Origin of the sequence: Citrobacter sp. wls706, from assembly GCF_005281305.1 — a bacterium.
In the GTDB taxonomy this organism is placed as follows: Bacteria; Pseudomonadota; Gammaproteobacteria; order Enterobacterales; family Enterobacteriaceae; genus Citrobacter; species Citrobacter werkmanii.
Genome location: NZ_SZXG01000029.1, coordinates 206,393 through 264,063, shown reverse-complemented (window position 1 = coordinate 264,063; position 57,671 = coordinate 206,393). Strand labels below are relative to the sequence as shown.

Genomic DNA, 57,671 nt, shown 5'->3' with positions numbered 1-57,671 from the left:
CCAGACGCCGCCCTGGCGCACAAACTGGCGCTGCAATTTGTTGTGCAGACGCATACCCAGTACCGAAGGCGGTAGAGTTGGTAGCAACGTTAACGAGCAGGGAAGGCGCTCGTTAAGCCAGTGCCAGAGGCGCTCATCCACCAGGCCGAAACAGGCTGGCATAATGATCATGTCGCAGGTTTTTGCCTGTGGCAGTAAAGCATCATAGAGCAGCGACCATTTATCTTCGTTGTCCAGCAGGCGCGCAATATTGACGGCGCGAAACTCGGTCGGGTTGTCACGCAGGACATCCAGCTCGGGCAGATCGATTTCGGCTGTCTCGACGCTGAGATTACGCTGGCGCAGTGAGGCCGCGGCGAGATGCGCCTGAAAATCCAGTAAACCGCTGATACCGACAACGCAGATACGCTGTGCGGACAGTGGCCACACCGGAACTTCTGGGGAACTTAACCAGGTTGAGCGCAGAGTTCCCAACGGGGTTACGCGTTGATGTGACTGGCGTACCTTGCCCTGCAAATGCGTTCCGCATTCATCCAGCAGATCCTGCGCCTGCTGGGCCAGCTCCAGGACGTTCTGTGTTCCGATGGTGCTATACGGATGCGTGGGCGCCTGAGTACGCAGCGCATTCAGACCTGCTTCTATCTCTACCACCGGTTGACCATCGGGTAAGTTGCTGAGCAAATCCAGTGAGCCGGAGGAAAAATGCAAGGCGCTTTGGCCGCGCGTGACAATCGTACAGCGCAACCCGCTTTTTTGCAGCTGCAGGCCGCACAGCAGTCCGGCCAGGCCGCCGCCGATAATGACGGTATCAAATTTCATCCTGGTGCTCCTTTTCCAGACCGCACAATCCCTGATAGACCCAGCGCGTGAATTCGCTTTCGCGCAGCGCATCTCCCCAGGCGATAGGCTGCACGCCTTTCCAGCGCTCATTGAGGAAATCGGAAAGCTGGGTGATAGATTGCGCAGCAGTGGTGACATTAAAACGTTGCAGTAAACCTGCGGCGCGGCAGGCGCACAATTCGCCCTGGCAGGTCCCCATACCAACGCGGGTACGGCGACGTAAATCGAGCAGGCTGTTGACGGTTAAATTCTCGACGGCGTATTGCACTTCGCCCGCGGTGACCGCTTCACATTCACAGACCAGGCTACGGTGCTGACGACCTTCGCTAAGCCACGCCGGGGTGCGATCGCCGTGACGGTAGACCGCCGAACCGCGCAACGGCGCAGGCAATGAAATTACGCGTTTCAGCGTGTGCTCGGTGGATTCCTGCGAGCCTGGCAGCGCGGTGTCTGCCGTGGTGCAAGGTTGAGAATTGCCCAGCTTGCGGCAAACGGCATCGGTGGCCCATTCCGCCATCAGACGGTAGGTCATCAGCTTACCGCCGGTAATGGTGATAAACCCATCCAGTCCGTCACGTTCAGCGTGATCGAACAGCACAATACCGCGGCTGACGTTACGACCGCTTGGATCGTCGTCGCTGGCGACCAGCGGTCGCACACCTGAGTAGGCACGTAAAATGCGTGTTTTCGCCATAATCGGCGCCAGTTTCTCGCCTTCGCGCAGCAGAATATCGACCTCTTCTGCGGTGACGCGGTTGCTGTCAATATCGTCGTAATCAATGTGCTGCGAGGTGGTACCAATGAGCGAAATGGTATCACCAGGCACCAGAATATCGGCGTCAGAAGGTTTACGGCAGCGATTAATGACATGCTGGTTTATACGATGATCCATAATCAGCAGCGAACCTTTGGCCGGGAACATCCGGATACTCAGATCGGCATATTCTGCAATGCGCTGGCCCCAGATCCCGGCGGCATTCACCACCACCGGCGCATGCAGGGACTGCATCTCACCCGTCAGATGATTGCGCACGTTAACGCCGCAAACCGTTGCCCCTTCGCGAATCAGCCCCGTCACTTCATGGGCCGTTAAGATAAGCGCGCCATGCTCACGCGCATCCAGCATGTTGGCGGCGGTTAAGCGGAAGGGATCGACCGTACCGTCCGGCACTTTAACTGCGCCAATCAACAGTGGGTTGACGGAGGGTTCGATAATGCGCGCCTGCTTAGGGTCAATCGCTTCTGCGCGAATACCGGCCTCTTCACAGGCGCGAATAAAGGTAGCCTGGAAGGAGAGCTCATCCTCCGGCAGGGTAATAAACAGACCGTCCGTCGGCTCAACGCAATGACGGGCGATACGTTTCAGAATTTGGTTTTCGCTGATGCACTCACGGGCAGATTCAGCGTCGGTGACGGCGTAGCGCGCACCGCTATGCAGCAGGCCGTGGTTACGTCCGGTCGCGCCCGTGGCGATATCGTGGCGTTCCACTAAGATGACGCGCAACCCGCGCAGCGCACAGTCGCGTGCGATCCCTGCACCTGTTGCTCCTCCACCAATGATAATCACGTCACTTGTTTGCGAGTCGCGAGTTTTCATTGTTTTTCCTCACAGTTCGTTTTTTATCATTTAGCCACATAAAAAACATGGATTGTTTGATTTCGCGCATAATCGCTCATTATTCGAAAATGAAACGTGATTCCGTGCGCCTTTATGAACATTTGTCATAAATCTGTAACAATATGTGCTGCGTTTCACATTTTTGTTAGGTATCTTTCCTTAACATCGCGGCCACACTGGAAGCGGTAGGGTAGTAATGACGAACTGCAGTGTTTACTTCGAATGAAAGACGGCCACGGAGGCTACACTATGTTGAGTATTTTTAAACCAGCGCCACATAAGGCGCGTTTGCCTGCTACGGAGATCGATCCGACATATCGTCGATTGCGTTGGCAGATTTTCCTGGGGATTTTCTTTGGTTATGCCGCGTACTATCTGGTACGTAAGAACTTCGCCCTGGCGATGCCATATCTGGTTGAGCAGGGTTTCTCTCGCGGCGATCTGGGTTTTGCCTTATCTGGTATCTCCATCGCTTACGGATTTTCGAAATTCATCATGGGGTCCGTTTCGGATCGCTCGAATCCGCGCGTTTTCCTGCCAGCAGGTTTGATTCTGGCTGCCGCAGTGATGTTGTTTATGGGCTTTGTGCCGTGGGCGACATCGAGCATTGCGATTATGTTTGTGCTGCTGTTCCTTTGCGGATGGTTCCAGGGGATGGGGTGGCCGCCGTGTGGCCGTACCATGGTGCACTGGTGGTCGCAGAAAGAACGTGGCGGTATTGTTTCCGTCTGGAACTGTGCGCACAACGTGGGCGGCGGTCTGCCTCCTCTGCTGTTCCTGCTCGGTATGGCCTGGTTCAATGACTGGAAAGCGGCGCTGTATATGCCTGCTTTCGGTGCGATTGTGGTTGCGCTGTTCGCCTTTGCGATGATGCGTGATACGCCGCAGTCCTGCGGCCTGCCGCCTATCGAAGAGTATAAGAACGACTATCCGGACGATTACAACGAGAAAGCGGAAGAAGAGCTGACTGCGAAGCAGATCTTCATGCAGTATGTACTGCCAAACAAACTGTTGTGGTACATCGCTATCGCTAACGTGTTTGTTTATCTGCTGCGCTACGGCATCCTGGACTGGTCACCGACCTACCTGAAAGAAGTGAAGCATTTCGCACTCGATAAATCATCCTGGGCCTACTTCCTGTATGAATACGCGGGTATTCCGGGCACGCTGCTGTGTGGTTGGATGTCGGATAAAGTCTTCCGCGGCAACCGTGGCGCGACCGGCGTGTTCTTTATGACGCTGGTGACTATCGCGACCATCGTTTACTGGATGAACCCGGCAGGGAACCCGAACGTTGATATGGCTTGTATGATTATCATCGGCTTCCTGATCTACGGCCCGGTCATGTTGATTGGTCTGCACGCGCTGGAACTGGCGCCGAAAAAAGCGGCGGGCACGGCGGCAGGCTTCACCGGACTGTTCGGTTATCTCGGCGGTTCTGTGGCGGCGAGCGCCATTGTCGGCTACACCGTTGACTTCTTCGGCTGGGACGGCGGCTTTATGGTGATGATTGGCGGTAGCGTGCTGGCGGTGATTCTGCTGGTGGTCGTCATGATTGGCGAAAAACGTCATCACGAAGAAATGCTGCAGAAACGTAACGGGGGCTAATTTATGAAAACCACATTGAAAAGTCTCAGCGTGGCGCTGATGCTGGCTGGTATGGTTGTTAGCAGCGCGGCGGTCGCCGCCAATAAAATCGTGATTGCGCACCGTGGGGCAAGCGGTTATTTACCTGAGCATACGCTGCCCGCGAAAGCGATGGCCTATGCTCAGGGCGCGGATTATCTGGAGCAGGATTTGGTGATGACCAAGGATGACCATCTGGTCGTCCTGCATGACCACTATCTGGACCGCGTCACCGATGTCGCTGAGCGTTTTCCGGATCGTGCGCGTAAAGATGGACGTTATTACGCTATCGACTTTACTCTGGATGAGATCAAATCGCTGAAATTTACCGAAGGCTTTGATATCGAAAATGGCAAAAAGGTACAGACCTACCCTGGGCGCTTCCCAATGGGTAAATCTGATTTCCGCGTGCACACCTTCGAAGAAGAGATTGAGTTCGTTCAGGGACTGAATCACTCAACCGGTAAAAACATCGGTATTTATCCGGAAATGAAAGCGCCGTGGTTCCATCACCAGGAAGGGAAGGACATCGCAGCGAAAACGCTGGAAGTGCTGAAAAAGTACGGGTATACCAGCAAAAACGACAAGGTTTATCTGCAGTGTTTTGATGTTGCGGAGTTAAAGCGCATTAAAAATGAACTGGAACCAAAGATGGGGATGGATCTCAATCTGGTGCAGTTAATTGCGTACACTGACTGGAATGAAACCCAGGAGAAAAAGCCGGACGGTAGTTGGGTTAATTACAACTACGATTGGATGTTCAAACCGGGTGCCATGAAACAGGTGGCACAGTATGCGGACGGCATTGGGCCGGACTACCACATGCTGGTTGATGAGAAGTCGAAAAAAGGCAATATCTCGTTAACTGGTATGGTTCAGGACGCGCATCAGAACAAGATGGTGGTGCATCCTTATACGGTTCGTGCCGATCAGCTACCGGATTACACTACTGACGTAAACCAGCTGTATGACATTCTGTATAACAAGGCGGGCGTTGACGGGTTGTTCACCGATTTCCCCGACAAAGCAGTGAAATTCCTGAATAAAGAGTAATGGCACAAGGCCTGTGATGCACCTCCGGTCACAGGCCTTATTGGATAACGTTAGTAACTGTTAGATAAGGCCGTCTGCTGTCAACGTTTCCATACAAGCCTGCAGGAGAAATAAAGGGCTGCCGTCCACCGGCGGCTCTTTTGCCAGTAACGAAATCTGTCGATAGAACGTCGGCTCCAGCGCCACCGAGCGAATCTCCCCGCCAGCGGCTTTCAGCGTCAATTCCGGTAATAATGCAATACCCAGCCCCTGCCGAATAAAGCTCATCGCGGTATCCGGATGGTTAAATTCGTATTTAATAACCGGCTCGATACCTTTCTCTTTAAATAGCGTCATGATGCTTAATTCATAGCGCCCTTTACTGATAATCAGCGGTTCTCCCACCAACTGTTCAACCGTAACCGCGGTATTGGCTGCCAGAGGATGGTTTTCGGGAACCACGACGGTAAATTTGTCGCGATAGATCGGTACGCAGTACATGCCAGTCACCGGAAAATGCACAAATCCAGCATCAATATCCCCGCTGCGCAGGGAATCCACGATCGCCGTGCTGTTCTCTTCGAAGGGAATGATTTTGATGTGCGGATGGTGCTGCTCGAAGTGGTGGATAATGCCCGGTAAAATGCAGGCGCAGGCGCTGGGAAAGCAGCCGATGCGCAGGGTTCGGGCTGGGTTTTTTCGCTCCTGCTCGGCAATCTCTTTCACCGCGTTGGTTTCTGAAACGATCATGCGCAGGTGCGGTACGATCCGTCTTCCAACGGGGGTGAGCTGAATGTCTTTGCGGCGCTCGCGGATAAGACATTCGACTCCCAGCTCTTCTTCAAGCGCCGAAATTGCCTGGCTTACAGCGGATTGGGTCATATACAGCCGCTTACTGGCTTCGGTAAAACCGCCGCATTCAAGCACCGCAAGCAGGGCGTGGATTTGGGTTAATGTCATTAGTTCCCTCTAATTAACAATATTAAAACGATTAATTTCTCTAATATGATGAACCTGTTTACACTTGCGGTCTACCGTATAAATCACATTTTGACGCACCTCTCCGTTGCTCAGTTGAGCTGAGCGTTGCCTGCGTGCGCCGTCTGGACAGGTTGTCGAATATGAAAGAAAAACTGTGGACGAAGGATTTTTGGGCAATCACGATAATTAGCTTCATTATATTCTTTGTGTTTTATGTCCTGCTTACGTTATTACCGATCTATATTTCGGATCGCCTGCACGCCACGCCGGATAAAGCCGGCTTATTGGTCACCTTCTTTTTAGGTGCCGCAATTGTTGTGCGTCCGTTCGCCGGGCAATGGGTGGGAAAATATTCGAATAAAACGATTCTGGTGCTCTCTTCTCTGGCCTTTTTGGTTGTCACTGCGCTGTATCCTGTTTGCCACTCAATTGAATCGCTGCTGTTTATTCGGGTGCTTCATGGGGTGACGTTTGGCGTCATTACCACGGTAAAAGGAACGATTTCCGCGCGGCTGATACCGGCCTCCCGACGTGGGGAGGGCATCAGTTTTTTCTCGTTGGCCATGGGACTGGCAATGGTTGTGGGGCCCTGGGTGGGGCTGAATATGGCACGCTGGGGCGCTTTTACCACCGCTTTCTGGCTGTGTAGCGCGGTTGCCGCGCTGGGTATTATTCTGTCATTGATCGTCGCCGTACCACCGGTCATCCGTCATGCCGACGGCTCAAAACCGAAGCTGGGATTTGCGGCAATGTTTGACCGTGCCGCGCTGCCTTTCGCGATGGTGACGTTTTTCATGACCTTCTCCTATGCGGGCGTTTCTGCTTTTCTCGCGCTGTATGCGCGCGAGTTGGATCTGATGGCCGCCGCCAGTAATTTCCTGTTGTGCTACGCTATTTGCCTGATGATCTGTCGAACCTTTACCGGCAACATTTGTGATAAAAAAGGGCCGAAATACGTGGTATATCCGTGTTTGCTGGCCTTTACAGTGGGACTGGTGGCGCTTGGCTACACCAACGGCAGCATCATGATGATTATTGCCGGGGGATTAATCGGCATTGGTTACGGTTCGGTCACGCCGGTATTCCAGACACAAATTATTAGCTCGGTGGAACCGCATAAAATTGGCATCGCCAATTCGCTATTCTTTAATGCGATGGATGCGGGAATGGCGATTGGCGCGTTCATTATGGGGATGATGGTCGAGGGCGTGGGCTATAGGGCGATTTATCTGGTAGGGGCGCTGCTGGTGGTTTTAGCCGGGGCGCTGTATATCGCGCAGATGAAACGCCGCGGGGCGATGCCGCTGGTTAGCGCACATGAAGTGCACTAACCGTTACAGCTCAAGTTCAATATCGCCTTTTGCCCGGCAACAGCAGGGCAATATTTCTCCCGGCTGAATAAAGGCCAGAGGTTCTGCAATCCAGTCCACCTGTCCCGCTACCAGGCGGGTACGGCAGGAACCGCAGTAACCCTCACGACACTGGTATTCGACTTCAACATTGTGCGATTCGAGTGCGACCAGCAGGGAAGGGTGTTCATCCTGGCACAGCAGCTGTGTGCCAGAGATGCGTAGAGTAACGCGGCTCATCAGAGTTGGAAGTTACTCAGATCGTCGGTATCAACTTCGGAATCGATCTGGCCGACCAGATAGGAGCTGACTTCCACTTCCTGCGGCGCAACCTGTACGTTATCGGACACCAGCCAGGTGTTGATCCACGGGATCGGGTTAGAACGCGTCTGGAACGGCAGATCCAGCCCAACAGCCTGCATACGAATGTTGGTGATGTACTCAACGTACTGGCACAGAATATCTTTGTTCAGGCCGATCATCGAACCGTCACGGAACAGATAGTCCGCCCACTCTTTCTCTTGCAGCGCGGCCTGCACGAACAGGTCGTAGCACTCTTGCTTACACTCTTCTGCGATTTCCGCCATCTCTGGGTCGTCTACACCGCTGCGCAGCAGGTTCAGCATGTGCTGCGTACCGGTCAGGTGCAGGGCTTCATCGCGGGCGATCAGACGAATAATTTTCGCGTTGCCTTCCATCAGTTCACGTTCGGCGAAGGCGAAGGAGCAGGCGAAGCTGACGTAGAAGCGAATGGCTTCCAGCGCGTTCACGCTCATCAGACACAGGTACAGCTTTTTCTTCAGCTCACGCAGGTTCACGACAACCGTTTTGCCATTAACGGTATGGGTGCCTTCCCCTAGCAGATGCCAATAGCTGGTCATCTCGATCAATTCGTCATAGTAGCAGGAAATGCCTTCCGCGCGCTTCTGGATCTGCTCGTTGGTAACGATATCATCAAACACCACCGCCGGATCGTTCACGATGTTACGGATAATATGGGTGTAAGAGCGCGAGTGGATAGTTTCAGAAAACGCCCACGTTTCGACCCAGGTTTCCAGTTCAGGAATCGAGATTAACGGCAGCAGCGCGACGTTCGGGCTACGACCCTGAATGGAGTCCAGTAACGTCTGATACTTCAGGTTGCTGATGAAGATATGCTTTTCATGCTCCGGCAGCGCCTGGAAGTCGATGCGATCGCGGGAAACATCGACCTCTTCCGGACGCCAGAAGAAAGAGAGCTGCTTTTCGATCAGTTTTTCGAAGATGTCATATTTTTGCTGATCGTAGCGGGCGACGTTCACCGGCTGGCCGAAGAACATCGGTTCCAGAAGCTGATCATTTTTCGTCTGTGAAAAAGTGGTGTATGCCATTGATGTGAATCCTTTGTGGGATGAGCGCCGGATGCGGTATAAACACCTTATCCGGCCTACAAACCGTGCAATCGTAGGCCGGGTAAGCGTAGCGCTACCCGGCAACATTCATCAGATCTTACATGCGCCGCTTTCGCAGCCATCGTCCTGAATGGACGGTACCAGATCGTCCTGAGTATCTTCCGCACCATCGCGGGTGTTCTGATAATACAGCGTTTTGACGCCAAATTTGTAGGCGGTGAGCAGGTCTTTCAGCAACTGCTGCATCGGCACTTTTCCTGATGGGAAACGCGTCGGATCATAGTTGGTGTTGGCAGAAATCGACTGATCGATAAACTTCTGCATGATACCTACCAGTTGCAGATAGCCGTCGTTGTTCGGCATTTCCCACAGCAGTTCGTAGGCGTCGTGCAGGTGTTCGTAGTCCGGCACGACCTGACGCAGAATCCCATCTTTAGACGCTTTGATGCTCACGTAGCCGCGCGGTGGTTCAATACCGTTAGTCGCGTTAGAGATCTGCGAAGAGGTTTCCGACGGCATCAGCGCAGACAGCGTGGAGTTACGCAGGCCGTGAATTTTGATGGACTCGCGCAACGCTTCCCAGTCCAGGTGCAGTGGCTCGTCAGAGATAGCATCAAGGTCTTTCTTATAGGTATCGATCGGCAAGATACCCTGGGAGTAAGTTGTTTCGTTAAACCACGGGCACGCGCCTTGCTCTTTTGCCAGCTCGTTAGAAGCTTTCAGCAGGTAATACTGAATGGCTTCGAAGGTTTTGTGGGTCAGGTTATTGGCGCTACCGTCAGAATAACGCTTACCGTTTTTCGCCAGCCAGTAGGCGTAGTTGATGACGCCAATACCCAGCGTACGACGGCCCATCGCGCCGCGTTTGGCGGCCGGGATTGGATAATCCTGATAATCCAGCAACGCATCCAGCGCGCGCACCGCCAGTACGGCCAGTTCTTCCAGCTCGTCCAGGCTCTTAATCGCGCCGAGGTTGAAAGCGGACAGCGTACACAGCGCGATTTCGCCGTTTTCGTCGTTAACGTCGGTCAGCGGTTTGGTCGGCAGGGCGATTTCCAGACACAGGTTGGACTGGCGCACCGGAGCGACTACCGGATCGAACGGGCTGTGGGTGTTGCAGTGGTCCACGTTCTGGATATAGATACGGCCTGTAGAGGCACGTTCCTGCATCATCAGGGAGAACAGTTCGACCGCTTTCACGCGCTGTTTACGGATGCTGTCGTCGTTTTCATATTGGGTGTACAGACGTTCGAACTCGTCCTGATCGGCGAAGAACGCGTCGTACAGCCCCGGCACGTCGGACGGGCTGAACAGGGTAATGTCGCCGCCTTTCAGCAGACGGGTGTACATCAGCTTGTTGATTTGTACGCCGTAGTCCATATGACGCACGCGGTTGCCTTCAACGCCACGGTTGTTTTTCAACACCAGCAGGCTTTCGACTTCCAGATGCCACATTGGGTAGAACAGGGTGGCCGCACCGCCGCGCACGCCGCCTTGCGAGCAGGATTTCACCGCGGTCTGGAAGTGCTTGTAAAACGGAATACATCCAGTGTGGAACGCTTCACCGCCGCGAATCGGGCTGCCCAGCGCACGGATGCGGCCGGCGTTGATACCGATACCGGCGCGCTGAGAAACGTATTTCACGATAGCGCTGGAGGTGGCGTTGATGGAATCCAGGCTGTCGCCGCACTCGATCAGTACGCAGGAGCTGAACTGGCGGGTTGGGGTACGCACGCCGGACATAATTGGCGTCGGCAGAGAAATTTTGAACGTTGAAACGGCATCGTAGAAACGTTTTACATATTGCAGACGCGTTTCACGTGGATAGTTAGAGAACAGGCAGGCCGCTACCAGAATGTAGAGGAACTGCGCGCTTTCATAAATCTCACCGGTGACACGGTTTTGCACCAGATATTTACCTTCTAACTGCTTCACCGCAGCATAGGAGAAGGTCATATCACGGTCGTGTACGATGAACGAGTCCATCTGCTTGAACTCTTCTTCCGTGTAGTCTTCCAGCAGATGATTGTCGTATTTGCCCATTTCAACCATTTTCACGACATGGTCGTAAAGTGCAGGCGGTTCAAACTCGCCGTAGGCTTTTTTACGCAGGTGGAAAATGGCCAGGCGGGCAGCCAGGTACTGATAATCCGGCGCCTCGCGGGAGATCAGGTCGGCGGCTGCTTTGATGATCGTCTCATGGATATCGGACGTTTTGATACCGTCATAAAACTGAATATGAGAGCGCAGCTCGACCTGAGAAATCGATACGTTATTCAGTCCTTCTGCCGCCCAATCCAGAACTCGGTGGATTTTGTCGAGATTGATGCGCTCTGTACTACCATCACGCTTTGTCACCAGCAGACTCTGATTCATGTGGTTTTTTACCTGTCCGTGAAAGAAAAAATATCCCCCATATTATCCACAGAGCCATGTTGTGACTAAGTCTGTGGATAAATACTATATGTAGGGGTTGTTTGATAAAATAGACGCTATATGGTGAGTATTCTAGTAGGGATTCTTTTCAGCACAAGAGTTGATTTTGACGTTAAATTGAGGTTGCAAAAGGGTAAGAATCGCTAAGTGCGCGTCTTATAAGGCCTGGCGGGGATGTCAATAATTGAGAAAAAAAATAGAAAATTTGATCGAGTGCTGATTTCTTCATCTAAGGCGAAGAAAGTTCTTATGATCTGGCACAGGATTTGTAGGCCCGATAAGCGAAGCGCCATCAGGCCCTGTTCCTGTCAGCATGCCGGATGGCGGCGTTGGACGCCTTATCCGGCTTACAGGAAGCGGTTAATCAACACTGGCGGTGGTATGGACCATATAGTTCACATCAACGCCCGGACCGAGTTTAAAGCTGTTGGTGATCGGGTTGTAATGCAAGCCGGTCATATGACGCTCTTTCAGCACGGTCTGATCTACCCACTGTAATAACTCTGCAGGCTTAATAAATTTTTTCACATCATGCGTGCCTTTCGGCACCATGCGCAAAATATATTCCGCTCCGACCACGGCCATCAGCCAGGATTTGCCGTTGCGGTTAAGCGTGGAGAAAAACACTTCGCCGCCCGGTTTAACCAGCCTGGCGCAGGCGCTGACCACCGACTGCGGGTCCGGCACGTGCTCCAGCATTTCCATGCAGGTCACCACGTCATACTGGTGCGCATGTTTTTCCGCGTGCTCTTCGACGGTTTCCTGGACGTACTCGACCTGGATACCGCTCTCCAGCGCATGCAGTTTTGCTACCTGTAACGGTTCAAAGCCCATATCCAGGCCCGTGACGGTTGCGCCTTCGCGCGCCATACTTTCTGCCAGAATGCCGCCGCCGCAGCCTACGTCGAGTACCTTTTTACCAAACAGGCCGCCTGAGCGCTCCGTGATGTAGCCCAGACGCAGCGGGTTAATGCGGTGCAGTGGCTTAAATTCACCCTCAAGGTCCCACCAGCGTGACGCGACTGCTTCAAACTTGGCAATTTCTTCATGGTCAACGTTGTGGCTTACCGGGGGTTTTTCGGCATTCATTGGGGCTTCTACTCCTAAATTTGCGATGCAAATGAGTATATCAGCCTGACGGGATGAATAAAGCCTCTGTCAGGGGGAATCCATTTACCTGAATCTGTGCGAATGTGTTATAATTTGCGACCTTTGAATCCGGGATACAGTAGAGGGATAGCGGTTAGATGAGCGACCTTGCGAGAGAAATTACACCGGTCAACATTGAGGAAGAGCTGAAGAGCTCATATCTGGATTATGCGATGTCGGTCATTGTTGGCCGTGCGCTGCCAGACGTCCGAGATGGCCTGAAACCGGTTCACCGTCGCGTACTTTACGCCATGAACGTATTGGGCAACGACTGGAATAAAGCCTATAAAAAATCTGCCCGTGTCGTTGGTGACGTAATCGGTAAATACCACCCTCATGGTGATACCGCCGTTTACGACACCATTGTTCGTATGGCGCAGCCATTCTCCTTGCGTTACATGCTGGTAGATGGTCAGGGTAACTTTGGTTCTGTCGATGGCGACTCCGCAGCGGCGATGCGTTATACGGAAATCCGTATGTCGAAAATCGCCCATGAGCTGATGGCTGACCTGGAAAAAGAAACGGTTGATTTCGTCGATAACTACGACGGCACCGAACAAATTCCTGACGTCATGCCGACCAAAATTCCTAACCTGCTGGTGAACGGTTCGTCCGGTATCGCGGTAGGTATGGCAACCAACATTCCGCCGCACAACCTGACGGAAGTGATCAACGGCTGTCTGGCATACATTGACGATGAAGACATCAGCATTGAAGGGCTGATGGAACATATTCCGGGTCCGGACTTCCCGACCGCCGCGATCATTAACGGTCGTCGTGGTATCGAAGAAGCCTACCGTACTGGTCGTGGCAAAGTGTACATTCGCGCCCGCGCGGAAGTCGAAGCTGACGCCAAAACCGGCCGTGAAACCATCATCGTCCATGAAATTCCGTATCAGGTGAACAAAGCGCGCCTGATCGAGAAAATCGCCGAGCTGGTAAAAGACAAACGTGTTGAAGGCATCAGCGCGCTGCGTGACGAGTCTGATAAAGACGGTATGCGCATCGTGATTGAAGTGAAACGCGATGCGGTCGGGGAAGTGGTTCTGAACAACCTTTACTCCCAGACCCAACTGCAGGTTTCTTTCGGTATCAACATGGTTGCGCTGCACCATGGTCAGCCGAAGATCATGAACCTGAAAGATATTATTGCCGCGTTTGTACGTCACCGTCGTGAAGTCGTAACGCGCCGTACTATCTTTGAACTGCGTAAAGCCCGCGACCGCGCGCATATCCTTGAAGCGCTGGCGATTGCGCTGGCGAACATTGACCCCATCATCGACCTGATCCGCCGCGCGCCGACCCCGGCAGAAGCGAAAGCTGCGTTGGTGGCGCGTTCGTGGGAGCTGGGCAACGTGTCCGCCATGCTGGAACGTGCCGGTGATGACGCCGCGCGTCCTGAATGGCTGGAGCCGGAATTTGGTGTGCGTGACGGTCAGTACTACCTGACTGAACAGCAGGCCCAGGCGATTCTGGATCTGCGTTTGCAGAAACTGACTGGCCTTGAGCATGAAAAACTGCTCGACGAATACAAAGAGTTGCTGGAGCAGATCGCTGAACTGCTGCACATTCTGGGCAGCGCAGATCGTCTGATGGAAGTTATCCGTGAAGAGATGGAGCTGATTCGCGAGCAGTTCGGCGACGAACGTCGTACCGAAATCACCGCGAACAGTGCTGACATCAACATCGAAGATCTGATTAGCCAGGAAGATGTTGTCGTAACCTTGTCTCATCAGGGCTACGTGAAATATCAGCCGTTAACCGATTACGAAGCACAGCGTCGTGGCGGTAAAGGCAAATCAGCAGCACGTATTAAAGAAGAAGACTTTATTGACCGCCTGCTGGTGGCTAACACCCATGACACGATCCTCTGCTTCTCCAGCCGTGGTCGTTTGTACTGGATGAAGGTTTATCAGTTGCCGGAAGCCAGCCGTGGCGCGCGTGGACGTCCAATCGTCAACCTGCTGCCGTTGGAAGCGAACGAACGTATCACCGCTATTCTGCCGGTACGCGAGTACGAAGAAGGTGTGAACGTCTTCATGGCGACCGCCAGCGGTACGGTGAAGAAAACCGCGCTGACTGAGTTCAGCCGTCCGCGTTCCGCCGGTATCATTGCGGTTAACCTGAACGAAGGCGACGAACTGATTGGCGTTGACCTGACGTCCGGTAGTGACGAAGTTATGCTGTTCTCTGCCGCGGGTAAAGTGGTGCGCTTTAAAGAAGATGCCGTTCGTGCGATGGGGCGTACCGCGACCGGCGTACGCGGTATCAAACTGGCAGGCGAAGACAAAGTCGTTTCTCTGATTATTCCGCGCGGCGAAGGCGCTATCCTGACCGTGACGCAAAACGGCTACGGTAAGCGTACCGCGGCAGAAGAGTATCCGACCAAGTCTCGTGCGACTCAGGGCGTTATCTCCATCAAAGTGACCGAGCGCAACGGCTCTGTTGTTGGCGCGGTGCAGGTTGAAGATACCGACCAGATCATGATGATCACCGATGCAGGTACGCTGGTGCGTACTCGCGTGTCGGAAATCAGCGTAGTAGGGCGTAATACCCAGGGCGTGATCCTCATCCGTACTGCGGAAGATGAAAACGTCGTGGGTCTGCAACGCGTTGCTGAGCCGGTTGATGATGAAGAACTCGACTCCATCGACGGAAGTGCCGCTGAGGGCGACGATGATATCGCGCCTGAAGCAGAAACTGATGATGATGCAGCGGATGACGCTGACGAGTAATTGAGATGTTATGAAAAGGGCCGGAGAAATCCGGCCCTTTTTTTAATTCATGCGTTCCACAATCATTGCGATTCCCTGACCGCCGCCGATGCACAGCGTGGCAAGCCCAAGCGTTTGATCGCGTGCCTGTAGCGCATGCAGCAGCGTAACCAGAATTCGTGCGCCGCTGGCGCCAATAGGATGTCCCAGCGCAATAGCCCCGCCGTTGACGTTAACCTTTTGCGGATCGAACCCCAGCGTTTTGCCGACGGCAAGAAACTGCGCGGCAAATGCCTCGTTGGCTTCGATAAGATCGATATCGGACAGCTGCAGCCCGCTCAGCTGTAGCGCTTTTTGCGTGGCCGGAACCGGCCCCATCCCCATCATCGCCGGTGCCACGCCACCGCTGGCCCAGGCTTTGATCCGTGCCAGTGGTTTTAGCCCTGCCGCCAGCGCCGCAGACTCTTCCATTACCACTAATGCCGCCGCACCGTCGTTGATCCCCGAAGCATTGCCTGCGGTGACGGTTCCTGTTTTATCGAAGGCTGGGCGCAAGGCGGCGAGCCCTTCCGCCGTCGAGTCAGCTTTGGGGAACTCGTCGCGCTCAAAGATGATGGTTTTTTTACGAGACGACACGCTGACGGGCACGATTTCAGCCTCGAATGCGCCGGACGCGATTGCAGCCACGGCTTTACGCTGTGACTGCAGTGCCAGTTCATCCTGCATTTCGCGGCTGATGCCGTACTCTTTGGCGACATTTTCTGCGGTGATCCCCATGTGGTACCCATGCTCGGCGCAGATCAGGCCGTCGCGCAGAATAACGTCTGACAATTGCCCATCACCAAGACGATATCCCCAGCGGGCCTTTGCGTCTAACAGGTAGGGGGCCTGGCTCATGTTTTCCATCCCTCCCGCCACGATCGCCTGAGCTTGTCCTGCCTTAATTGCGAGGGCGGCAAGCGCTACGCTTTTCAGGCCCGAGCCGCACACTTTGTTGACGGTAAAGCCGCAAACGGTGTCGGACAGGCCGCTTTTTAACAATGCCTGACGCGCCGGATTTTGTCCGAGTCCTGACTGCAACACGTTGCCCATAATCACCTCGTCCACGCGTTGAGGGTCAAGGTGAGCACGCTCAAGGGCGGCTCTAATGACGGTGGCTCCAAGCTCGACGGCACCCGTTGTTGCCAGTGCGCCGTTAAAACTGCCGATTGCGGTACGTGCCGCGCTGACGATGACACAGTTTTTCATTTTTCAGTTCCTTTTAAGAAGTTGTTGCCGTCAGAACAGGGTCAATCCAATAACAAAAATGACGCCGGAGAAGAGCAGGGCGGTGATGCAGTACCCCATAATGTCGCGCACGCCCAGCCCGGCGATGGCCAGAGCCGGTAGCGCCCAGAATGGTTGTGCCATGTTCATCCACTGCTCCCCGTAGGCGATGGCCATCACTGATTTGCCAAGATCGGCACCCAGCGCCTGCGCCGCAGGCATGACGAACGGTCCCTGAATAACCCAATGGCCGCCGCCGGACGGCACGGCAAAGTTAATCAGCGCTGAACTGAAGAAGGTCATCAGCGGGAAGGTATCTTTGTTGGCGACGTTAATGAAAAACTCGGTAATAAGCCCGCCGAGACCGGAGTGCTCCATCATCAACTGAATACCGGCGTAGAAGGGGAATTGCACCAGAATCCCGGCGGTGCTACGTGCGGCAGCGCTGACGGCACGCATATAGGCCATCGGTGTTTTATGCAGCAGCAGACCGGCAATCATAAACATCAGGTTGACGGTATTGATGGTGATGTTGAAACCTTTCTCGGCAAAGTAGATGCCCAGATAGGCAATACCTAATGCACCGATGATCAGTGCCAGAATGCGGCTTTCTTCCAGTTTTTCCGATGGCGGCGCGTCTGGCGGCAGCGTCTTCTGAAAATCAGCTTCTTCCAGTAATAGTTTCGGATCGATGCTCACCACATCTGCAGGTTTTGGCGTCATCATGCGCGTGATGAACGGCATTACCACAATCAGCGCCACGGTGATGAAGATATTGAAGCCGGTGAAGAGAGTGTCCGCGACAGGAATTAACCCCGCTACGTGCTCGACCGGGTTGCCAGGCGTTGCCGCCAGCAAAGGCATTGAACCGGAAAAACCACCGCCCCAGGTCAGGAAGCCGATGTAGGCGCAGGCAATCAGTAACGGATAATCGGAACCCGGTACCCGACGAGCGACTTCGCGGGCGAACATCGCCCCGACCACCAGACCGAATCCCCAGTTGATAACGCAGGCAACCGAACCAAAAAAAGTGACCAGCATTACGCCCTGGGCGGGGGTTTTGGCAGCGGATGCCGCCGTACGCAGCAGGCTTTTCACCGGCCCGGAACTGGCTAACGCATGGCCGGTCACGATGATTAGCGCCATCTGCATACCAAACGCCAGCAGGTTCCAGAAACCGTCACCCCAGAATTTCACCATGCTGATGGGCGTCTGTGGCGTTAACCATAGCGCGATGCCGAAGGTCAGCAATGTTAGCAACATGGCGAAAATCAGCGGGTCGGGCAGCCAGCGGCTGACCACCCGTGTCATAAAGCGAGCGATGCGGCCAATCATGCGTCACCTCGCAGAATGAGCAGATCGTCGGCAATAGCAAACTGCGCTTCGGTTTTTTCACGCAGCGTGGCGATATCACATCCTTCGACAATTTCAGTTAGCCACATTTTGCCGTCAATAAAGCGGAATACGGCAAGTTCAGTGACCAGCATGTGCACAGCATGCTGCGCGGTGAGCGGCATGGTGCATTGCCGCAGGATTTTTGCTGAGCCGTCTTTCGCGCAATGCTCCATGGCGATAATGACTTTCCGCGCACCGGTCACCAGATCCATTGCGCCACCCATACCTGGCACCATTTTTCCCGGAACCACCCAGTTGGCAAGGTTTGCCTGCTCATCGACCTGTAACCCACCCAGCACACAGGCATCAACGTGACCGCCGCGAATCAACGCGAACGACATGGCGCTATCAAACATCGCTGCGCCTGGCAAAATACCGCACGGTTGGCCGCCCGCGTTCACCAGATCAGGATGCGCGGTGGTCACCGGGCCCAGTCCGAGAAAACCGTTCTCAGATTGCAGCGTAATGTGAATATCTGCAGGCAAGTAGTTGGCTACCATGGTTGGCAGGCCAATACCTAAGTTGACGATATCGCCATCGCGAAGCTCTTGCGCCACCCGGCGCGCAATACGTTGTTTAGCATCCATGATTAGCTCTCCTGTGGAATGACGATATGGTCGATAACGGCGCCGGGGGTAACAATCTGGTCAGGCTGCAGCTCACCTGTTTCAACCATTTCATCCGGTTCAACCAGCGTGATGTCAGCGGCGAGAGCAATCAGAGGGTTAAAGTTTCGGGCGCTGAGCTGGTAGGTGAGGTTGCCAAGCATGTCAGAGCGATGGGCGCGAATAAGCGCTAAATCGGCGCGCAATGGTCGTTCAAGCAGCCAGGTTTTGCCCTCGAGCGTGATGGTCTGCTTACCATCCTCCACGATGGTGCCAACGCCGGTAGGCGTCAGAAAACCACCAAGACCCGCGCCGCCGCAGCGAATTTGCTCGATTAGGGTACCTTGCGGAACCAACTGTACGTCCATCTCGCCGGCAATCATGCGACGACCGGTTTCCGGGTTGGTGCCAATGTGCGAGGCAATGACTTTGCTCACCCGCCCATTGACGATCAGTGGCCCGATACCGGTATCGACAAATGCAGTATCGTTAGCAATCAGCGTCAGATCTCTGACGCCGGATTCCAGCAGGGCTTCAACCAGACGAGGCGGTGTGCCAACCCCCATAAAACCACCGACCATGATGGTCATGCCGTCACGAAAGAAGCCTGCAGCGTCTTGTAAGGTAATCAGTTTTGTTTTCATTATGTTTCCCTTTTGCATACTCCATTTTGGGTACGCTCAGGGAAGTGCAAGCAGAATGCCAGGATGCTTTAAAAGATGCATTAATCTTTAGTTGTTTGAATTTATTAATGTATTTCTATGTTTCTAACGGGGAGGGAAAGCGAGGGGCTATGCAGAATTTTGCGCAGTGTGCAAAATTCTGCATAGCAAATTTGCGTATCAGGAACCCGAAGGGTCGATGCCGTACTCTTGTAATTTATACATCAGGGCGCGTCGGCTAATCCCCAGCATCAACGCCGTGCGGGTGCGGTTGCCATCCTGACTGTCGAGGACTTCGAGGATAATGCGTTTTTCCTCACGCTTAATCTCTTCTTTCAGATTGCGCTCCCCGGAGTGAGTTGGTCTTGTCTCTGTTGTGGTGCTCACCGGGTTGCGGAAAGCGTCGGGGAGATCGTCGGCAAAAATTATCGCGCCAGTATTCATAATGACGGCACGTTCGATGACGTTTGACAGTTCACGAATGTTACCTGGCCAGGGCCAGGCGGTGAGTATTGACATCGCCGTCGGGTCGATCTCGATGATATCGCGCTGATTTTCAGTGCTGAATTTTTGTAAAAAGTGGTTGGCGAGTAAGGCAATGTCTTCACGACGCTCGCGTAAGGGAGGCAAAGTCAAATGGATAACGTTGAGCCGGTAAAACAGGTCTTCGCGAAACGTTCCTTCCTTCACCATGGTTTGCAGGCGGCGGTTGGTGGCGGCGACGATGCGAATATCAACGCGAATGGTCTGGTGTCCGCCGATGCGTTCAAACTCTCTCTCCTGCAAAATACGCAGCAGTTTGGCCTGCAACACCAGCGGCATCTCACCAATTTCATCAAGCAACAACGTTCCCTGATGAGCGCGCTCGAACAACCCTTGACGCAACGTCTGCGCCCCGGTGAAAGCGCCTTTTTCATGACCAAATAGCTCGCTTTCCAGCAGCGACTCCGGCAGAGCCGCGCAGTTAACTTTGATAAATGGGCCATTGGCGCGTTTGCTGTTGTAGTGAATGGCGCGGGCGATCAGCTCTTTTCCTGTGCCGCTTTCACCGCTTATCAGGACATTTGCCTGTGAGAGGGCGATTTTCGCCGTGTCTTTACAGATATCCATCATACGCGGACTGTTGGTCAGAATATGCCCCCACTGCCAGCTGGTACTCAACGCTTTGTGTAGATTGCGGATTTCCTGTTTCATCTCCTGCAGTTGCAATGCGCGTTGAATCACCATGCTTAGCTCGTCGAGATCAAAGGGCTTAATCACGTAATCAAATGCTCCGCTACGTAGCGCTTCTACTGCGGTTTCGACTTCGGCGTAAGCGGTCATCAGAATGACGGGGATGCGTGGTTGTTGCGCGCGCATCACTTTCAGCGCGTCGATGCCGTCCATCTCCGGCATGCGAATATCCATCAGCACGACGTCTGGCTGCATTTCGCTAAACAGGTTCAGCGCGGCTTTCCCGTCGCTGGCGCAATGCGTTTCATGCCCTTGCAGGGAAAATGCGGTGGCAAGCATACGGCGAACATTTTCTTCATCATCAACGATGAGAATACGGTATGTCGTTTTCATTCTGACGGATTTCCCTGCGGGTTAAGAGGTAAAATCAGAGTGAATATCGCCCCACAGCCAGGTTGGCTGGTTACGTGGATATCCCCCTGATGCGCATTGATGATGCGCTGGCTCAGCGCCAGTCCAAGACCAGTGCCGGATGCTTTTGTCGTAAAAAAGGGATCGAATATTTTCTTCTGGATGGCGAGATCGATACCGTTGCCATTATCTTCAATCATCACGGCCTGTTGTGAGGCCGAGTATTGCCAGGTGCGAATGCGAATTTCGCCTCGTGCAGCGATCGCCTGTACTGCATTGATTAAAATGTTGAGGATCACCTGCTTGAGGAGTTCGCGATCGGCGACGATCGGCGGCAGGCTGGGATCTAATTCCGTGGTAAAACCAATCCGTGCCTGAAGGCCGGCGGTTTGTACCAGGATTAGCGTTTCTTCAATCAACGCATTGAGCTGAATCTGCTGCCACTGGCTTTGTCGCGGGCGTGAAAAATCTAACAGTTGTTGAATAACTTTATTGATGGAATCAATTTCGTTAAGCACAACAGATAAATACTCCTGATGTTCCGGCAAGGAGGTTTGCTGGCGGATGATCTGGACGTAGCCACGGATTGCGGTCAGCGGGTTTCTCACTTCATGCGCGACCCCGGCCATCAGTTCACCCAGAGTGGCGAGCCTTTCGGTTTGCGCCAACCGACGCTGGGTCTCTTTCCGGGCGGTTAAATCGGAGAAAATAACCAGCGCGCCAATCAGCTCACCGTGTGCGTTATGGATCCGACTGGTGGTAACACTTATCTCAATGGTGCGTTCACGTCCCGGAAAGCTAATCTCCTGAGCCACGTGTTCAGTACCGTGCTCAAGAGTATCCAGTACCGGGCTATGAAACTGCGTGTTGGCAAACAGCGTTGCATAGGATTGTCCGACCAGTTCATGCAGCGTGTAGCCAGTTATCTGCTCTGCCGCCGGGTTCATGGTGGTGACGTCACCTTGTCTGTCGATGGCGATCACACCATCTGCGGCATTTTCAATAATCAGATCGTTGAGGGTTTTGGTTTCCCGTAGCGTTTGCGCCAGTGCATTAACACTACGGCTGATTTGTCCCAGCTCGCCGGGGAGTTCAGGCAGTCGGGCGGGCGTTTTTTGTGCCAGCGTTGAGAGCCCATCAGTGATAATGTCGATATTCGCACTGAGTCGGCGTGAAAAATGCACGATCAGCAGCAGACTAAAGATGAGCCCGGTAACCAGTACGGCAATTATCCTGACGTCCATTCTCCAGGCCTGCTGGCGGATATCTTGGGTTAGCTCATTGGCCCAGATATACCCAATAACCTCTCCATGGCGCTCTATTGGGATCATAGAGTTGAGTATGTCGCCGCGCACCTGTCGCCCTGAATAGACCACTGGCGCATTGCTACTCATCACTTCGCGTCCCGGATGATCGTCGGTGATAGTGATACCTACATTGCTCTGATACAGCGCAGAGGGCGCGTAGGTGATAATGGCATCCAGCGCTTTGTGGTAATACCCTGCGCCAACGCCGGGAAACGCCCGGGTAATTCGCTCGGTAACGGGGGCTAACTCATGATTAAGCGCCCGAATGCGCTCTTCGCGCGGCAGGTTGTCGTAGTTGTTAAAGCTGTCGCCCAGCGCATCGTTTAGCAGGGCTATGACTGATGACAGTTTTTTCTCTTTTTCAGATAAGACTGCTGAACGGCCTTCAGTTTCTACGATATAACCTATGGATATCGTCGGAATGATGACCATCAGAATGGCCATCATGATCATTTGGTTGCGTAATCGTCGCGGATATAACCGACGAGCCAGCCATCTCAGGTCGCGCATTCTGACATCCATGCAGTGTTTTTCAGGCAAACGACGATTATCACGGGTTAGGACAATGGTTTCAGCGCGGTGTATCATATTCCCGTAAAGAGAGGGCATTGCGACGCCGGACATTTACCGCTACCTTAACCACACTCTATTAATGCCCTGAGGCGGAGCTTCGCCCCTTTGAAATACCTTGCTTCCGTTCATTCAACCCTAAAAGTCTCACGCTACCTGTTCAGAGCGTTGGCGCTCCTCATCTGGTGTCTGATCGCTTTTGCCTCCGTGTTCTACATTGTGAACGCGCTGCACCAGAGAGAGTCTGAGATCCATCAGGAGCTTAACCTCAGCTCCGATCAGGCCCAGCGTTATATCCAGCGCACATCAGATGTTATCAAAGAGCTGAAATATATTGCTGAGAATCGCTTAACGGCGGAAAACGGCGTGATGTCGCTGCGGGCGCGGGATGACAAAACCGTCGTACCTAACTTTGAGCCGCTGTTTGCCGACTCCGACTGTTCGGTGATGGGCAACGCCTGGCGAGGTTCTCTGGAGTCGCTGGCGTGGTTTATGCGCTACTGGCGCGACAATTTTTCTGCAGCCTATGATTTGAATCGCGTATTCCTGATCGGCAGCGATAATCTCTGTATGGCGAATTTTGGTCTGCGTGAGATGCCCGTCGAACGTGACCAGGCCCTGAAAGCGCTGCATGAGCGTATTATTAAGTATCGCAATGCGCCGCAGGATGAAAACGGTAATAACCTGTTCTGGATTAGCCAGGGGCCGCGTCCTGGAGTGGGCTATTTCTATGCGCTGACGCCGGTTTATCTTGCCAACCGTCTGCAGGCGCTGCTGGGCGTGGAACAACCTATTCGCATGGAGAACTTCTTCACGCCGGGCAGTTTGCCGATGGGGGTGACCATTCTCGATGAAAATGGCCATGCGCTGATTTCGCTCACCGGCCCTGAGGGGAATATTAAGGCTGAACCACGCTGGATGCAGGAGCGTTCCTGGTTTGGCTATACGCCGGGTTTTCGCGATCTGGTGCTGAAGAAAAATCTGCCGCCGTCATCGCTGAGCATTGTGTACTCTGTTCCGGTGGATCTGGTGCTGGAGCGGATCCGCATGATGATCCTGAACGCTATCCTGCTGAATGTGCTGGTCGGCGCGGCATTATTTATGCTCACGCGTATGTATGAGCGGCGCATTTTTATTCCTGCGGAAAGCGATGCTCAGCGCCTGGAGGAACACGAGCAATTTAACCGTAAAATCGTGGCTTCCGCGCCGGTGGGGATTTGTATTTTGCGCACGCTGGATGGCATTAACATCCTGAGTAATGAACTGGCGCATACCTATCTGAATATGCTGACGCATGAAGACCGGCAACGGTTAACGCAAATCATCTGCGGCCAGCAGGTCAATTTTGTCGATGTGCTGACCAGTAACAATACCAATCTTCAAATCAGCTTTGTGCATTCGCGCTATCGCAATGAAAACGTGGCAATTTGCGTCCTGGTTGACGTCAGCGCGCGCGTTAAAATGGAAGAGTCGTTGCAGGAGATGGCCCAGGCGGCGGAACAGGCGAGTCAGTCCAAATCGATGTTCCTTGCGACAGTGAGCCATGAGCTGCGCACGCCGCTGTATGGCATTATCGGTAACCTCGATTTGTTGCAAACCAAAGAGTTACCCAACGGGGTGGATCGCCTGGTGACGGCGATGAATAACTCTTCCAGCCTGCTGTTGAAAATTATCAGCGATATTCTCGATTTCTCGAAAATTGAATCTGAACAGTTGAAGATTGAACCGCGCGAGTTCTCACCGCGTGAAGTGATGAGCCATATTACGGCAAACTATCTGCCGCTGGTGGTGCGTAAGCAGTTGGGATTGTACTGTTTTATCGACCCGGATGTGCCCGTCGCGTTGAATGGCGATCCTATGCGTTTACAGCAGGTGATCTCCAATCTGCTGAGTAACGCGATCAAGTTTACCGATACCGGCTGCATTGTGCTGCATGTGCAGTGTGACGGTGATTACCTCAGTATCCGTGTGCGTGATACCGGGGTGGGGATCCCCGCCAAAGAAGTGGTCCGTTTGTTCGATCCTTTCTTCCAGGTGGGCACTGGCGTACAGCGTAATTTCCAGGGAACCGGGCTCGGTTTGGCTATCTGTGAAAAACTGATCAGCATGATGGATGGCGATATTTCCGTTGATTCAGAACCGGGAATGGGCAGCCAGTTTACGCTCCGTATTCCTCTTTATGGCGCCCAGTATCCGCAGAAAAAAGGCGTAGAAGGACTGGCAGGTACCCGTTGCTGGCTGGCGGTGCGTAACGCATCGCTGTATCGCTTTGTCGAATCCAGTCTGACGCGTAACGGGGTGAGGGTGCTGCGTTATGAGGGGCAGCACCCGGACGCTGATGACTTGTTGGTTGCCGACGATGTGCTGGAACAGGCGTGGCAAGGACGTGCCGCGGTGATTTTCTGCCGTCGCCATATTGGGATTCCGTTAGAAAGGGGGCCAGGGGAGTGGGTGCACAGCGTGGCGTCACCGCACGAACTGCCCGCGCTGCTGGCGCATATTTACAGCGTTGATCTGGGGAGTGAAGAACTCTCCACGGCGCTCCCTGCCCCGGATAAAGTCGGCGCGACCAATGATGACATGATGATACTGGTGGTCGACGATCATCCTATCAACCGGCGTTTACTGGCCGATCAACTGGGATCGTTGGGATATCAGTGTAAAACGGCGAATGACGGTGTCGATGCGCTCAATGTACTGAGTAAAAACCATATCGACATCGTGCTGAGCGACGTCAACATGCCAAATATGGATGGTTATCGCCTGACTCAGCGCATCCGCCAGTTAGGTTTAACGTTGCCGGTTGTGGGCGTGACGGCAAACGCGCTGGCTGAAGAGAAGCAGCGTTGTCTGGAATCCGGTATGGATAGCTGTCTTTCCAAGCCAGTGACATTGGATGTATTGAAGCAAACTCTGACGGTCTATGCGGAAAGAGTGAGGAATGCGCGGGGATAAGAGATCTCTTATCAGACCTACGAAACAAGTTGTTCGTAGGTCTGATAAACGCAGTGCCATCGGCAGTTACTTACTCTTTATCTGAAGGACTCAGCGTCACGGAAGAGAGATAATTCAACAGTGCGATATCGTTTTCCACACCGAGTTTCATCATCGCCGATTTTTTCTGGCTGCTGATGGTTTTAATACTGCGGTTGAGCTTTTTGGCAATTTCCGTAACCAGAAAACCTTCGGCAAACAGACGCAGAACTTCACTCTCTTTCGGTGACAGACGTTTGTCGCCATAGCCACTGGCGCTGATTTTCTCCAGCAGACGAGAAACGCTTTCCGGAGTAAATTTCTTCCCTTTTTGCAGCGCGGCCAGCGCTTTCGGCAGGTCTGTTGGCGCGCCTTGCTTCAGGACAATCCCTTCAATATCGAGATCCAGTACCGCGCTCAGGATGGCCGGGTTATTGTTCATGGTCAGAACAATAATCGACAGGCTCGGGAAATGGCGCTTGATGTATTTAATTAACGTGATCCCATCACCGTATTTATCTCCCGGCATGGAGAGGTCGGTAATCAACACATGAGCATCTAACTTAGGCAAATTGTTGATCAGTGCTGTGGAGTCTTCAAATTCGCCGACAACATTTACCCACTCGATCTGTTCAAGTGATTTACGAATACCGAACAGTACAATCGGGTGGTCATCGGCAATAATTACGTTCATAGTGTTCATGTATTGGGCTACCTTGCTACAGCAAGCTCTTGACGTATGCGTCAATGTCGCTGATGTATTTTTCTATACCTGGAGCATCTTTCTCTTGAATAAGATGTTCCAGCGCTTCACATAACTGCTTGCCGGGTACCAGATTAAGCATGGCAAACACGCCTTTCAGGCGATGAGCCGTTTGGGCTAACGCAGCGAAATCACTGATTGCTGCCTCAGTATACAACCTCTTAACATCATCCGGTACTGTGTCAACAAAGAGTGCATAGTAACCGCTGGCATGAAGTTCGGCGTTTTCATCTCCGCCGAGGGGGAGCTCCTGGAGCTCTTCTTGTGCCAACTGCTCTTCTATCAGCTCGAGGACAGCTTCCTGCATAGCATTGCTCATATTAAAGTTGACGCGCAGCTGACCGGGGCCAATTTTCCGTACGCCAGACTCATCATCGCTTAAAAGCAAGCCCGAGGCAGTAAGATTAGACGGATTATCTGTTAAAAAGAGATCATATTCTTGACTATTCAACCGTTCGTCGGGCGTGATGCAGGTTGCTCCCCAGTTTTCCAGTTGACGTAATACGATGCTCCGTACGTCATTAGAGGTCACATCAACCATTACGCAGACGTCATCTAACAGGCGCTCTTCACTATCAGCATGTTGATCGTGCAGTGGCATTTTAACATGGACTATATAACGTGTTCCAAGCTCTTCCCGCGCTTTAATGTTCAGGTGTCCACCCAGCTTACGGGCTAACTGATCGCACAGCCAAAACGTCAACGGGTTGGCTTTGCCATAACGATCGCCTTGTGTGTCATTAATGAATGGGAAATGCAGGTTATCAACTTCCTGTAACGTGACGCCTTCCCCGGTATCCAGAATGCGGAAGGTCAGACGTTCAGCCTCCGATTCATCCTGGTCGACTTCCAGCGTGATTTTACCAATCTGCGTGGTGGTTACCGCATATTGAATCAGCAGCAGCAAAATACGACGTAGGGCATCGCGGTCGCCACGGCGTTCGTCATGAGCGCTAAGGTGATTTTTAATCAGTAGCTGCAGCCCTTTACGCTTAATGGCCGGCAACACCTCCGGGACCACGTCGTCAATCAACGCCTGTACGGAAAACAGCGTTGATTCACCTTTCCAGGCGTCGCTTTCCAGCAAGTTAGCCAACTGGATTTCATCCACCATGCGAACCAAAACGTCAGCCTGATTGGCCAGTTTTTGGCTGTCGGGGGTATTGAGCGCGGCGGCATTAGCAGCCAGTGTTTTAGCCGGGTCTTTCAGCGCATTACCAATATTCTGCATAAAGGCTGCGCGAGCCTGTTGGTTTTTCTCATACAGCCGTTGCGCTTGCTTCAACTTTTTATTAACCAGTACTTCACGGTCCTGGTCACGAATGATAAAGATCTGGGTTCGCGATGAGATCTGGCTGCGAAATAGCCTGATTTCATATAGCTCATTATTGATAGTGGCCTGAATGACGCCCTGATGCTGCTCCGCCATATTGGTAATGTTTTGCAGATTTAAATGCGGCAGCAGGTGGTCGGCAATTTTATTGCTAATTACCGTGCGGTTGGCTTCTTGATCGTGCACCAGTAATCCCAGCGGCAGCAGGGAAACAATCTCTTCATTGATCGCACGCAGGATCCGCAGTTCATTATTTGCCGCAAGATTTGGCGCCACTTCGGTTGAACGGGCAGGGAGGTGACGAAAGGTGGTATAACCAAACAGCGCCAGAGCCAGCAACGCGATGTTCAGTAACAGCGGCAGAAGAATGTTTTGCAGCGTATCAAGTAACAATGAGCCAAACGGAACCTGCCAGACCAGCCGCATATCCGTTGAGTCCAGCGCCGATGAGATCTCAATTTTACTGTTGTTGAAGCTAATACTGACGCTGTCAGGCGACTCTTTTTCATTGACGTGTTCAGTCGTTGAACTGGCATCAGGGACCAGATGGAAACTGTCCAGCGGCATGCCGGCAGGGATCAGGTCATTAATCGGCAGGTCAAAGGCGACAACCGTTGCCAGATGTCCCGGCTGATTAAAGGTCGTGCGCAGCGTGAAGTAATGTCCGTTTTGCCAGACCAGACGGCGCAGCGACGAGAAGCTTTCGCGCTCATCCAGCGCATTGGCCTGCTGCAGCATTTCAGCGCGCCGGGAGTCGACAATATTACCGATCGTCGATTCCTTAAAGCCGGAAGTCAGATCTTTCAGCGGCAATGTTGAGATAAGGATCAGGCTATTGTCCTGACCATTGAGGTAATACATTGACCATGGAATATTTTCCGCGCCCCATAGCGTATCCAGATAGGTTGAGATTCGTTGGGTCATCTCCAGCGTAGAGCTGTCATGCGAGCCGAAAATCAGCGCCTCGGTTTTTCTGCGAGGTTTTTCAAGATAGTAGACATCTTGTTTCAGGCGAGTTTCCTGCAGCCCTTCTGCGCCAGGCGAGCTGGGCGTGGCAGCAATATTGTCATAAATTTGCCAGGTCACGTATCGCCAGGTATCGACCCTTTTATGAATGGCATGGGTGATATCGACAATCTGATAGCTCTTATCCTTTAGCCAGGTATTGACGGCGCTCTGGACCATGACGCCCATCATCACCAACAGCACCACGATCAGTAATAAGAAGTAACGGGTAATATTTCCCGGTAGGAGAGAGAATCGGGTAGAAGCCGTTGTGTCAGACTGACTCATTCGTGTTTATGACCTGTTAAACGACGCGAAACATGAAGGGGCAGTATAAAGGGTAATGTATGAATTGCCATACCTGGAGCATGCGACAGAGTTTGCATTGTCTGCGCCGCATTTTGCTGTAACCCCCGATGATGCAAAGATGTACAGCGAAGAATAGCGGGTACAAATATTTTGTAGTGAATGTATACATTTAGCATTAAATAACAAGAAATTAATAATAAGGTTTATTTCTGATCTCAACGTGACGGGATGGTTAATAGACGTGATAGTTGTTCATCGGTAGCACAGAACAGTCAGCTTTGTGTAAAGAAGAGTAAAAAAAAACCGAACGCAGAGCATTCGGCTGAAATAGGGGTAAACAGACATTCATGAATGAATGACGGTAATAAATAAAGTTAATGATGATAGCGAGTCTATTTTAGTTGCGAGTGAAGATTTTTTTTTATCATTCAGTGCTATGGTTTTGATTTGTTTAATTAATTGATTTATATGTATTTTATAATAATTCTTGACTATTTGTGCTTATTCTCTCCATTTTCTTAATTAAAAAAGTTCCCTTTTGTTAATATTTTGAAACATCTACATAGATAAATGAAACATCTTTAAAGTATTAGTATCATATTCGTGTTGGATTATTCTGTGTTTTTGCGGAGAATGAAGTTGCCGACTGGTTAATGAGGGTTAGCCAGTGAGCAGTGGCATAAAAAAGCAATAAAGGCATATAACAGAGGGTTAATAACATGAAAGTTAAAGTACTGTCCCTCCTGGTACCGGCTCTGCTGGTAGCAGGCGCAGCAAATGCGGCTGAAATTTACAACAAAGACGGCAACAAATTAGACCTGTACGGTAAAGTCGATGGTCTGCACTATTTCTCCGACAACAAAGGTGATGATGGTGACAAGACCTATATGCGTATCGGCTTCAAAGGCGAAACCCAGGTTAATGACCAACTGACCGGTTACGGCCAGTGGGAATACCAGATTCAAGGCAACCAGAGTGAAGCCAGCAACGACGCCTGGACGCGTGTGGCATTTGCAGGTCTGAAATTCGCGGATGCAGGTTCTTTCGACTACGGTCGTAACTACGGTGTAACTTATGATGTAACGTCCTGGACCGACGTTCTGCCGGAATTTGGCGGTGACACCTATGGTGCGGACAACTTCATGCAGCAGCGTGGTAACGGTTATGCGACCTACCGTAACACTGATTTCTTTGGCCTAGTTGATGGCCTGAACTTTGCCCTGCAGTACCAGGGTAAAAACGGCAGCGTTAGCGGTGAAAACGTAAGTGGCCGCAGCCTGCTGACTCAGAACGGCGACGGTTACGGCGGATCTGTGACCTATGATATCGGCGCTGGCTTTGGTATCGGTGGTGCTATCACGACGTCTAAACGTACTGCTGATCAGAATGCGACACGCGCTGCTCTCTTTGGCAATGGCGATCGTGCAACCGTTTATACAGGTGGTCTGAAATACGACGCCAATAATGTTTACCTGGCTGCACAGTACTCTCAGTCCTATAACGCGACCCGTTTTGGTACCTCTAACGGTAGCAATCCGACTGCTGCCTATGGCTTTGCCGATAAAGCACAGAACTTTGAAGTTGTGGCGCAGTACCAGTTTGATTTCGGTCTGCGTCCATCCGTGGCTTACCTGCAGTCCAAAGGTAAAGACATTAACAATGGCTTCACAAACTACGGTGACCAGGACATCGTGAAATATGTTGATGTTGGCGCAACCTACTACTTCAACAAAAACATGTCCACCTATGTTGATTACAAAATCAACCTGCTGGATGACAACAACTTTACACGTGATGCTGGTATCGCTACCGATGATATCGTAGCACTGGGCCTGGTTTACCAGTTCTAATCTGCGTTCATGTTGTTAAAAGGCCCTACGGGGCCTTTTTTAATGCTTTTTTTTCGCCGTACAAACAACGATTTTTGGTGTACTCTTGCGCCCGTTCGCATGAGGATAATTACGTATGGAAATGAATTTTTATCGCGCAGCGCTACTGGCTGTGACGATCTTTTTTGTCGGGTGCGATGAGGCCCCGAAACCGGCTCAGACCACACAATCCGCCACCGTTCTGGAAGGTAAAACGATGGGCACCTTCTGGCGGGTCAGCGCGGTGGGCGTGGATGCCAAACGCGCCAGGGAGTTGCAGGAGAAGATCCAGACTCAGCTTGATGCTGACGATCAGCTTCTTTCAACCTATAAAAATGATTCTGCCCTGATGCGCTTTAATCTGTCGAAAAGCCTGTCGCCGTGGCCGGTTAATGACGCTATGGCGGATATCGTCACGTCGGCGCTGAGAATTGGCGCGAAAACCGATGGGGCGATGGATATCACCGTGGGACCGTTGGTCAACCTGTGGGGTTTTGGTCCGGATCAGCAACCCGTGCACATTCCTACTCAGGCGCAAATTGATGCCGCAAAAGCGCAAACCGGACTTTCACATCTGAAGGTAGTGAATGAGGCGCAACGCAACTACCTGCAAAAAGACTTGCCGGATCTGTATGTGGATCTGTCTACCGTTGGTGAAGGTTATGCCGCCGATCATCTGGCGCGACTGATGGAGCAAGAGGGGATCGCCCGTTATCTGGTTTCCGTTGGCGGTGCGCTAAACAGTCGTGGTATGAATGCGGAAGGACATCCATGGCGGGTGGCGATCCAGAAACCCACCGATCGTGAAAACGCGGTGCAAGCGGTTGTCGACATTAACGGGCACGGCATCAGCACCTCCGGTAGCTACCGTAACTATTACGAGCTGGACGGTAAACGCCTGTCGCATGTTATCGATCCGCAAACCGGTCGTCCGATCGAACATAATCTGGTGTCTGTGACGGTGATAGCCCCTACGGCGCTGGAGGCTGACGGCTGGGATACCGGTTTGATGGTGCTCGGCCCGGAAAAGGCCAAAGAAGTGGTGCGTCGTGAAGGGCTGGCGGTGTATATGATTGTGAAAGAGGGGCAAGGGTTTAAAACCTGGATGTCGCCGCAGTTTAAAAGCTTTCTGCTCAGCGAAAAAAATTAAAAAGCAAGATTGCGGGTTTTTATACCTGGCTATCAGGACACACTGAGGCTAAGCGCTATGCTTAACAAAGGAGTCCATAATGAAAAGTCGTTTACGCATAACTGATGATGACCGCTGGCAGTCTGTTGTGGATCGTGATGCTGACGCCGACGGTCAGTTTGTTTTCGCCGTCCACACCACCGGTATTTTCTGCCGTCCGTCCTGTCGGGCGAGGCATGCGCTGCGCAAAAATGTCAGTTTCTTTGCTGATGCCGAGCAGGCGCAGGCCGCCGGGTTTCGGCCCTGTAAACGCTGCCAGCCGGATAAAGATAGTGCGCAGCAGCATCGGCTGGACAAAATAGCCCACGCCTGTCAGTTGCTGGAGCAGGAGTCGCCTCTCACGCTGGATGACCTGGCGCAGCAGGTGGCGATGAGTCCGTATCATTTACATCGCTTGTTTAAAGCCACGACGGGCATGACCCCGAAAGCGTGGCAGCAGTCCTGGCGCGCTCGTCGTCTGCGCGATGCCCTGGCAAAAGGGGCACCAGTAACCCAGGCGATTCTGAACGCCGGATTCCCCGACAGCAGCAGCTATTACCGACAAGCGGATCAGGCACTAGGGATGACCGCCAGGCAATTTCGCAAAGGCGGCGACAACGTTTCTGTGCGCTATACCCTGGCAGATTGCGCCCTGGGTCGTTGCCTGGTGGCGGAAAGCGAACGCGGTATCTGCGCGATCTTGTTGGGTGATGATGATGCTACATTGGTTGCGGAACTGCATGAGCTGTTTCCCGCCGCTCAGGATGAAGCAGCCGATGCCGATTTCCAGCAGCATGTGCGTGAAGTCATCGCCGTGATTAATACGCGCAATACGTCGTTGTCTCTGCCGCTGGATATTCGCGGGACCGCATTCCAGCTGCAGGTGTGGCAAGCGCTGCGCGCAATCCCATGTGGTAAGACGGTTAGCTACCAGCAGTTAGCCAGCGCCATCGGCAAACCGAAAGCGGTACGCGCGGTGGCCAGCGCCTGCGGAGCTAACAAACTGGCGATTGTCATCCCGTGTCACCGGGTGATCCGCAATGATGGTGCGCTTTCGGGCTACCGCTGGGGTATTGCGCGCAAAGCGCAGTTACTGCAACGAGAAACCACTGGGGAGGAAACGTAATGCTTGATCTCTTTGCGGATGAGAAACCCTGGCAAGAACCGCTGGCATCCGGCGCGGTAATTTTGCGACGTTTTGCCTTTGAGTCCGCACCGTCTTTACTGCAGGCGATCGCGGCTGTCGCCAGACAGTCGCCGTTTCGCCAGATGGTGACGCCCGGCGGTTACACGATGTCGGTGGCGATGACCAACTGCGGTCATTTGGGCTGGACGACGGATCAACATGGCTACCTTTATTCACCGTTTGACCCGCTATCCGGTACGCCCTGGCCGCCGATGCCGGATACTTTCGCGGACCTGTGCCAGTTGGCGTCAACCGCAGCGGGCTATGCTGATTTTCAACCCGATGCCTGCCTGATTAACCGCTACACGCCAGGGGCGAAACTGTCATTACATCAGGATAAAGACGAACCTGACCTGCGGGCGCCTATCGTTTCTGTCTCGCTGGGGTTACCAGCCATCTTTCAGTTTGGCGGTTTGCGCCGTAATGACCCTTTAAAACGTTTACTGCTGGAGCATGGCGATGTCGTGGTATGGGGTGGGAACTCACGGTTGTTTTATCATGGGATCCAGCCACTTAAGACAGGGTATCATCCGTTAACCGGTGACTGTCGTTACAATCTGACGTTTCGCCAGGCTGGTAAAAAAGAATAAAAATAAGAATTATTATTGCTGTCGGCAAAGAGATGTTTAAACTGCGGGCTGTTATTACTTGTCCGGGTTGTTTGCATGGAACTTTTACTTCTTGTCTGGCGGCAGTATCGCTGGCCATTTATCAGCGTCATGGCGCTCAGCCTCGCCAGCGCTGCGTTGGGAATTGGTTTGATTGCGTTTATTAACCAGCGCCTGATTGAAACGGTCGACACCACGTTGATGGTGCTACCGGAGTTTCTTGGCCTGCTGCTGCTGTTGATGGTTGTCACCCTCGGCTCACAGCTGGCGTTAACCACGCTGGGACACCACTTTGTTTACCGCCTGCGTAGTGAATTTATCAAGCGTATTCTGGACACCCACGTCGAGCGTATCGAACAGCTTGGCAGCGCCTCGTTGCTGGCCGGTTTAACCAGCGATATCCGCAACATCACCATCGCTTTTGTCCGTCTGCCTGAGCTGGTGCAGGGGATTATCTTGACCATCGGGTCGGCGGCGTATCTGGCGATGCTATCAACCAAAATGCTGCTGGTGACGGCAATCTGGGTGGCAATCACCATCTGGGGCGGATTTGTGCTGGTTGCGCGGGTATATAAACATATGGCGACCCTGCGCGAAACAGAAGACAAATTGTACAATGATTACCAGACGGTGTTGGAAGGGCGCAAAGAGTTGACGCTCAACCGCGAGCGCGCCGAGCATATCTTTAATCAGTTATACGTCCCGGATGCCAAAGAGTATCGTCACCATATTATCCGCGCCGATACCTTCCACCTCAGCGCGGTGAACTGGTCGAACATTATGATGCTGGGCGCCATTGGCCTGGTGTTCTGGATGGCTAACAATCTGGGCTGGGCGGATACCGCCGTGGCGGCGACCTATTCGCTGACGCTGTTATTCCTGCGTACGCCACTGCTTTCTGCTGTTGGCGCATTGCCGACGCTGCTCACTGCACAGGTCGCTTTCAACAAGCTGAATAAGTTCTCACTGGCGCCCTTTAAGGCCGAATTCCCGCGCCCAACCGCGTTTCCGGACTGGCAAACGTTGGAATTACGTAACGTGGTTTTCCACTATCAGGATAATGCGTTCTCTGTCGGGCCGGTAAATCTGACTATTCGTCGCGGGGAACTGATCTTCCTGATTGGCGGCAATGGTAGCGGGAAATCCACACTGGCTATGTTACTCACCGGGTTGTATCAGCCGCAGTCAGGCGAGATCCTGCTCGACGGCAAAGCGGTTGCTGTCGAAAAACCAGAGGACTATCGCAAGCTGTTCTCCGCCGTGTTTACTGACGTCTGGCTATTCGACAAACTGCTCGGTCCGGAAGGTAAAGAGGCCGATCCGGCGCTGGTGGCGAAGTGGCTGGAACATCTGAAGATGGGTCACAAGCTTGAGCTGAACGATGGGCGTATTCTCAATCTCAAGCTGTCGAAAGGGCAGAAAAAACGCGTGGCGCTGCTGCTGGCGCTGGCGGAGGAGCGCGACATTATTCTGCTGGATGAATGGGCTGCCGATCAGGACCCGCACTTCCGCCGTGAGTTCTATCAGGTGTTATTGCCGCTGATGCAGGAAATGGGTAAAACCATCTTCGCTATTAGCCATGACGATCACTATTTTATTCACGCCGATCGTCTGTTGGAGATGCGTAACGGACAGTTAAGTGAACTCGTGGGCGATGAGCGTGACGCCGCCTCGCGAGATGCCGTCGCTCGTACTGCGTAATCCCAGCAACCGCCGGTTTTTTATCCGCCCGGCGGTTGCGTTTATTGTTATTTACATAAATCGGCATCATGATTAATGATATTTCATATCATGGATTTATGATTAATGTCCGCATTCAACAAAAACAGCGCCAGACTGCGTGATGAAGAGCGTGCGCGCCTCATCTGGTTGCTGACCACTGATAAAGCCATTATTTCCGCGCTGTTGGGCAAGCTTACCCTGGCTGAGCAATATGACGTCGGTACCTTAGCCGACGATATTGCTGAGGTAGGGGCGCTGGTGGCGCATCTGCCGCCGCCGGATCTGGCCGATACCCTCGAAGCATTACCTTCTGAAGAGCGCCACGCCCTGTGGCGGCTGGTCGAAAATGAAAAGCGCGGTAACGTCCTGCTTGAGGCGTCAGAAAACGTCTGGGACGACCTGATTGATGAGATGAGCGACCGCGAGCTGCTGGATGCGTTGCAATATCTTGATATCGACGAACAGATTTATCTGGTCCAGCATCTCCCTCGTAACCTTACGGGACGACTGCTGGCGACGTTACCGGCCGAGGAGCGGGCGCGCGTGCGCCAGGTGTTGCACTACGAGAAGAATCGCGTCGGTGCGATTATGGAGTTCGAAGTCATCACCGTGCGCCCGGACGTGACGCTGGAAGTGGTGCAGCGCTATTTACGGCGGCTGGGCAGGATGCCGGAGAACACCGATAAACTTTTCGTGACCGATCGCAATAAGGTGCTGGTCGGCGAACTGACGCTAACCTGTATCCTGCTCAATGATGTGCAGCGTAAAGTCAGCGAGGTGATGGAAGATGACCCGCTCACCTTTTCCCCGGAAGACATTGCCGAAAACGCCGCGCGCACGTTCGAACGTGACAACCTGGTCAGTGCCGCGGTGGTTGATCCTGCCGGTAAGTTGATGGGTCGTTTGACCATCGATGAGATCGTTGATGTGGTATACGAAGAGACCGATACCGATCTGCGTCGAATGGGGGGCTTAAGCGCCGAAGAGGATGTGTTTGCTCCCGTGACCAAGGCGGTAAAAACCCGCTGGGCATGGTTGGCTATTAATCTCTGTACCGCCTTTATCGCCTCGCGGGTCATTGATGGCTTTGAACATACGATTTCGCAACTGGTGGCACTGGCCTCGCTGATGCCGATTGTAGCAGGGATCGGCGGCAATACCGGAAATCAAACTATCACCATGATCGTTCGCGCGCTCGCGCTACAAAATATTCAGCCGGGAAACCTGACGTTTTTGATCCTGCGCGAGATGGGCGTGGCGCTGGTAAATGGCCTCGTCTGGGGTGGGATTATGGGCGGCATTACCTGGTGGCTGTACGATGATATGGCGCTCGGCGGCGTGATGACCCTGGCGATGATGCTTAATCTGCTGATGGCGGCGTTGATGGGGGTGATTATTCCCATGACGATGGTGAAGCTCGGGCGCGACCCGGCGGTCGGCTCAAGCGTCATGATTACGGCCATCACCGATACCGGCGGTTTCTTTATTTTTCTCGGCCTGGCAACCCTGTTTCTGATGTAGCCGCGGGTTTGCGTCTGACGATGCGCGGCAGGATGAGCATCGTCATCACCCCGGCAACCACGCCAATCGCCAGGTTGCCGGTAGTGACCGTTGCGCCGACAGTTATCAGCATAACCAGCGTTTCAGTAACGGGGATTTTCGTCAGTGTCGCGGGCTGGATACTCTGCCAACTGAAGGTTTTCACCGCCACAATCACCATAATTCCCGCCAGCACCGACATGGGTATTTTCGCCATGACTTCGCTCAATGCGGTGACTAACAGCAGCAACACAAGTCCGGCGGCAATCGTCGAAACGCGACTGCGTCCTTTGCCCATCTCGACGTTAACGATGGTTTGACCAATCATCGCGCACCCGGCAATGCCACCATAAAATCCGGCCAGAATATTGGCTATCCCCAGCCCGGCGCTCTCGCGATTCTTATTCGACGGCGTAACCGTCAGGTCATCCACCAGACGGGCGGTTAACAATGACTCCATCAAACCAACAAAAGCGATGCTCAACGCGCAGGGCCAGATAATTGCCAGAGTGTGCAGGTTGAGTGGGACGAGTAGCTGCGTTAATCCCGGCAGGCCGCCGCTCATTGAACCTTCGTCACCGACGGTTGGTAGCAGTTGTCCGCTGCTTACAGTAAATACCGTCAGCAGCACGATGGCGATAAGCGGCGCGGGGATTGTTTTAATAAACCGTGGAACCCACAGCACAATCAGCAGTGTCAGGACAAACAGTCCCCAGATTAGTGGGCTTTTACCCCAAAAATGTGGGACCTGAGCAAAGAAAATCAAAATGCCCAAGGCGTTGACAAAGCCGGTCATGACGGCTGTAGGAATGAATCGCATCAGACGCGCCATTCCCAATACACCAAACAGGATCTGAATCATCCCGGCCAGCACCACTGCAGGCAGGATGTATTGCACGCCGTGTTGATGCACCATCGGACCAATCACCAGCGCGACCGATCCTGCAGCGGCGGTAACCATTGCGGGACGACCACCTAAAAAAGACATTGCCAGGCACAACACGACGGAAGCTATCAGGCTGACTTTAGGGTCGACGCCCGCAATTACGGAAAAAGAGATCACTTCCGGGATCAGCGCCAGGGCGGTTACCACCCCCGCCAGTGTTTCACGTACCAGCAGGCGGGGTTGTCGCAGTACGGCGCGGGTGCCCTGTTCTGTCACCGCAGGGGAGGAGTGTGTTGCAGACATAGTAACTCTCAGGTCAGAAAGGGCCTGATAACAGCAGACCGACAGGCATCCGTGCGGTGAATAGCAAAGCGCAGCATAGTACGCGTCTGGCGGGCAGGTTTCCAGACGTGATTGTCAATAACCGTATAAATTATCAACGTATTAATAACATTTTTAAAATTAAAATATAATTTATAAACAATATTTAATTATTTTTACTTAAGTGTTACCGTTGGTGCCGCTCGATTTTCACCTGCATTAAAAGCAAAAAGCGATACTAAAAGTAAGGCATTAACATTATGAAAAAAGTGACTGCCATGCTCTTCACCATGGCTGTAGGGCTGAACGTTGTCTCGATGGCGGCAAAAGCGAAAGCGGCGGAAGAGCAGGAAACGGATGTACTGTTGATTGGCGGCGGTATCATGAGCGCCACGCTGGGAACCTATTTACAAGAGCTGGAGCCACAATGGTCAATGACCATGGTCGAGCGACTGGATGGCGTAGCGCAGGAAAGCTCAAACGGCTGGAATAACGCCGGAACCGGCCACTCCGCACTGATGGAGCTGAACTACACGCCTAAAAAGGCCGACGGTAGCATCAGCATTGAAAAGGCAGTCGAAATCAACGAAGCCTTCCAGATTTCCCGTCAGTTTTGGGCTTATCAGGTTAATAATGGCGTGATGCATGAACCACGCTCATTTATCACTACCGTCCCGCATATGAGTTTTGTCTGGGGCGACGAGAATGTGAATTTCCTGCGCGCACGTTACGCCGCACTGCAGCAGAGCACCTTATTCCGTGGTATGCGTTATTCCGAAGATCACGCGCAGATTAAAGAGTGGGCACCGCTGGTCATGGAAGGTCGCGATCCGAAACAGAAAGTCGCGGCAACGCGCACCGAGATTGGTACTGACGTTAACTATGGTGAAATCACGCGCCAACTGATTGCCTCGTTGCAGAAAAAGCCCAACTTTGCGCTGCAACTGAGCACCGAAGTGCGAGGCTTTAAGCGTAATGCAGACAATAGCTGGACCGTTACGGTCGCCGATCTGAAAAACAACGAAGCGGAACATGATATCAAGGCGAAGTTTGTCTTTATCGGTGCCGGTGGCGCTGCGCTGAAGCTGTTGCAGGAAACCAACATTCCAGAAGCGAAAGGCTATGCCGGATTCCCGGTTGGCGGCCAGTTCCTGGTGGCGGAAAACCCGGACGTAGTGAATCGTCACCTGGCGAAAGTGTATGGTCAGGCGTCTGTGGGCGCGCCGCCGATGTCCGTACCGCACATCGATACCCGTATCCTGGATGGCAAACGTGTCGTGCTGTTTGGGCCATTCGCGACATTCTCCACCAAGTTCCTGAAAAACGGTTCGTTGTGGGATCTGCTCAGCTCGACCACGACGTCGAACTTTATGCCGATGGTCAACGTAGGCCTGGATAACTTCGATCTAGTGAAATATCTGGTAAGCCAGGTGATGCTGAGCGATGACGACCGTTTTGCCGCACTGCAAGAGTACTATCCGCAGGCGAAGAAAGAAGACTGGCGTTTATGGCAGGCGGGTCAGCGTGTGCAGATCATTAAAAGTGATGCAGAGAAGGGCGGCGTTCTCCGTCTGGGAACCGAAGTCGTCAGCGATAAAGAAGGTACGATTGCTGCGCTGCTGGGCGCTTCGCCTGGTGCATCAACCGCGGCACCGATCATGCTACATCTGATGGAAAAAGTGTTTAAAGATAAAGTCGCCAGCCCTGAGTGGCAGGCGAAGCTGAAAACGATTATTCCGTCTTATGGTACTAAGCTGAACGGAAACGTTGAAGCAACTGAACAAGAGCTGCAATACACCAGCGAAGTTCTGGGTCTGAAATACGACAAGCCGCAGGTTGCCGATGAAGCGCCAAAACCGCAGTTGAAACCTCAGGCTCAACCGCAGCCTGAGCAGAAAGCTGTGGCGGATATCGCGCTGTAAATAAAATGCCGGATAAGCGCTGCGCTTATCCGGCATGGTTCATGCGTCTGTAGGTCGGATACGGCGGTACGCCGCCATCCGGCACATTCTCACTTATCGCGCGACTGCGTCCTGAATCTTCTCTTCCGCTTTCCAGATTCGGTATTTCACTTCCACGTTTTCCGGGGTGTAGACCACAATCGGCAGCTTGCTGTTGTAGCGCAGCATACCGTCATCACCCAGATACGCGGTAATAAATTTCTTCTCTTTCTTGCCGTCCGGGCAGGCCATCATGGTTGAAACCGGAGAGGTGACTTTGTCGAAAACATAGTAGTCGTATCCCCAACCTTCCAGCGTTTTACTGTCCAGCTCTCCACCCAGGCGGTGCTGGTTACAGTCAACTTCCAGCGTTTGTCCGATCAGCAGTTCTACTTTCAGAGTAGATTCATCTTTCTCAGGGGGAAGCTGGATAACCTGGCGCTTCATACCCTTTTCCGCTTTAGGATAAGGGGCGACTTTTTCCAGCGGCTGAGCACCGGTATCGTTACTGGCAGCCCAGGCAGAGGTGCTGGCAAAGGCGGCGAAAAGTACGGCAGGGACAATTGTCTTCATCTTATTGTTCACAGTGTTTCCTTTCTTCTGTCTTATGAACGAACCTGGAGCAGGTTAACATATTTGTGTTATCTATTAATCTGGATTTACTTATATTTAAAGTGTATTTGGAAGGGGTTTATAATCAATGTAGCGATATATTCTAAGAACTATCTTAATTATAAGATTATTCTCTTGTTGCCTTCTTCGTTGTGTATTTCATTATACAACCCATTGAAATGTGAGCAAAAGCGCATTTTTTCCCGTCAACTCAACACTCTTTTGATCCGGCAACAGCATTTACCCCGATCGGGGTATGCTCCTCTTACACATCCTGAAATATCTTACGACTAAAAATAACTACTCATAAATAGTGCAGTTTTTTATGTCGTTCAACCCGCCGGGGGAGAGCGTCATTATGGAAGGACAATGTCATGGTTGATTTATCCCGTCGAGGTATGTTGACAGGCAGTTGGCGTAACGCCAACGCAGGGATCCGTCCGCCGTGGAGCAAGGAAGATTCTCACTTTCTGGCCCATTGCCTTCGTTGTGACGCCTGCATCCAGGCGTGTGAAACCGACATCCTGCAGCGAGGCCAGGGTGGTTATCCGAGCGTAAATTTCAAACACGGCGAGTGCAGCTTTTGTTATGCCTGCGCAGAGGCCTGTCCCGAATCACTTTTTCTTCCGCGCCACACCAGGGCATGGGATCTGAATTTTACGATCGGGGAAAACTGTCTCGCACACCAGTCAGTTGAGTGTCATCGCTGTCAGGATAGCTGTGAACCCATGGCCATAACCTTTCGCCCCACGCTGTCCGGTATTTATCAGCCACAGCTCGACAATCAGGCCTGTAACGGATGCGGCGCGTGTGTCGCTATTTGCCCGGTATCAGCCATTAATGCGGAGTACAACCATGGACAGTAACTGGCAGGTCTGCAGCCTGGTCGTTCAGGCCAAAAGTCAGCATATCAATGATATCGCCACGCAGTTGCGTTCGTTTCCGGGTTGCGAAGTTGCACTTAGCGATGTGGAAAGCGGCCAGCTCATTGTGGTGGTGGAAGCAGAGCAAAGTGAAACGCTAATGAAAACTATTGAGTCAGTGCGCAACGTTGCGGGCGTGCTGGCGGTGTCGCTGGTTTATCACCAGCAGGATGAGCAAGGTGAGGAAACACCATGAAACTCAGTCGTCGTAGCTTTATGAAAGCTAACGCCGTTGCGGCCGCTGCGGCGGCTGCCGGGTTAAGCGTGCCGGGCGTAGCCCGCGCGGTAGTCGGTCAGCAAGAAGCCATCAAATGGGACAAAGCCCCGTGCCGTTTCTGCGGAACGGGCTGTGGCGTATTGGTCGGGACGCAGCAAGGGCGTGTTGTGGCATGCCAGGGTGACCCGGATGCGCCGGTTAACCGTGGACTTAACTGCATCAAAGGTTACTTCCTGCCGAAAATCATGTACGGAAAAGACCGTTTAACACAGCCGATGCTGCGCATGAGGGACGGTAAGTATCACAAAGAAGGCGAATTCACTCCGATTAGCTGGGATCAGGCCTTTGACGTGATGGAAGAGAAATTCAAAACGTCCATGAAAGAAAAAGGCCCAGAGTCTATCGGCATGTTCGGCTCGGGTCAGTGGACGATTTGGGAAGGTTACGCTGCCGCCAAATTGTTTAAAGCCGGCTTCCGTTCTAATAACATCGACCCGAACGCCCGTCACTGTATGGCGTCAGCGGTGGTCGGTTTTATGCGTACCTTCGGTATGGATGAGCCGATGGGCTGCTATGACGATATTGAGCATGCCGATGCTTTCGTCTTGTGGGGCGCGAATATGGCGGAGATGCACCCGATTCTGTGGTCGCGCATCACCAACCGTCGTCTGTCCGATCCGAATGTTACCGTCGCGGTGCTCTCCACCTTCCAGCATCGTAGTTTTGAGCTGGCGGATAACGGTATGGTCTTCACGCCGCAAACCGATCTGGTGATCCTCAACTACATCGCAAACTACATCATTCAAAACAATGCGATCAACCAGGATTTCTTTAGCAAGCACGTTAACCTGCGTAAAGGCGTGACGGACATCGGCTACGGTCTGCGTCCAACCCATCCGCTGGAAAAAGCGGCGAAGAATCCAGGTTCCGATGCTTCTGAACCGATGAGCTTTGAGGATTACAAAGCCTTCGTTGCTGAGTACACGCTGGATAAAACCGCCGAAATGACTGGCGTACCGAAAGATCAGCTGGAACAGCTGGCGCAGCTGTATGCCGATCCGAAGAAAAAGGTCATCTCCTACTGGACGATGGGCTTTAACCAGCATACCCGTGGCGTGTGGGCCAACAACCTGGTCTATAACCTGCACCTGCTGACCGGTAAAATTTCTCAGCCAGGCTGTGGCCCGTTCTCTCTGACCGGCCAGCCTTCAGCGTGCGGAACCGCGCGTGAAGTCGGGACGTTCTCCCACCGTCTGCCTGCGGACATGGTGGTCACCAACGAAAAACACCGCGATATCTGCGAGAAGCACTGGAATATCCCGACCGGGACTATTCCGGCAAAAATCGGGCTGCACGCTGTGGCGCAAGACCGTGCGCTGAAAGATGGCAAACTCAATGTCTACTGGACGATGTGTACCAACAACATGCAGGCCGGTCCGAACATCAACGAAGAACGTATGCCGGGCTGGCGCGATCCGCGCAATTTCATCATCGTTTCCGATCCGTACCCGACGGTCAGCGCCCTGTCAGCCGACCTGATCCTACCGACCGCAATGTGGGTAGAGAAAGAAGGTGCCTACGGTAACGCGGAACGACGCACTCAGTTCTGGCGTCAGCAAATTAAAGCGCCGGGCGAATCGAAATCGGATCTGTGGCAACTGGTGCAATTCTCTCGTCGCTTCAAAACAGAAGAAGTATGGCCGGAAGAGCTGCTGGCACAAAAACCGGAACTGCGCGGTAAAACGCTGTATGACGTGCTGTTTGCCACGCCAGCCGTGACCAAATTCCCGGTCGCTGAACTGGCTGAAGATCAGCTCAACGATGAATCCCGCGAGCTGGGCTTCTATCTGCAAAAAGGGCTGTTCGAAGAGTATGCCTGGTTTGGCCGTGGCCACGGACACGATCTCGCACCGTTTGACGATTACCATAAAGCGCGCGGTTTACGCTGGCCGGTCGTTGAGGGCAAAGAGACTCAGTGGCGCTACAGCGAAGGCAACGACCCGTACGTGAAAGCGGGGGAAAGCTACAAGTTCTACGGTAAGCCGGACGGTAAAGCGGTTATCTTCGCGCTGCCATTTGAACCTGCCGCTGAAGCGCCGGATAAAGAGTATGACCTGTGGCTTTCCACTGGACGTGTGCTGGAGCACTGGCATACCGGCAGCATGACGCGTCGTGTGCCTGAACTGCACCGCGCCTTCCCGGAAGCGGTGCTGTTTATCCACCCGCTGGATGCAAAAGCGCGCGATCTGCGCCGTGGCGATAAAGTCAAAGTGGTTTCCCGCCGTGGCGAAGTTATCTCGATTGTTGAAACACGCGGGCGTAACCGTCCGCCGCAGGGGCTGGTATACATGCCGTTCTTCGATGCCGCACAACTAGTGAACAATCTGACGCTGGATGCGACGGATCCGCTCTCCAAAGAGACGGATTTCAAGAAGTGCGCTGTGAAACTGGCGAAGGTGTAACGCGTTATGTCCCGGTCAGCAAAACCCCAAAATGGCCGCCGCCGCTTTCTGCGCGATATGGTTCGCGCGGCGGGCGGGCTGGCCGTCGTTGGCGTGGCGCTGGGGTTACAACAGCAAACCGCACGTGCAACCGGCGTGCGGTTACGCCCGCCTGGCGCACTGAGCGAGGAGGCATTCGCCAGCGCCTGTGTGCGCTGCGGTCAGTGCGTTCAGGCATGCCCATATGACACGCTGAAGCTGGCGACGCTGGCCTCCGGGCTGGCAGCAGGTACGCCCTATTTTGTCGCCCGCGATATTCCTTGCGAAATGTGTGAGGACATTCCGTGTGCCAAAGTCTGCCCCAGCGGCGCGTTGGACAGGGAAATTGAATCCATTGACGATTCGCGTATGGGGCTGGCGGTACTGCTGGATCACGAAAACTGCCTCAACTACCAAGGGTTACGCTGCGATGTTTGTTACCGCGAGTGCCCGAAAATCGATGAGGCTATCACCCTTGAGCTGGACCGTAATATGCGTACCGGCAAGCATGCGCGGTTTATTCCGACCGTGCACAGCGATGCCTGTACCGGCTGTGGGAAATGCGAAAAAGTCTGCGTACTGGAACAGCCAGCAATAAAAGTGCTGCCGCTGTCGCTGGCGAAAGGGGAGTTAGGACACCATTACCGCTTCGGTTGGCTGGAGGGGAACAATGGCAAATCGTAAACGTGATGCCGGGCGTGAAGCGCAGGCAAAAAAAGGATGGTGGAAGAGTCATCGCTGGCTGCTGCTGCGTCGTTTGAGTCAGTTTTTGATACTGGCGATGTTCCTCAGCGGCCCGTGGCTTGGCGTGTGGATCCTGCATGGCAACTACAGTGGCAGTCTGCTGTTGGATACCGTCCCATTCACCGATCCGCTGATTACGCTGCAAAGCCTGGCCAGCGGACACCTGCCGGCAACGGTGGCGTTAACGGGGGCGGTCGTCATCACGGTGCTGTATGCCCTTGCGGGTAAGCGTCTGTTTTGCAGCTGGGTTTGTCCGATGAACCCGGTCACCGATTTAGCCAGTTGGTTACGCAGAAGGTTTGACCTGAATCAGTCCGCGACCCTGCCGCGCTATATACGGTACGTCCTGCTGGTGGTTATCCTGGTCGGTTCCGCCTTGACCGGTACGCTGCTGTGGGAATGGATAAATCCCGTCTCTCTGCTCGGACGGAGTCTGGTAATGGGATTTGGCAGTGGTGCACTGCTGATTCTGGCACTGTTTTTATTTGATCTACTGGTCGTTGAGCATGGCTGGTGCGGGCATCTCTGTCCACTGGGCGCACTGTATAGCGTAGTGGGAAGTAAAGGCGCATTAACCGTTTCGGCAAAAGAACGTAACAGATGTAACCGCTGTATGGATTGTTTTCATGTTTGCCCGGAACCGCATGTGCTACGTGCGCCGGTGCTGGATGAGCAAAGCCCGGTGCAGGTAACCAGTCGCGATTGCATGGCCTGCGGTCGCTGCGTGGATGTCTGTTCTGAGGATGTTTTTACAATAACAACACGATGGAGTTCGGGAGCGAAATCATGAAAAGCCATGACCTGATTAAAAAGCTGAGTCAATGGACGGCCCTGCTTGCCCTGGTCGTCAGTGGGGCCGTTTGGGCTGCAAACGGAGTGGACCTAAGCCAGTCACCGGAAGTCTCAGGGACACAGGAAGGGGCGATTCGCATGCCGAAAGAGCAGGAGCGTATGCCGCTGAACTATGTGAATCAACCGCCAATGGTTCCGCACAGCGTTGAAGGGTATCAGGTGACGACCAATACTAACCGCTGTCTGCAATGCCACGGTGTGGAAAGCTATCGCACTACCGGCGCGCCGCGCATCAGTCCGACGCACTTTATGGACAGCGATGGCAAGGTATTGGCTGAAGTCGCGCCGCGTCGTTATTTCTGTCTGCAATGTCACGTCCCGCAGGCTGACGCTGCGCCGATTGTTGAAAATACCTTCACCCCCTCGAAAGGTTACGGGAAATAAGAGGTCATTATGGAAAATTCTAACCGTAAACCAGGCTGGATTAAGCGCGTCTGGCAATGGTGGCGTCGCCCCAGCCGTCTGGCGCTCGGCACGCTGTTGTTAATCGGCTTTGTGGGCGGCATTATTTTCTGGGGCGGCTTTAATACCGGTATGGAAAAGGCCAATACGGAAGAGTTCTGCATTAGCTGTCACGAAATGCGCAATACGGTGTACCAGGAATACATGGAAACCGTACACTACAACAACCGCAGTGGTGTGCGTGCGACTTGCCCTGATTGCCACGTCCCGCATGAGTGGGGCCCGAAAATGATCCGTAAGATCAAGGCCAGTAAAGAGCTGTACGCGAAAGCATTGGGGTTAATAGATACACCGCAAAAATTTGAAGACCATCGTCTGACGATGGCGCAAAATGAGTGGCGGCGTATGAAAGACAATAACTCGCAAGAGTGTCGCAACTGTCACAACTTCGAGTTTATGGATTTAACCGCCCAGAAAGGCGTTGCGGCCAAAATGCACGACCAGGCCGTGAAAGACGGGCAAACCTGTATTGACTGTCATAAAGGGATAGCGCACAAACTGCCTGATATGCGCGAAGTCAAACCGGGCTTTTAACAGGATGTAGATAACCAGGTATGCTTGAAGCCAGAGAATTACTTTGCGAGCGGGATGACAGAATACTGTTCAGCGATCTGTCATTTCGCGTCAACGCAGGGGAATGGGTACAAATTACCGGCAGCAACGGCGCGGGGAAAACCACTCTGCTGCGGTTGCTTACCGGGCTGGCGCGTCCCGACGCAGGGGAGGTTTGCTGGCAAGAACAACCCCTGCATCACGTGCGGGACAGCTACCATCAGCAATTGCTGTGGATCGGACATCAGCCGGGGATAAAAACCCGGCTTTCGGCGTTGGAGAACCTGCGTTTTTTCCATCACGACGGTGATATCGCACAGTGTCTGGACGCGCTGGCGCAGGCGGGACTTGCCGGATACGAAGATATTCCGGTGAATCAGCTCTCCGCCGGACAACAGCGGCGCGTGGCGCTGGCCCGTTTGTGGCTGACCCGCGCCCGGCTGTGGATCCTCGATGAACCCTTTACCGCCATTGATGTGAACGGCGTTGAGCGACTGACTCAGCGTATGGCACAGCACACGGAGCAGGGCGGTATTGTTATTCTTACCACCCACCAGCCGCTTAATGTTGAGACCAGTAAAGTGCGACGAATTGCGCTGACCAGCGAGAGGGCAGCGCAATGATGTGGCGAATCTTCCGTTTAGAACTGCGAGTTGCGTTTCGTCATAGTGCGGAAATCGCCAATCCTTTATGGTTCTTCCTGATTGTTATCACGCTGTTCCCTCTGAGCATTGGGCCGGAGCCACAGCTGCTGGCGCGTATTGCGCCGGGCATCATCTGGGTTGCGGCGCTGCTGGCGTCATTGCTGGCGCTGGAGCGCTTGTTTCGTGATGACTTACAGGACGGCAGCCTTGAGCAACTGATGCTGCTGCCGCTGCCGCTTCCGGCGGTCGTGCTGGCGAAAGTGATGGCGCACTGGGTCGTAACCGGTTTGCCGCTGTTAATCCTCTCGCCGCTGGTGGCATTACTGTTGGGCATGGATATGTACGGCTGGAAAATTATGGCGCTGACCTTGCTGCTCGGTACGCCGACGCTGGGTTTTCTCGGCGCGCCGGGTGTGGGTTTGACGGTGGGCTTAAAGCGCGGCGGCGTGCTGTTAAGCGTGTTGGTACTCCCGCTTACCATACCACTACTGATTTTTGCGACCGCCGCGATGGATGCGGCTTCCATGCACTTGCCTGTTGAAGGATACATGGCGATTCTGGGGGCGTTGCTGGTAGGCAGCGCCACGTTAAGCCCGTTTGCCACGGCTGCGGCGTTACGGATCAGCGTGCAGTAATGCGGACAGGATTTGCAGGCCGGGCAAGGTACTCCGGCAAAACGGATATTAATTAATGGAGTCTGGTGACTGAACTATGTGGAAAACACTTCATCAATTGGCGATGCCCCCTCGGCTCTATCAGATCTGCGGCTGGTTTATTCCGTGGCTGGCGATTGCCAGCGCGGTGGTACTCATAACGGGATGGGTCTGGGGCTTTGGCTTCGCGCCGGCTGATTATCAGCAGGGACAGAGCTATCGCATCATTTATCTGCACGTTCCGGCGGCAATCTGGTCGATGGGAATTTATGCCTCGATGGCTGTTGCGGCGTTTATCGGCCTGGTCTGGCAGATGAAAATGGCCAATCTGGCGCTGGCTGCGATGGCGCCCATTGGCGCTGTGTTTACCTTTATTGCGTTGGTGACGGGGTCCGCATGGGGCAAACCGATGTGGGGAACCTGGTGGGTCTGGGATGCTCGACTCACCTCAGAACTGGTGCTGCTGTTTCTCTACGTTGGCGCCATTGCGCTATGGCATGCGTTTGATGATCGCCGCCTGGCAGGGCGTGCCGCCGGTATTCTGGTGCTGATTGGCGTGGTCAACTTACCGATTATTCACTACTCGGTCGAGTGGTGGAATACGCTGCATCAGGGGTCAACCCGTATGCAGCAGAGCATCGATCCGGCAATGCGCGCGCCGCTGCGTCTGGCGATCGTCGGCTACCTGTTACTGTTTGTCACGCTGGCGCTAATGCGCATGCGTAACCTGATTTTGATGATGGAAAAACGCCGCCCGTGGGTGAGCGAACTGATCTTAAAAAGAGGCCGCCAATGACCCCTGCATTTGCATCATGGAGTGATTTTTTCGCGATGGGCGGTTACGCCTTGTATGTCTGGCTGGCTGTCGCCATGAGCGTTATTCCGCTACTGGTGCTGGTGCTGCATTCTGCGTTACAGCATCGCGCAATTTTACGCGGTGTGGCTCAGCAGCGGGCGAGGGAAGCGCGCATGCGCGCAGCGCAAGTACAACGGGAGGCGGCGTGAATATTCGACGTAAAAATCGGCTATGGATAGCCTGCGCGGTACTGGCAGGTCTGGCGTTGACCATTTCGCTGGTGCTCTACGCGCTGCGTTCCAATATCGATCTGTTCTACACCCCGGGAGAGATACTCTACGGTAAGCGTGAAACGCAGCAGATGCCTGAAGTCGGTCAACGTCTGCGCGTGGGTGGGATGGTGATGCCGGGCAGCGTGAAGCGCGATCCGCAATCGCTAAAAGTAAATTTCAGCATCTATGACGCCGAAGGTGTGGTGGATGTGACCTATGAAGGCATTTTGCCGGACCTGTTCCGTGAGGGGCAGGGCGTCGTCGTTCAGGGCGAGCTGGACAAGGGAAATCATGTGCAGGCTAAAGAGGTTCTTGCCAAACATGATGAAAACTACACCCCGCCGGAAGTCGAAAAAGCGATGCAGGAAAACCACCGTCGCCCGGAAAGTGTTTATAAGGATAAAACGTCATGATGCCTGAAATTGGCAATGCGCTGTTGTGCCTTGCGCTTGGCGTTGCATTACTGCTGTCGGTCTATCCGCTGTGGGGCGTGGCGCGCGGCGACGTGCGGATGATGGCCTCAGCACGGCCCTTTGCCTGGGTCTTGTTTATCTGCGTGATGGGGGCGTTCCTGATTCTGGTTAATGCCTTTGTGGTTAACGACTTTACCGTGACCTACGTCGCCAGTAACTCCAATACCCAACTTCCGGTCTGGTATCGGGTCGCGGCGACCTGGGGCGCGCATGAAGGCTCGCTGCTGCTGTGGGTGTTGCTGATGAGCGGCTGGACGTTCGCCGTCGCAGCGTTCAGCCAGCGCATGCCGCTGGATATCGTCGCCCGCGTGTTGGCGGTGATGGGGATGGTCAGCGTCGGCTTCCTGCTGTTTATCCTGTTTACCTCTAATCCGTTTGCCCGCACGTTGCCCAACTTCCCTATCGAAGGGCGCGACCTCAACCCGCTGTTGCAGGATCTGGGACTGATTTTCCATCCGCCGTTGCTGTACATGGGGTATGTCGGTTTCTCGGTGGCTTTCGCGTTTGCGATCGCCGCGTTGATGAGCGGGCGTCTGGACAGCACCTTCGCTCGCTTTTCGCGTCCATGGACGCTGGCGGCGTGGGTGTTTCTGACGCTGGGGATTGTACTCGGTTCGGCCTGGGCCTATTACGAGCTGGGCTGGGGTGGCTGGTGGTTCTGGGATCCGGTTGAGAACGCCTCCTTTATGCCATGGCTGGTGGGTACAGCCCTGATGCATTCGCTGTCGGTAACCGAACAGCGCGCCAGCTTCAAAGCCTGGACCCTGCTGCTGTCAATCAGCGCCTTCTCGCTGTGCCTGTTGGGTACTTTCCTGGTACGTTCCGGCGTATTGGTTTCGGTGCATGCTTTCGCCTCAGACCCGTCGCGAGGGATGTTTATACTGGCCTTCATGGTGCTGGTGATTGGCGGTTCCCTGCTGCTGTTTGCAGTGCGTGGGCATAAGGTTCGCTCGCGGGTAAACAACGCGCTGTGGTCGCGTGAATCGCTGCTGTTGGGCAACAACGTCCTGCTGATCGCCGCTATGCTGGTGGTGTTACTGGGCACGCTGCTGCCGCTGGTGCACAAACAGCTTGGGCTGGGCAGCATTTCGATTGGCGAGCCGTTCTTCAATACCATGTTCACCTGGCTGATGGCGCCGTTTGCGCTGCTGCTGGGCATTGGGCCATTAGTGCGCTGGGGCCGTGACCGACCACGTAAACTGAAAACGTTACTGATCATCGCGTTTGTCACCACGCTTATTCTGTCGCTGCTGCTGCCGTGGCTGTTTGAGGATCGCATTGCCGCCATGACGGTGGTGGGGCTGGCGATGGCGTGCTGGATAATTGTGCTGGCCATGTCCGAAGCGTACCTGCGCATTTCTCGTGGAACAAAGCTGACGCCAAGCTACTGGGGGATGGTATCAGGTCATGTGGGGCTGGCGATTACCATTGTTGGTATTGCCTTTAGCCAGAATTACAGCGTGGAACGCGATGTGCGCATGAAAGCGGGCGATAGCGTCAGTATCCATAACTATCAGTTCACCTTCCGTGAAGTAAAAGACATTACCGGACCAAACTACCGGGGCGGGGTCGCCATTATTGGTGTCACGCGTGATGGTAAACCGGAAGCCACGCTGCATGCGGAGAAACGCTTCTATAACAGTACCAGTTCCATGATGACCGAAGCGGCGATTGACGGCGGGCTTACGCGCGATCTGTATGCTGCGCTGGGTGAAGAGCTGGATAACGGCGCATGGGCTGTACGTTTGTATTACAAACCGTTTATTCGCTGGATTTGGGCCGGAGGGTTGCTGATGGCGCTGGGCGGGGTGTTCTGCCTGTTTGATCCACGCTATCGCCAGCGCACGCGCCCGCGTGTCGCGGTGCAAAAAAATGCGTCGGAGGCTGTATGAAGCGCAACGCACTGTTAATACCGTTTATTATTTTTCTCATCATTGCAGCGGCGCTGCTATGGCAGTTAGCGCGTAACGCGCAAGGAGACGACCCTACTAATCTGGAGTCGGCGTTAATCGGCAAACCTGTTCCGACGTTCCGCCTGGAATCGCTGGAAAACCCGGGGCAGCATTATCAGGCCGATGTGCTGACGCAGGGGAAGCCAGTGTTGCTGAACGTCTGGGCGACCTGGTGTCCGACCTGTCGCGCCGAGCATCAGTATCTGAATCAACTGTCTGCGCAAGGCGTGCGGGTAGTGGGCCTGAACTATAAAGACGATCGTCAGAAAGCCATTGTCTGGCTGAAAGAGCTGGGCAATCCTTACTCATTAAGTCTGTTTGACGGCGACGGTATGCTCGGCCTCGATCTTGGCGTGTACGGCGCACCGGAGACGTTCCTGATCGACGGGAAAGGTATTATTCGCTATCGCCATGCCGGCGATCTGAATGCCCGCGTGTGGGAAAGCGAGATCAAACCGTTGTGGGACAAGTACAGTAAGGAGGCTGCGCAATGAGATTTTTATTGGGCCTGCTGATGCTGGTTATCTCGGGATCCGCGCTTGCGACTATCGACGTAATGCAGTTTAAGGATGAAGCGCAGGAGCAGCAGTTCCGCCAGCTTACCGAGCAACTGCGTTGTCCTAAATGTCAGAACAACAGCATTGCCGACTCTAATTCAATGATCGCCACCGACCTGCGTCAGAAAGTGTACGAATTGATGCAGGAAGGCAAAAGCCAGAAAGAGATTGTTGACTACATGGTGGCGCGCTACGGCAACTTCGTCACTTACGATCCGCCGTTAACTCCGCTGACCGTGCTACTGTGGGTGATGCCTGTGGTAGCGATTGGTCTTGGGGGCTGGATTATTTTCGCCCGTACTCGCCGACGCGTACGGGTGAAACAAGAAGAGTTTCCTGACGACATTATCCCGGATGGCAAGCGCGGTGGATTCGGACTCTTTGTGCCCGGCATCGTGGTGGCGCTGGTGGTTGGCGTGGTGAGCTATTATCAAACTGGGAACTATAAACAGGTGCAGGTCTGGCAGCAGGCCACCGCTCAGGCTCCAGCGCTGCTGGAGCGGGCATTGGATCCGAAAGCCGACCCGTTGAATGAAGAAGACATGACGCGTCTGGCGCTGGGGCTGCGCACTCGCTTACAGTCCGATGCCGGAAACGTCGAAGGCTGGATCATGCTCGGACGTATTGGCATGGTACTCGGTAACGCCAGTACGGCTACTGAAGCCTATGCCAATGCCTATCGACTGGCTCCTAACAACAGCGATGCGGCGCTGGGTTATGCGGAAGCATTGACCCGTTCTTCCGATCCTGATGATAACCGTCGGGGAGGGGAGTTGTTGCGCCAGCTGATAAGAGGCGAGCATGCTAACGTGCGCGTATTGAGCATGTATGCTTTTAACGCTTTCGAACAGCAGCGCTTCGGCGAAGCTGTTGCGGCGTGGGAGATGATGCTGAAATTATTGCCCGCTAACGATACCCGTCGGGCGGTAATAGAACGCAGTATTAAACAGGCGATGGAGCAGCTAACGCCGCAGGAGAAGTAAGAGTGGAAGGGGCCGGATGGCGACGCAAAGCGTCTTATCCGGCCTTGCGATGCTCGTGATTTGTAGGCCCGATAAGCGTAGCGCCATCGGGCAATATCTGGTTATTGCATTCCGCGCGTTTGCAAAAACAGAATAGTGGCAGCAACGCGAGAGCGCACATTGAGTTTGCGCAGCAGGTTGCGAATATGCACCTTCACCGTCTGTTCGGAAATATTTAATACCGAAGCAATCTGTTTATTCGACAGCCCCTGAGCCAGTTCGTGTAACACATCCAGCTCGCGTTCGGTGAGAATGCTGAACGGATCTTCTTGTGCGCCGAACAGGTCGCGTTCGCGCAGATATTCACTGACGCGTGTACTAAACGCTTTACCGCCTTTAGCGCCGCTGCGAATGGCCTCCAGCAGGACTTCAGGATCGCTGTCTTTGAGCAAATAACCATCCGCACCCGCGTCAATTAAGGCGTATACATCGCTGGCGGCATCCGAAACGGTCAGAATGATAATTTGTGCGGTAACGCCGTCCCGACGCAGCGCATTCAGGGTATCCAGCCCACTCATACCTTTCATATTGAGATCTAACAGGATCACGTCAAGGTCCAGACGGTTTGCCAGATCGATCGCACTTGCGCCGTCACCTGCTTCGGCCACCACGTTAAATGCGGGATCCAGTTGCAATAATTGACTAATTCCCCGCCGCATTAGTGGGTGGTCGTCGACAATCAGCACCCGAAAAGGCGTTGCTTCAGGCATACTATTCTCCTGAGTTTTATTAGTATCATTATTGTTTTCAGCGCATCAATCGTCCAGGTTCATCGCGCTGATGAGAGGGTAAATTTTACCCCAATTTGTGCATGGGTAAGTAGTAAAACCTGTGCTGAAAGCCGTGGTGGCGCGGAACATTGAATCGCAGGCATAAAAAAACCAACCACAAGGGTTGGTTTTTTTTGAGGATTTTTGGTCGGCACGAGAGGATTTGAACCTCCGACCCCCGACACCCCATGACGGTGCGCTACCAGGCTGCGCTACGTGCCGACGCTATGGCTGATAATACTACTGCTTTCCACCGCGAATGCAAGAGGATGGCTTGCTAACTGATTTATAATTAATCAGTTAGCAATGAATCGCTTCTCATCCGTCAGAACTTGCAGCAGCAGGCTCAGCTGCGGTTTCTGATCTTTTATCTTCTCACCGTGTAAATCATACGTCTGATAATTACCGTTGTTGTTAAGCACCAGCGTCATCTCTGGCGTGGTAATCGCCAGCGTGCTGCCGTCGGCGGCGGTAACCCAGTAATGGCGGCGGGTTGCATTAAACAAATCCTGGCCCTGCGAGTACTCGTTAGCTGGCGTACTGACGTGGAGCAGACGTTGCATAAGCGTCGTCATCAGGTCTGTATGATCGGTCAGGCTATTGATGCGCTGAGCAGGTGTTCCCGGCCAGTGAATAATCAGAGGAACCTGCAGATGGCCGCGCGACCACGCAAAGCTGTTCTCTTCCTGAGTCAGCGGCACGCCCCGACCAGCAGTAATAATCACCACCGTGTTGTTCAGTTTACCGGAGTCGCGCAGGGCGCTAAGGATCCGGTTAATGTTGGCATCCACATCCTGAGCGGCATTGGCGTAGCGTTTGGCAAAGTTCTTCTGGTTGCTGTCATCCAGGTTCGTTCCGTTAAAGGAGACCCAGGAGAACCAGCGGTTATCTTCCTGTGCGTAGCGGCCTAACCAGTTAATCCACTGACTTGCGGTTTGCTCGTCAGACTGCGTTTGCACGCTCGGCATAGAGAAATCTGACAGTAGCGCCTGGCGATAAAGCGGGCTGGTAAAGCCATCCGAGGAGAATAGCCCCAACTGATACCCCTGCTGGTTCAGTGCAGAGATCAGCGCCGCAGGCGTTCGGGTCGACAAAATGCCGTCCATGTAGCTTGGGGACACGCCATAGAACAGGCCAAAAATCCCGTTATCTGTGGTGTTGCCTGTGCTCATGTGACGCGTAAAGGAGATATTCTGCCCAGCGAATTCAGCCAGCGCTGGCATCTGTTTTTCAAAACGGGAGTAGTTCAGGCCGTCTACGGTAATCAGCAGAACGTTCTGGCCGGTTCCCATATCGCGGTAGCGCAGGTCGCTGAGCGGGTATTGTACGGAAACTGCTTCCGGGTTTCCCTGCTCGATCAGGCGGCGTTGATATTCTTGCGCATCCAACAGACCGTGTTTTTCCAGAAACTTACGCGCCGTCATCGGGTAGGAGAGCGGCAGGTTCGCGCGTTGCATGGTAATAGGGCGATAGAAATTGGCGTCTGCCCAGATGTACACCACATGCGAGGCGATAAAGGAAACGAAGAAGAATGCTGCTAAGGGTTTCGCAAAATGGCGACGACGCGTCAGGCTGCGCAGCTTTTGCCAGCTCCAGGTCGCAAACAGCATTTCGATTAACAGAATAACCGGCACGCTGATAAACATCAGTTGCCAGTCACGCGCCGCTTCATTCTGGTCAGGGTTAATGACCAGTTCCCAGACGATCGGGTTGAGGTGCAGGTGGAAGCGGGTAAAAACTTCGCTGTCGATTAACAACAGCGTCATGCCCGCCGTCGCCAGGATAGCTGATAAGAATCGCATCAGCCTCTGGGACATGACGATAAACGTCAGGGGAAACAGGATCAGCAGATAGGTGGCAAACACCAGGAAGCTAAAATGCCCGACAACGCTCAGGTAGGAATAAACGCGCCCTGCAAGCGTAGTCGGCCAGTCGGCGACAAACAGGTAACGGCTACCGAGTACCATGGCCAACAGAATGTTGAACAAAGCAAACCAGTGCCCCCAGCTAACCATCTGGGAGACTTTCTCACGGTAGCGCTGACGATGAGTTACCATAAACTGTTGTTCGTTTCCCCGGAGCAGGCTCTTAATGCGCTTGGTCGTCGTTTACCGAAGACTGCAATGCGCGGGCAAAAGAGTTGGCAATCGCCTGGCGCTGGGCCGGTGCGATGCTTGTATTGATAAGGTTAGTCACCATGTTTCCCAGTACCATCAGGGAAAGATCGGTCGGCGCCTTATGTTTTTCCAGTACGTTGAGCATCTCATTCAGCAGTTGTTCAACGTGTTCGTCACTATAGCGGGAAATTTGTGGCATAAATCGAAATCAGTCTGTTCATGAAAGGGCAACATATTACCGTACGGACAGTTTTTTTTCTGCTTTTTTATCTTCTATTGCGTCACTGCCCGGCAGGTGGTTGAATACCGCCCGGTCTAAAAGGAGAGTTTATCATGAGTCTGGATATCAACCAGATTGCCCTGCACCAGCTTATCAAACGTGATGAGCAAAACCTTGAGCTGGTCTTGCGCGATTCATTACTGGAACCGACAGCGACCGTTGTCGATATGATGGCTGAACTGCATCGGGTGTATAGCGCCAAGAATAAAGCCTATGGCCTGTTCAGCGAAGAGAGCGAGCTGGCGCAAACGCTGCGTTTACAGCGTCAGGGCGAAGAGGATTTTCTGGCTTTTAGCCGTGCCGCGACAGGGCGTTTGCGGGACGAGCTGGCGAAATATCCTTTTGCCGACGGCGGTATTGTCCTGTTCTGCCATTACCGCTATCTGGCGGTAGAGTATCTGCTGGTTGCCGTGCTGAACAATTTAAGCAGCATGCGCGTCAATGAAAATCTGGATATCAACCCGACGCACTATCTGGATATCAATCATGCGGACATCGTGGCGCGTATTGATTTAACCGAGTGGGAAACCAATCCGGAGTCCACACGCTATCTGACGTTCCTGAAAGGGCGGGTAGGGCGCAAAGTCGCCGATTTCTTCATGGACTTTCTCGGCGCCAGCGAAGGTCTGAACGCCAAAGCGCAAAACCGCGGTCTGCTGCAGGCGGTCGATGACTTCACCAATGAGGCGCAACTGGATAAAGCCGAGCGCCAGAATGTGCGTCAGCAGGTCTACAGCTACTGCAACGAGCAGCTACAGGCCGGTGAAGAGATTGAGCTGGAGTCGCTGTCTAAAGAGCTTTCCGGCGTCAGTGAAGTCAGCTTCAGCGAATTTACCGCTGATAAAGGGTATGAGCTGGAAGAGAGCTTCCCGGCGGATCGCAGTACGCTGCGCCAGTTAACCAAATTTGCCGGCAGCGGCGGTGGGTTAACCATTAATTTTGACGCCATGCTGCTGGGCGAGCGTATTTTCTGGGATCCGGCGACGGACACGTTAACCATCAAAGGTACGCCGCCGAACCTGCGCGACCAGCTCCAGCGCCGCACGTCGGGCGGGAAATAAAACCATTTGCCGGGTGGAGGAGGAAACGCCTTATCCGGCCTGCGTGATCTATCTTTAGCGCCAACAGAATCCCATAAAAAAACCCC

General features: G+C 53.4%; 47 protein-coding genes, 1 tRNA gene and 1 pseudogene (1 of these 49 cut by a window edge). 28 read left to right on the top strand and 21 right to left on the bottom strand.

Going from position 1 to position 57,671, the window contains the following annotated elements; all coding sequences use genetic code 11:
- Both glpB and glpA read right to left on the bottom strand, forming a co-directional pair.
- A protein-coding gene (glpB, locus tag FDW92_RS06140) for a glycerol-3-phosphate dehydrogenase subunit GlpB (RefSeq protein ID WP_042307143.1) crosses the window boundary here: on the bottom strand, nt 1-819 show its 5' portion. The gene continues 441 nt to the left of window position 1, outside the view; the window shows 819 of its 1,260 coding nt (coding positions 1-819); its start codon is at nt 817-819; its stop codon lies off the left edge, out of view.
- Nucleotides 809-2,437, bottom strand: a complete 1,629-nt coding sequence (gene glpA / locus FDW92_RS06135; RefSeq protein ID WP_079223328.1) for an anaerobic glycerol-3-phosphate dehydrogenase subunit A — start codon at nt 2,435-2,437, stop codon at nt 809-811. The genes glpB and glpA overlap by 11 nt, the downstream gene beginning before the upstream one ends.
- Nucleotides 2,438-2,707: 270 nt before the next feature.
- On the opposite strand from glpA, the gene glpT reads away from it, so the two are divergent.
- Nucleotides 2,708-4,066, top strand: a complete 1,359-nt coding sequence (gene glpT, locus FDW92_RS06130) for a glycerol-3-phosphate transporter (RefSeq protein ID WP_042307146.1) — start codon at nt 2,708-2,710, stop codon at nt 4,064-4,066.
- A 3-nt stretch (nt 4,067-4,069) separates the two neighbouring features.
- Nucleotides 4,070-5,137, top strand: a complete 1,068-nt coding sequence (gene glpQ, locus FDW92_RS06125) for a glycerophosphodiester phosphodiesterase (protein WP_042307147.1) — start codon at nt 4,070-4,072, stop codon at nt 5,135-5,137.
- A gap of 60 nt (nt 5,138-5,197) precedes the next feature.
- Here glpQ and FDW92_RS06120 read toward each other — a convergent pair whose 3' ends face one another.
- Nucleotides 5,198-6,076, bottom strand: a complete 879-nt coding sequence (locus FDW92_RS06120) for a LysR family transcriptional regulator (protein WP_042307148.1) — start codon at nt 6,074-6,076, stop codon at nt 5,198-5,200.
- Nucleotides 6,077-6,237: 161 nt separating this feature from the next.
- On the opposite strand from FDW92_RS06120, the gene FDW92_RS06115 reads away from it, so the two are divergent.
- On the top strand, nt 6,238-7,428 hold the full coding sequence (locus tag FDW92_RS06115; protein WP_042307149.1) for an MFS transporter: 1,191 nt from the start codon (nt 6,238-6,240) through the stop codon (nt 7,426-7,428).
- Between the two features lie 3 nt (nt 7,429-7,431).
- On the opposite strand, the gene yfaE is transcribed toward FDW92_RS06115, so the two are convergent.
- The 4 genes from yfaE to ubiG form a co-directional block, all read right to left on the bottom strand.
- Nucleotides 7,432-7,686 carry a class I ribonucleotide reductase maintenance protein YfaE gene (gene yfaE / locus FDW92_RS06110; RefSeq protein WP_042307150.1) on the bottom strand — a complete coding sequence of 85 codons (255 nt, stop codon included), beginning with the start codon at nt 7,684-7,686 and terminating at the stop codon, nt 7,432-7,434.
- Entirely contained in the window at nt 7,686-8,816 is a 1,131-nt protein-coding gene (gene nrdB, locus FDW92_RS06105; RefSeq protein WP_042307151.1) for a class Ia ribonucleoside-diphosphate reductase subunit beta, read from the bottom strand. The genes yfaE and nrdB overlap by 1 nt, the downstream gene beginning before the upstream one ends.
- A 111-nt stretch (nt 8,817-8,927) precedes the next feature.
- Nucleotides 8,928-11,213: a class 1a ribonucleoside-diphosphate reductase subunit alpha gene (nrdA, locus tag FDW92_RS06100; RefSeq protein ID WP_042307152.1), complete on the bottom strand. Its 2,286-nt coding sequence runs from the start codon at nt 11,211-11,213 to the stop codon at nt 8,928-8,930.
- A 420-nt stretch (nt 11,214-11,633) separates the two neighbouring features.
- Nucleotides 11,634-12,362 (bottom strand): bifunctional 2-polyprenyl-6-hydroxyphenol methylase/3-demethylubiquinol 3-O-methyltransferase UbiG, encoded by a 729-nt coding sequence (ubiG, locus tag FDW92_RS06095; protein WP_038642230.1) that lies wholly within the window; start codon nt 12,360-12,362, stop codon nt 11,634-11,636.
- A gap of 158 nt (nt 12,363-12,520) precedes the next feature.
- Here ubiG and gyrA point away from each other — a divergent pair, with 158 nt between their 5' ends.
- The gene (gene gyrA, locus FDW92_RS06090; RefSeq protein WP_042307154.1) at nt 12,521-15,157 is read left to right on the top strand and encodes a DNA topoisomerase (ATP-hydrolyzing) subunit A; all 2,637 of its coding nucleotides are present in this window, start codon (nt 12,521-12,523) and stop codon (nt 15,155-15,157) included.
- A gap of 42 nt (nt 15,158-15,199) precedes the next feature.
- Here gyrA and FDW92_RS06085 read toward each other — a convergent pair whose 3' ends face one another.
- The 6 genes from FDW92_RS06085 to atoS form a co-directional block, all read right to left on the bottom strand.
- Nucleotides 15,200-16,384, bottom strand: a complete 1,185-nt coding sequence (locus tag FDW92_RS06085; RefSeq protein WP_042307156.1) for an acetyl-CoA C-acetyltransferase — start codon at nt 16,382-16,384, stop codon at nt 15,200-15,202.
- Nucleotides 16,385-16,414: 30 nt separating this feature from the next.
- On the bottom strand, nt 16,415-17,737 hold the full coding sequence (locus tag FDW92_RS06080; protein WP_042307159.1) for a TIGR00366 family protein: 1,323 nt from the start codon (nt 17,735-17,737) through the stop codon (nt 16,415-16,417).
- Entirely contained in the window at nt 17,734-18,384 is a 651-nt protein-coding gene (locus FDW92_RS06075; RefSeq protein WP_038642222.1) for a 3-oxoacid CoA-transferase subunit B, read from the bottom strand. Before FDW92_RS06075 ends, FDW92_RS06080 begins: the two co-directional genes overlap by 4 nt.
- Nucleotides 18,385-18,386: 2 nt before the next feature.
- Nucleotides 18,387-19,046 carry an acetate CoA-transferase subunit alpha gene (atoD, locus tag FDW92_RS06070; RefSeq protein WP_038642220.1) on the bottom strand — a complete coding sequence of 220 codons (660 nt, stop codon included), beginning with the start codon at nt 19,044-19,046 and terminating at the stop codon, nt 18,387-18,389.
- 198 nt (nt 19,047-19,244) lie between these two features.
- A complete protein-coding gene (gene atoC, locus FDW92_RS06065; protein ID WP_042307162.1) occupies nt 19,245-20,630 on the bottom strand; it encodes an acetoacetate metabolism transcriptional regulator AtoC in 1,386 nt (461 codons plus the stop codon).
- Complete coding sequence (gene atoS, locus FDW92_RS06060; RefSeq protein ID WP_042307221.1) at nt 20,627-22,465, bottom strand: two-component system sensor histidine kinase AtoS; 1,839 nt, start codon at nt 22,463-22,465, stop codon at nt 20,627-20,629. Before atoS ends, atoC begins: the two co-directional genes overlap by 4 nt.
- Nucleotides 22,466-22,633: 168 nt before the next feature.
- On the opposite strand from atoS, the gene rcsC reads away from it, so the two are divergent.
- A complete protein-coding gene (gene rcsC, locus FDW92_RS06055) occupies nt 22,634-25,480 on the top strand; it encodes a two-component system sensor histidine kinase RcsC (RefSeq protein ID WP_042307163.1) in 2,847 nt (948 codons plus the stop codon).
- 70 nt (nt 25,481-25,550) lie between these two features.
- Here rcsC and rcsB read toward each other — a convergent pair whose 3' ends face one another.
- Both rcsB and rcsD read right to left on the bottom strand, forming a co-directional pair.
- Entirely contained in the window at nt 25,551-26,201 is a 651-nt protein-coding gene (gene rcsB / locus FDW92_RS06050; RefSeq protein WP_003027592.1) for a response regulator transcription factor RcsB, read from the bottom strand.
- Nucleotides 26,202-26,217: 16 nt separating this feature from the next.
- Nucleotides 26,218-28,887 carry a phosphotransferase RcsD gene (rcsD, locus tag FDW92_RS06045; RefSeq protein WP_042307165.1) on the bottom strand — a complete coding sequence of 890 codons (2,670 nt, stop codon included), beginning with the start codon at nt 28,885-28,887 and terminating at the stop codon, nt 26,218-26,220.
- Nucleotides 28,888-29,627: 740 nt separating this feature from the next.
- Here rcsD and FDW92_RS06040 point away from each other — a divergent pair.
- From FDW92_RS06040 to mgtE, 6 genes and pseudogenes are all read left to right on the top strand, one after another.
- Nucleotides 29,628-30,758, top strand: coding sequence for a porin OmpC (locus FDW92_RS06040; protein WP_042307167.1), 1,131 nt, complete (start codon nt 29,628-29,630; stop codon nt 30,756-30,758).
- 115 nt (nt 30,759-30,873) lie between these two features.
- Nucleotides 30,874-31,926, top strand: a complete 1,053-nt coding sequence (gene apbE / locus FDW92_RS06030; protein WP_042307169.1) for an FAD:protein FMN transferase ApbE — start codon at nt 30,874-30,876, stop codon at nt 31,924-31,926.
- Nucleotides 31,927-32,005: 79 nt separating this feature from the next.
- Nucleotides 32,006-33,070, top strand: coding sequence for a bifunctional DNA-binding transcriptional regulator/O6-methylguanine-DNA methyltransferase Ada (gene ada / locus FDW92_RS06025; RefSeq protein WP_042307171.1), 1,065 nt, complete (start codon nt 32,006-32,008; stop codon nt 33,068-33,070).
- Nucleotides 33,070-33,760, top strand: a pseudogene (gene alkB, locus FDW92_RS06020) (DNA oxidative demethylase AlkB). Before ada ends, alkB begins: the two are co-directional and overlap by 1 nt.
- A gap of 35 nt (nt 33,761-33,795) precedes the next feature.
- Nucleotides 33,796-35,439, top strand: coding sequence for a multidrug ABC transporter permease/ATP-binding protein (locus tag FDW92_RS06015; RefSeq protein WP_042307175.1), 1,644 nt, complete (start codon nt 33,796-33,798; stop codon nt 35,437-35,439).
- A gap of 105 nt (nt 35,440-35,544) precedes the next feature.
- Nucleotides 35,545-36,981, top strand: a complete 1,437-nt coding sequence (gene mgtE, locus FDW92_RS06010; RefSeq protein ID WP_042307178.1) for a magnesium transporter — start codon at nt 35,545-35,547, stop codon at nt 36,979-36,981.
- Here the strand turns inward: mgtE and FDW92_RS06005 are convergent.
- Nucleotides 36,944-38,188, bottom strand: coding sequence for a SulP family inorganic anion transporter (locus FDW92_RS06005; RefSeq protein WP_042307180.1), 1,245 nt, complete (start codon nt 38,186-38,188; stop codon nt 36,944-36,946). The genes mgtE and FDW92_RS06005 overlap by 38 nt on opposite strands.
- A 278-nt stretch (nt 38,189-38,466) precedes the next feature.
- On the opposite strand from FDW92_RS06005, the gene mqo reads away from it, so the two are divergent.
- Entirely contained in the window at nt 38,467-40,128 is a 1,662-nt protein-coding gene (gene mqo / locus FDW92_RS06000; protein WP_042307182.1) for a malate dehydrogenase (quinone), read from the top strand.
- Between the two features lie 93 nt (nt 40,129-40,221).
- On the opposite strand, the gene eco is transcribed toward mqo, so the two are convergent.
- Nucleotides 40,222-40,719 (bottom strand): serine protease inhibitor ecotin, encoded by a 498-nt coding sequence (eco, locus tag FDW92_RS05995; RefSeq protein WP_042307223.1) that lies wholly within the window; start codon nt 40,717-40,719, stop codon nt 40,222-40,224.
- Between the two features lie 413 nt (nt 40,720-41,132).
- Between eco and napF the strand changes: the two genes are divergently transcribed.
- The 15 genes from napF to FDW92_RS05920 all read left to right on the top strand — a co-directional run bounded on the left by napF (nt 41,133) and on the right by FDW92_RS05920 (nt 53,318).
- Nucleotides 41,133-41,624, top strand: coding sequence for a ferredoxin-type protein NapF (gene napF / locus FDW92_RS05990; RefSeq protein ID WP_038642195.1), 492 nt, complete (start codon nt 41,133-41,135; stop codon nt 41,622-41,624).
- Nucleotides 41,614-41,877 (top strand): chaperone NapD, encoded by a 264-nt coding sequence (napD, locus tag FDW92_RS05985; RefSeq protein ID WP_038642193.1) that lies wholly within the window; start codon nt 41,614-41,616, stop codon nt 41,875-41,877. The genes napF and napD overlap by 11 nt, the downstream gene beginning before the upstream one ends.
- Nucleotides 41,874-44,360 carry a nitrate reductase catalytic subunit NapA gene (napA, locus tag FDW92_RS05980; protein WP_137400585.1) on the top strand — a complete coding sequence of 829 codons (2,487 nt, stop codon included), beginning with the start codon at nt 41,874-41,876 and terminating at the stop codon, nt 44,358-44,360. The genes napD and napA overlap by 4 nt, the downstream gene beginning before the upstream one ends.
- A 6-nt stretch (nt 44,361-44,366) precedes the next feature.
- The gene (gene napG / locus FDW92_RS05975) at nt 44,367-45,062 is read left to right on the top strand and encodes a ferredoxin-type protein NapG (RefSeq protein ID WP_003834629.1); all 696 of its coding nucleotides are present in this window, start codon (nt 44,367-44,369) and stop codon (nt 45,060-45,062) included.
- On the top strand, nt 45,049-45,912 hold the full coding sequence (napH, locus tag FDW92_RS05970; protein ID WP_042307187.1) for a quinol dehydrogenase ferredoxin subunit NapH: 864 nt from the start codon (nt 45,049-45,051) through the stop codon (nt 45,910-45,912). The genes napG and napH overlap by 14 nt, the downstream gene beginning before the upstream one ends.
- Entirely contained in the window at nt 45,909-46,358 is a 450-nt protein-coding gene (gene napB / locus FDW92_RS05965) for a nitrate reductase cytochrome c-type subunit (RefSeq protein ID WP_038642185.1), read from the top strand. The genes napH and napB overlap by 4 nt, the downstream gene beginning before the upstream one ends.
- Before the next feature lie 9 nt (nt 46,359-46,367).
- Nucleotides 46,368-46,970, top strand: coding sequence for a cytochrome c-type protein NapC (gene napC / locus FDW92_RS05960; RefSeq protein ID WP_003027548.1), 603 nt, complete (start codon nt 46,368-46,370; stop codon nt 46,968-46,970).
- Nucleotides 46,971-46,990: 20 nt separating this feature from the next.
- On the top strand, nt 46,991-47,611 hold the full coding sequence (gene ccmA / locus FDW92_RS05955; RefSeq protein ID WP_042307189.1) for a cytochrome c biogenesis heme-transporting ATPase CcmA: 621 nt from the start codon (nt 46,991-46,993) through the stop codon (nt 47,609-47,611).
- Nucleotides 47,608-48,267, top strand: a complete 660-nt coding sequence (gene ccmB / locus FDW92_RS05950) for a heme exporter protein CcmB (protein ID WP_003027542.1) — start codon at nt 47,608-47,610, stop codon at nt 48,265-48,267. Before ccmA ends, ccmB begins: the two co-directional genes overlap by 4 nt.
- Before the next feature lie 76 nt (nt 48,268-48,343).
- Complete coding sequence (locus FDW92_RS05945; protein WP_006683732.1) at nt 48,344-49,081, top strand: heme ABC transporter permease; 738 nt, start codon at nt 48,344-48,346, stop codon at nt 49,079-49,081.
- On the top strand, nt 49,078-49,290 hold the full coding sequence (gene ccmD / locus FDW92_RS05940; RefSeq protein WP_005129320.1) for a heme exporter protein CcmD: 213 nt from the start codon (nt 49,078-49,080) through the stop codon (nt 49,288-49,290). Before FDW92_RS05945 ends, ccmD begins: the two co-directional genes overlap by 4 nt.
- Entirely contained in the window at nt 49,287-49,766 is a 480-nt protein-coding gene (gene ccmE, locus FDW92_RS05935) for a cytochrome c maturation protein CcmE (protein ID WP_042307191.1), read from the top strand. Before ccmD ends, ccmE begins: the two co-directional genes overlap by 4 nt.
- Nucleotides 49,763-51,718, top strand: coding sequence for a heme lyase CcmF/NrfE family subunit (locus FDW92_RS05930; RefSeq protein WP_137400584.1), 1,956 nt, complete (start codon nt 49,763-49,765; stop codon nt 51,716-51,718). Before ccmE ends, FDW92_RS05930 begins: the two co-directional genes overlap by 4 nt.
- The gene (gene dsbE / locus FDW92_RS05925) at nt 51,715-52,272 is read left to right on the top strand and encodes a thiol:disulfide interchange protein DsbE (protein WP_003834613.1); all 558 of its coding nucleotides are present in this window, start codon (nt 51,715-51,717) and stop codon (nt 52,270-52,272) included. The genes FDW92_RS05930 and dsbE overlap by 4 nt, the downstream gene beginning before the upstream one ends.
- Entirely contained in the window at nt 52,269-53,318 is a 1,050-nt protein-coding gene (locus FDW92_RS05920; protein WP_042307195.1) for a cytochrome c-type biogenesis protein CcmH, read from the top strand. The genes dsbE and FDW92_RS05920 overlap by 4 nt, the downstream gene beginning before the upstream one ends.
- 101 nt (nt 53,319-53,419) lie before the next feature.
- Here FDW92_RS05920 and narP read toward each other — a convergent pair whose 3' ends face one another.
- The 4 genes from narP to FDW92_RS05900 all read right to left on the bottom strand — a co-directional run bounded on the left by narP (nt 53,420) and on the right by FDW92_RS05900 (nt 56,443).
- On the bottom strand, nt 53,420-54,067 hold the full coding sequence (gene narP / locus FDW92_RS05915) for a nitrate/nitrite response regulator protein NarP (protein ID WP_016153764.1): 648 nt from the start codon (nt 54,065-54,067) through the stop codon (nt 53,420-53,422).
- Between the two features lie 205 nt (nt 54,068-54,272).
- Nucleotides 54,273-54,349, bottom strand: a tRNA-Pro gene (locus FDW92_RS05910).
- 74 nt (nt 54,350-54,423) lie between these two features.
- Nucleotides 54,424-56,184, bottom strand: coding sequence for an LPS biosynthesis-modulating metalloenzyme YejM (gene yejM / locus FDW92_RS05905; protein ID WP_042307247.1), 1,761 nt, complete (start codon nt 56,182-56,184; stop codon nt 54,424-54,426).
- Between the two features lie 31 nt (nt 56,185-56,215).
- The gene (locus FDW92_RS05900; RefSeq protein ID WP_003027506.1) at nt 56,216-56,443 is read right to left on the bottom strand and encodes a YejL family protein; all 228 of its coding nucleotides are present in this window, start codon (nt 56,441-56,443) and stop codon (nt 56,216-56,218) included.
- A gap of 134 nt (nt 56,444-56,577) precedes the next feature.
- Here FDW92_RS05900 and yejK point away from each other — a divergent pair, with 134 nt between their 5' ends.
- The gene (yejK, locus tag FDW92_RS05895; RefSeq protein ID WP_042307249.1) at nt 56,578-57,585 is read left to right on the top strand and encodes a nucleoid-associated protein YejK; all 1,008 of its coding nucleotides are present in this window, start codon (nt 56,578-56,580) and stop codon (nt 57,583-57,585) included.
- Nucleotides 57,586-57,671 lie beyond the last annotated feature (86 nt).

Coding starts and splice junctions, on each gene's coding strand:
- glpA (WP_079223328.1), bottom strand. CDS start 2,437: ATGAAAACTCGCGACTCGCAAACAAGTGACGTGATTATCATTGGTGGA.
- glpT (WP_042307146.1), top strand. CDS start 2,708: ATGTTGAGTATTTTTAAACCAGCGCCACATAAGGCGCGTTTGCCTGCT.
- glpQ (WP_042307147.1), top strand. CDS start 4,070: ATGAAAACCACATTGAAAAGTCTCAGCGTGGCGCTGATGCTGGCTGGT.
- FDW92_RS06120 (WP_042307148.1), bottom strand. CDS start 6,076: ATGACATTAACCCAAATCCACGCCCTGCTTGCGGTGCTTGAATGCGGC.
- FDW92_RS06115 (WP_042307149.1), top strand. CDS start 6,238: ATGAAAGAAAAACTGTGGACGAAGGATTTTTGGGCAATCACGATAATT.
- yfaE (WP_042307150.1), bottom strand. CDS start 7,686: ATGAGCCGCGTTACTCTACGCATCTCTGGCACACAGCTGCTGTGCCAG.
- nrdB (WP_042307151.1), bottom strand. CDS start 8,816: ATGGCATACACCACTTTTTCACAGACGAAAAATGATCAGCTTCTGGAA.
- nrdA (WP_042307152.1), bottom strand. CDS start 11,213: ATGAATCAGAGTCTGCTGGTGACAAAGCGTGATGGTAGTACAGAGCGC.
- ubiG (WP_038642230.1), bottom strand. CDS start 12,362: ATGAATGCCGAAAAACCCCCGGTAAGCCACAACGTTGACCATGAAGAA.
- gyrA (WP_042307154.1), top strand. CDS start 12,521: ATGAGCGACCTTGCGAGAGAAATTACACCGGTCAACATTGAGGAAGAG.
- FDW92_RS06085 (WP_042307156.1), bottom strand. CDS start 16,384: ATGAAAAACTGTGTCATCGTCAGCGCGGCACGTACCGCAATCGGCAGT.
- FDW92_RS06080 (WP_042307159.1), bottom strand. CDS start 17,737: ATGATTGGCCGCATCGCTCGCTTTATGACACGGGTGGTCAGCCGCTGG.
- FDW92_RS06075 (WP_038642222.1), bottom strand. CDS start 18,384: ATGGATGCTAAACAACGTATTGCGCGCCGGGTGGCGCAAGAGCTTCGC.
- atoD (WP_038642220.1), bottom strand. CDS start 19,046: ATGAAAACAAAACTGATTACCTTACAAGACGCTGCAGGCTTCTTTCGT.
- atoC (WP_042307162.1), bottom strand. CDS start 20,630: ATGAAAACGACATACCGTATTCTCATCGTTGATGATGAAGAAAATGTT.
- atoS (WP_042307221.1), bottom strand. CDS start 22,465: ATGCGCGACCTGAGATGGCTGGCTCGTCGGTTATATCCGCGACGATTA.
- rcsB (WP_003027592.1), bottom strand. CDS start 26,201: ATGAACACTATGAACGTAATTATTGCCGATGACCACCCGATTGTACTG.
- rcsD (WP_042307165.1), bottom strand. CDS start 28,887: ATGAGTCAGTCTGACACAACGGCTTCTACCCGATTCTCTCTCCTACCG.
- FDW92_RS06040 (WP_042307167.1), top strand. CDS start 29,628: ATGAAAGTTAAAGTACTGTCCCTCCTGGTACCGGCTCTGCTGGTAGCA.
- apbE (WP_042307169.1), top strand. CDS start 30,874: ATGGAAATGAATTTTTATCGCGCAGCGCTACTGGCTGTGACGATCTTT.
- ada (WP_042307171.1), top strand. CDS start 32,006: ATGAAAAGTCGTTTACGCATAACTGATGATGACCGCTGGCAGTCTGTT.
- FDW92_RS06015 (WP_042307175.1), top strand. CDS start 33,796: ATGGAACTTTTACTTCTTGTCTGGCGGCAGTATCGCTGGCCATTTATC.
- mgtE (WP_042307178.1), top strand. CDS start 35,545: ATGTCCGCATTCAACAAAAACAGCGCCAGACTGCGTGATGAAGAGCGT.
- FDW92_RS06005 (WP_042307180.1), bottom strand. CDS start 38,188: ATGTCTGCAACACACTCCTCCCCTGCGGTGACAGAACAGGGCACCCGC.
- mqo (WP_042307182.1), top strand. CDS start 38,467: ATGAAAAAAGTGACTGCCATGCTCTTCACCATGGCTGTAGGGCTGAAC.
- eco (WP_042307223.1), bottom strand. CDS start 40,719: ATGAAGACAATTGTCCCTGCCGTACTTTTCGCCGCCTTTGCCAGCACC.
- napF (WP_038642195.1), top strand. CDS start 41,133: ATGGTTGATTTATCCCGTCGAGGTATGTTGACAGGCAGTTGGCGTAAC.
- napD (WP_038642193.1), top strand. CDS start 41,614: ATGGACAGTAACTGGCAGGTCTGCAGCCTGGTCGTTCAGGCCAAAAGT.
- napA (WP_137400585.1), top strand. CDS start 41,874: ATGAAACTCAGTCGTCGTAGCTTTATGAAAGCTAACGCCGTTGCGGCC.
- napG (WP_003834629.1), top strand. CDS start 44,367: ATGTCCCGGTCAGCAAAACCCCAAAATGGCCGCCGCCGCTTTCTGCGC.
- napH (WP_042307187.1), top strand. CDS start 45,049: ATGGCAAATCGTAAACGTGATGCCGGGCGTGAAGCGCAGGCAAAAAAA.
- napB (WP_038642185.1), top strand. CDS start 45,909: ATGAAAAGCCATGACCTGATTAAAAAGCTGAGTCAATGGACGGCCCTG.
- napC (WP_003027548.1), top strand. CDS start 46,368: ATGGAAAATTCTAACCGTAAACCAGGCTGGATTAAGCGCGTCTGGCAA.
- ccmA (WP_042307189.1), top strand. CDS start 46,991: ATGCTTGAAGCCAGAGAATTACTTTGCGAGCGGGATGACAGAATACTG.
- ccmB (WP_003027542.1), top strand. CDS start 47,608: ATGATGTGGCGAATCTTCCGTTTAGAACTGCGAGTTGCGTTTCGTCAT.
- FDW92_RS05945 (WP_006683732.1), top strand. CDS start 48,344: ATGTGGAAAACACTTCATCAATTGGCGATGCCCCCTCGGCTCTATCAG.
- ccmD (WP_005129320.1), top strand. CDS start 49,078: ATGACCCCTGCATTTGCATCATGGAGTGATTTTTTCGCGATGGGCGGT.
- FDW92_RS05930 (WP_137400584.1), top strand. CDS start 49,763: ATGATGCCTGAAATTGGCAATGCGCTGTTGTGCCTTGCGCTTGGCGTT.
- dsbE (WP_003834613.1), top strand. CDS start 51,715: ATGAAGCGCAACGCACTGTTAATACCGTTTATTATTTTTCTCATCATT.
- FDW92_RS05920 (WP_042307195.1), top strand. CDS start 52,269: ATGAGATTTTTATTGGGCCTGCTGATGCTGGTTATCTCGGGATCCGCG.
- narP (WP_016153764.1), bottom strand. CDS start 54,067: ATGCCTGAAGCAACGCCTTTTCGGGTGCTGATTGTCGACGACCACCCA.
- yejM (WP_042307247.1), bottom strand. CDS start 56,184: ATGGTAACTCATCGTCAGCGCTACCGTGAGAAAGTCTCCCAGATGGTT.
- FDW92_RS05900 (WP_003027506.1), bottom strand. CDS start 56,443: ATGCCACAAATTTCCCGCTATAGTGACGAACACGTTGAACAACTGCTG.
- yejK (WP_042307249.1), top strand. CDS start 56,578: ATGAGTCTGGATATCAACCAGATTGCCCTGCACCAGCTTATCAAACGT.